This is a genomic window from Segatella maculosa DSM 19339 = JCM 15638, assembly GCF_000382385.1.
Lineage (GTDB): Bacteria > Bacteroidota > Bacteroidia > Bacteroidales > Bacteroidaceae > Prevotella > Prevotella maculosa.
In genome coordinates, this window is sequence record NZ_KB908320.1 from 173,015 (window position 1) to 230,685 (window position 57,671).

A 57,671-nucleotide genomic window follows, 5' to 3' on the forward strand; every position below is an offset into this window, starting at 1 on the left:
GAGATTAACGGTCAACAGTTCAAAGTTGAAGAGGGCAAAAAGCTCTTTGTGCATCACATTAAAGATGCAGAGACAGGTAAGACTGTTGAATTCAACAGAGTCCTGCTTGTTGACAACAACGGAGCAGTGACAGTTGGTGCACCAACAATCGATGGTGCAAAAGTAGTAGTAGAAGTAGTGAACCCCCTTGTGAAAGGTGACAAGGTCATCGTTTTCAAGATGAAGCGCCGCAAAGACTATCGTGTCAAGAACGGTCATCGCTCACAGTTCACGGAAGTAACAGTTAAATCAATCAACGCTTAAAATTCAGGAGGAAAGAACAATGGCACATAAAAAAGGTGTAGGTAGTTCCAAGAACGGACGCGAATCAGCTTCACAGAGATTAGGCGTTAAGATTTGGGGTGGTCAGAAGATTATCGCTGGAAACATCATCGTTCGCCAGCGTGGTAATAAGCATTATGCCGGTGAGAATGTTGCTCAAGGAAAGGACGACACACTCTATGCACTTGCAGACGGTGTGGTTTACTTCCACAAAGGCAAATATAATAAAAGTACAGTATCTGTTCTCTCCCCGGAGGCTTATGCAGAGAAAACAAAAGCTTAAATAAGAAGCACTTATTCCAAACAAACAATAGAATGCCGGTCTCTTGATTGAAACCGGCATTTCTTATGTTTACTTCTCCGATAAACCCGGAGGAATCTTTCAGAATTTGAAATAATTTCGGGCATTGTAATAGGAAATATCTTCTACCATGCGGGCCAAAGTTTCCTTGTCGTTTGGCAAAAGGCCTTTTTCCACATCATTACCCAACAGATTACAAAGCAGACGACGGAAATATTCATGTCGCGGATAGCTCAGGAACGAACGGCTATCGGTCAACATACCCACAAAACGACTCAACAAACCAAGTACAGAAAGTGCATTCATTTGACGAGTCATACCGTCAAGCTGGTCGTTGAACCACCAGCCTGAGCCAAACTGTATCTTGCCCGGGCATGAACCATCTTGGAAATTGCCAAGCATTGTCGCTATTACTTCATTGGCACAGGGATTTAGACAGTAGAGTATTGTACGCGTGAGTTTTCCTTCCAGATTCAGTTCATTCAGGAAATGACTCATGGCCCGTGCCGTATTAAACTCACCAATAGAGTCGAACCCTGTATCTGCACCCAGTTTATTAAACATGAGCGTATTGTTGTCACGAATGGCACCATAGTGATATTGTTGTGTCCAATCTGCCGCATGATCCATCTCCGCGCACATTTTAAGAAAAGCGTGCTTGTATTGGCGGATTTCCACGGCACTGAGCTGCTGACCACGGAGAGCCTTTTCAAAAATAATGTCAATCTGACTATCTGTATAAGGATCATCATAGAACTCTTCCACGCCGTGGTCGGAAAGTCGACAACCATTATCTGAAAAGAAATCATGACGCTTTTGAAGTGCCTCCATCATATCGACAAACCTGCAAATCTCTACCCCACTCACTTCAGCCAGTTTACCTACATAGTCGGCAAAATCTGTTTTTTCTATATTCATTGCCCGATCAGGACGCCATGCCGGTATCATTCTGATCTCGAAACCGCTTTCACGCGTCTGCTTGTGATAACGAAGGTCATCTATCGGATCATCTGTCGTACAAACACACTCAACATGATAATGACGCATCAGACCACGGGCACTGAACTCCGGCTGTTGAAGTTTCTCATTACATTCGTCATAGATTTCACGCGCAGTCTTAGGACTCAACTGCTTGGTGATGCCAAAGGCCGTTTTCAATTCCAAATGGCTCCAATGGTAAAGTGGATTACGAAATGTATAGGGGACCGTCTCAGCCCATTTCTCGAACTTTTCCCAATCATCGGTGTCTTCACCCGTACAATACCTCTCGTCCACTCCGTTCGTACGCATAGCCCGCCATTTATAATGGTCTCCACCCAACCACAATTCCGTAATACTGCGAAAACGATGATCGTTTGCCACCATTTCGGGTATCAAATGACAATGATAATCAATAATTGGCATTTTTGCCGCATGATTGTGAAAAAGTTCCTGCGCGGTTGCAGTCTCCAACAGGAAATTCTCATCCATAAACTGTTTCATAATTGACTCGGTTATTTCGATTGATTTTGTGATGCAAATATACATTTATTTTTTGGAACTACGGGAAATTTGGGCTATATTTGCACCGATTTTTACGCAAACGATGACGTATGCACACAGACAACAAAAGAAGAACAAATTATACGGGAAGCGTCCTGCTCATTTATACGGGAGGGACCATCGGAATGGGCAGGAACAGGCAGACAAACGCTTTGGAGCCCTTGGATTTCAACCATCTGGTGAGCAATCTCCCAGAGATGAAATATCTTTCAATCAATATCGATATCCTCCAATTCGAACGGCCCATCGACTCCAGCGACATGGCAACGGAACATTGGGCCGAGCTCGTGAGAATCATTGCCAACAGATATGAAGCGTACGACGGTTTCGTCATTCTGCACGGGACAGACACCATGGCCTATACGGCGTCGGCGTTGTCGTTCATGCTTGAAAACCTGACCAAGCCCGTGATCCTCACAGGAAGCCAGCTGCCGATCGGGCAACTGCGGACCGACGGAAAAGAAAATCTCATCACAAGCATCGAACTTGCCGCTGCACAACATGAAGACGGGACGGCCATCGTTCCGGAAGTTTGCATCTACTTCAGCGGTAGCCTGCTAAGAGGGAACCGTTCGACAAAGCGAAATGCCGACGGCTTTGATGCCTTCGACTCTTTCAACTATCAACATCTGTGTGAAGCCGGCGTCGATTTCCATTTTCAGGAGCACAACATCTTACAGCCCGACTTCGCCAAACCAATGATACCGCATTTCGACATGAATCCAAACGTCATGGTGCTTTCCCTTTTCCCCGGCATTCAAGCTGATATTTTCAAACACGCTCTTGATGCCCCCGAACTGAAAGGTGTCGTCATGAGAAGTTTCGGAAGCGGGAACGCACCACAACAGCCTTGGTTGATAGACATTCTGAAGAAAGCGACCCAACGTGGCGTTTCTGTCGTCAATATCAGCCAATGTGTGGCCGGTTTTGTCGAAATGGAACGCTATGACACGGGCTATCAGCTGAAAGGGACCGGGGTCATCAGCGGGCGCGACAGCACGGTCGAAGCAGCCGTCACAAAACTGATGTATCTCTATGGCAGATATGGGAACGACACGCAGACCATACGGCACCAGCTGAAGCGTTCGCTTGCCGGCGAAATTCATGCTTGACGGTTTTTGGTTACGTCGGTTCGGGATAAGAATATTCAGGCAGCAAACCCCGAAGGGGTGACACTCCTACACTTTCTTTAACTTTTAGGTGCCAGAGTACGGCACTCCTATACTTTTCTTAACGTTTAACTGTCAGAGTGCGGCGCTCCTACACTTTTCTTAACGTTTAACTACCAGAGTGTGGCACTCCTAGGCTTTTCTTAACGTTTCAGTGTCAGAGTGCGGCACTCCTAGGCTTTTTTCTATTTTCGAGTGTCAGCGTGCGGCGCTCCAGACGTTTTTTTACTACATCGGCCTTCCGCCAAAGCCACCGAAGCCACCCGGAGGACCAATGGGCCTTCCGTGGCGCCCGCCCTTGCCGTGTCCGCCCTCCACGGGAGGAGCGGGCATACCTTTATTGGCATCCTTTCCTCCAAAAAGGTTCAGGCGGTAAATAACGTGGAGCATGGCATAGCTATTGATGCTGTTATACGTGATGTCATTACGTCGGAGTGCAGTGACCGTACGGCTGAAATTACTCTGCCGACGGAGAATATCATAGAACTGCAGGCTGACAGACAGTGACCTCCCTTTCAAAAATCCCTGTGAGAGTTGTGCATTCCAAACCAGTTCGTTCGTATTCATCGATGCATCGTTGTATCCACGGCGCGAGTTGTTATGCAAATCGGTTGCCAGCGACATGCCCCATGGCAACGAGATGTTCACCGAACCGCCATAGGCGAATTGCCATGTGTCCAGATTGCTCTGCTGCTGAAGTTGGTTACGGCTGTGCGTGTAGTTCAACGAACCATCGAGAGCAAGCTCCAGCCAACTGTTACGGTAGCTTGTTTCAAGGCGCTCACCCAAAGAGGTCGAACGGGTCGTATTCTTCACAGATGAGGAGCTGGCGTTCCGGGCGGCATAAGCCACATAGTTATTATAGTTCACGTTGGTGAAGGTATTGACATTGAAATGTCCGGCAGAGTCGATTGCCGTATTAAACATTAGGGCACCGTTCACGTTCCAGTTTCCGTTAATGTTCTCCGGGCGTGTTGTCCGTCCGCCGGTCTTGTCATCGTAGGTCACCCTGTTACTGATACCGTTGCGCGTGTTGCTATAATTCAGAAACGCCATGACGGCCCGCTGCTTGCTTTCTATATAGTTGTTGTAGAAAAACCTGAAGTTATTGGTGAACGAAGGCTTCAGCCCCGGATTACCCATGGAGATATTCAACGGGTCGCTATCGTCGGTGATATCGAGCAATTGCGTCATGCTCGGCTGCGAGGTTGTGCCCCGGTAATTGATGCGAAGATTGCTCACCTTACTGAAGCGATAGCGGAAATCGAGCGTCGGCGCGACATTGGTGACCCTACGCATCGTGTCGACATGAATTCCCTGATAATCCTGCATGTACTTCGATTGCTGCGGCTGTACCATCATGCCCACATTGAAATTATACTTCTTACGGACGATGCGCAGCATCAGTTGGAAGTCGTGGATATAATTGCGATATTCGGAATAACGACTCAACCGCTTGTCGAAATAGCTTCCCAGCGGATTGGCCAGTCGGGAGAGATAAGCGTCCCATGCACCGTAGCCAAGGGAAAGACCGCTGAAGAAGTGCTCGCCTAAGTTGCTGAAATCATAGGTCGAGCGGTCGCTCTTGCTGAACTTGTATTGAAACTCATAGCTGAACTGCAAGAAGGTCGCATGCAGAATAGGTTCACTGTAGGTGAAACGGGCACTGTAACCATGATTCGTTGTCGGCATCAAGCTCCAGCGGTTCTTCTGATAAGTGGAATCCTGCCCCAGTTTGTTCTGCACCTGATAGAGGTGGACGTTGTTCATGGAAAGGTTCTTACTGTCGTTCTTTCCATAATTAGCATCAACGCGCAACGTAACGTTCCGCCCTCGCACGCCCAACTTGCGATTGTATTGCAGCATACCGCCGACACGCTTGTTCCCGGCGTTCACAATGCTCTTGCTCTCGCGCTTGTTAACCATCAGGTCGTCGGCCTCAAGCTGGGCCAGCGACGCTGCTGACAGCGGGTCGGTCACATAGAGATAGGGGTCGGCATTGTAAGAAGCGGAGAGGTTGTTCGAATAGCTGTCGCTACCGGTATAAGTGAACTTCGGGCGGAACGTAACGACGGTCATCGAATCGGGTTTCCATTCCACACGCATGCGCCCGTCCCACGAGTCGCTGCGCGAAAAGGTCTTATCGTTGCTGTTGGAGAACGCTCCCACCTTGCTGACAAAGTTCTCGGAAGAGCCGAAGGAACTGACATCGCCATCAGAATGGTTCCAACGCAAGGAAGCGTCCAGCTGCAGTTTGTCTTTCAGTTCGAAGTTATAGTTCACCCCCAGCATCTTCGTAGCATTCAGTCCCTGTGCGCCGGCCCCGAAGCGTCCGAACCCGCCTCCGCCCGGAAAGCCTTGGTCGTTGGTATTGTTGGCATTCGCGAAGACCATCAGTCGGCTCTTATCATCGAACGAAGCTCCCATACCGCGGTTCGTATAGCGACCGTCGGTGCCTACCCCGAGGTCTACATTGCCGAAGACGCCTTTGTTCATTCCGGCCTTCACACCGAAGTCGAGCACGGTCTCTTCCTCGCCGTCATCGATGCCGGTTACTTTGGCCAGATCGCTCTTTTGGTCGTAGGCCTTGATGTTGTTGATAACCGACGCAGGAATGTTCTTCAGCGCAGTCTTCGTGTCGCCCGTCATGAATTCCTTGCCCTCGATGAGTATCTTCTTCACCTCTTTGCCGTTGATGGTTATCTTGCCGTCGTCGCTGATACGGGCACCGGGCAGACGCTTCACGAGTTCTTCTATCGTAGAACCTTCGGGCGTGCGATAGGCCGAGGCATTATAGACGAACGTGTCTTCTTTCAGCGTCACCTTGGTTGCCTGACCGGTTATGGTCGCCCCCTTCAGCATCACGGCATCGGCCCCCATCACGATCGTGCCCAAGTCCACGTCTTTCCCATTGACGACATTGACCTGACGCAGCAGCGTCTTATAGCCGATGCCGGTGATTCTGACGAGATAAAGCCCGTCGTCGGGCGCCTTCACCGAGAACTTTCCGTCGTTGTCGGAAACCGTTCCCGCAACGAACGAACTGTCACGGGCGCGAAGCAGCTGCACCGTGGTCTGTGGCAAAGGTTCTTTACTGTCTCTGTCAGAAAGAAGTCCGCTGACAAGCCGGCTCTGCGCGAAGCCGCTTCCGCACGCAATGGCCATCAGCAAGATTAAGATAGATTTTCTCATCAATGATTTCAAAATAAATTCGGTGGTTTAGACGCGGCCTTCGCGATTAGGTTTAATCCAACAATCACAAAAACTTATGAATTTATGTTTCATGTCCAGCCATTGCAACGGCTTGGTTTCCGTCTGTCGCTAAAGACCGGGCCAAGGGGCCCGTTTCTACTTCCATTGGAAGTCCTGTCCTACCTCCAATGGAAGTCCTCTCCTATCTCCATTGGAAGTCCTATCCTATCTCCACTGGAGGTCCTATCCTACCTCCACTGGAAGTCCTATCCTACTTCCAATAGTAGTCCTCTACGACTTCCAATAGTAATCCTATTGTACTACTGATAGTAGTCCTCTACGACTACTAATAGTAGTCCTTCCACACCTCCAAAAGGAAGACGATTGTATTCCTTATAGGAAGTCTTGACCTTTCCTTATAGGAAGCCTCGACTCTTCCTTATATGAATCCTCGACCTTTCCTTATAGGAAGCCTTTACCTTTCCTTATAGGAAATCTAAACACAGCCAATAAGAAGCGTAAACCTTTACGTGATGTTTTTACAGTCATCATGCCTTGCCAATCTCCAAAATGATTACTTTTGCAGCAACCATCATATAACGCAATCAAACAAATATTAGGAAACTAATCATGAAAGAATTAAAATCCCTGAACAAGCTCACTGCTCCCAAAAGCACGATGCCCGAAAGAATTATTCAGTTTGGCGAAGGAAACTTTCTCCGTGCCTTTGTCGATTGGATTATCCACAACATGAATCAAAAAACGGATTTCAACTCGTCTGTTGTCGTCGTACAACCCATCGAACGCGGTATGGTAGATTGGCTGAACGGGCAAGACTGTCTTTATCATCTCAATCTGCAAGGCAAGGAAAACGGTCGGCCCGTCAACACCCTGACACGCATCGATGCCATCAGTCGTGCGCTTAATCCCTATACTCAGCATCAGGCTTTCATAGCCTTGGCCGAACAACCTGAAATGCGCTTCATCATATCAAACACGACCGAGGCCGGTATTGCTTTCGACGACAGCTGCAAGTTTACCGACGCACCGGCTTCGAGCTATCCGGGCAAGCTTGTGCAGCTGCTGTTCCACCGCTATCAATACTTTAATGGTGCGCCCGACAAGGGCATGATCATCATGCCGTGCGAATTGATATTCCTCAACGGACATCATCTGAAGGCTTGCATCAACCAATATATCGACTTGTGGAAAGCTGATTTAGGGGCCGATTACGAAGGCTTCAAAGCATGGTTCAGAGACCATTGCTTCGTTTGCGCCACCCTTGTAGACCGTATCGTCCCGGGCTTCCCACGCGATACGATTAAGGAAATCCAAGAGAAGATTTGCTATAAGGACAACCTTGTGGTGAAAGCCGAGAGCTTCCATCTATGGGTGATTGAGAAGGCCGAGAACATGACCGTGGAGCAACTGCAGGAAGAGTTCCCTGCACACAAGGCCGGCCTGCACGTGCTCATCACAGACAATGAAAAACCCTATCATGCCCGCAAAGTAACCCTGCTGAACGGTCCGCATACGGTGCTATCGCCGGTGGCCTTCTTAAGCAACGTCGATATTGTGCGTGATGCCTGCGAACACCCCGTGATAGGGAAATATATCCATAAAGTGCAGTTTGACGAACTCATGCAAACCTTAGACTTGCCTATGGAAGAACTCCAGCAGTTTGCAACTGATGTAATGGAACGGTTCGAAAACCCGTTCGTTGATCATCAGGTCACTTCAATCATGCTCAACTCTTTCCCGAAATATGAAACTCGCGATCTGCCCGGCCTAAAGATTTATTTGGAAAGAAAGGGTGAACTTCCGCGCGGATTGGTATTCGGTTTAGCTGCCATCATCACTTATTATAAAGGTGGAAAGCGTTCGGACGGAACCGCCATCACTCCGAATGACGACAAGAAGATTATGGACAGACTGACCGAACTCTGGAACACCGGCGACACGCAAAAGGTGGCAGAGGGTGTTCTCGCTTTCGACTATATCTGGCATAAAGACCTTAACAAAACCGTTCCCGGTTTAACCGAACAGGTGAAGAAGTATCTTGATTTAATCCAAGAGAAAGGTATGCTTGACGCAGTTAAAGACATTCTCTGATTTATCTTAAACATAATATAAATCCCTTTATCATCTCCGAACAATCGGATGATAAAGGGATTTTTTCATTGAGCGGCTCAATACACCCTCAACGTATCTCCCACTCTCGCTTGATAATCCGGCGACAGATGATTCTTCTTGTAAAGACTCTTGAGGCGGATACCATAGCGTTGTGCGATGCTGTACATACTCTCGCCAGCCTTCACGATATGTGGTCGGTTCTTATAAACCTTGTCTGCCTTCTTCTGCTTCTTCTTCAGATAAATAATCTCACCTGCATGGAGCACGTCGTGCTTGTCGCGCTCGTTATACTTTGCAATCTTACGATAGGAAATGTCTATCTCTTCGCCTATACCCTTAAATGTGTCGCCGGCGCGCGCAATGATATAATAGTTTTTGTTATAAATCTTGATTGGATGAAGGCTCATGCCTTGCGATACAGGCTTATCGTATCCTCCACGCTTCGCCATAAACTTGTCATAGCTGGTGGCCTTGTCAAGTTCATAAAGTTTATAGAGCTCGATCAGTTCTATCAACTTGTCCGCATATCTCGGATTGGTTGCATATCCGCAAGCCTTCAATCCCTGTGCCCAACCACGATAATCCGTACGTTGGAGCGTAAAGAGACTGTTGTATCTTACGTTATACCGCAAGAATTTACTATGATCCTCGTAGCTTTGCAATACATTATCGTATGCTCGAAAGCATTCGTTGCGTGCGTCATCGTCATGGTAAACGCTTCGCCCTGTCCAGCCGTGACACTTGATACCAAAGTGATTGTTGCCCTTTACAGACAGCTCACTTCTGCCGGCTCCACTCTCAAAAATTCCCTGAGCCAAAGTAATACTTGCAGGAATGTTATAACGCAACATCTCCTCTATCGCAAGGTCTTTATATTGGTCGATGTATTCCTGATATACCGAGTTCCAACGCATCTGTGCAGAGAGATGCGATATAAAAAACAAACAAGCAAACAGGAAGAGGCATATTCTTTTCGTCATAGCGGCAAAATTACGAAATATCAGAAAAAAACACAAGAAACATAGGGGCTTTTATCAATTATTAGTAATTTTGCAATATGTCTGACGATAAGAAACTCATCATCGTACTGGGATCGAATTACCATCCGATGCAGCATATCCGGCATGCGGAAATCATGTTGAAGGAACATTTCCCCGACATCATCTTCTCCGCACACTTACGGACGAAGCCCATCGGCATAGCTTCACCGCACTTTGTCAACACACTCGCCGTCTGCTCCGCGAAAGGCGGTCTTGAAGATACGCTCCGAGACATCAAGCGCATAGAGCATTCATGTGGCGACACCATGCAACAGCGAAAGAATGGCGTTATTGTCATCGACATAGACCTTCTCCGTTTCGGAGACAAAAAACTACATAAAGACGATTGGAAACGTCCCTATATCCGACAACTCCTTGAAGAAATGAACCTGATATGAAAAAGATACTCCTCCTTTCAGTACTTTTGCTGAATCTCAATGCCAAGGCACAACGCTTTGAAGACTATTTCACCGACGCGACACTACGCATCGACTACACCTTCTCGGGAAACACAAAGCATCAGGAAATTGCTTTGGACAAACTGAACTGCTCACCACGATGGTATGGAAAGCGCAGGCGATTGACCGAAGTGCCCGTCGAAGGCAATGGGCAAATCATCGTGCGCGACCATCGATCTGACAGCATCATCTACAAGAACTCCTTTTCCACACTCTTTCAGGAATGGCTCTCTTACGACGAAGCCAAGACCACTCCGCGAAGTTTCGAGAACGTTTTCCTAGTACCGATGCCCAAAGACACCATAGACGTGACCCTCACCCTCTATGACAATCGACGAAAGCCGATGGCTTCCATGCATCATCAAGTGGTTCCGACCGATATCCTCATCAGAAAGATAGGCTACGACAGGCAAACACCGCATGTACAGCTGCTCGCGCCCAAAGACAGCACAGCCTGTATCCGCATCGCATTTGTCGCCGAAGGCTACCGGCCGGCTGAGATGCCGACATTCATCAGCGATGCTACCCATGCCATGAATGCCATCTTCGCCCATGAGCCTTTCAAGGGGCTGAAAGACCGCTTCTCGGTGGTTGCCGTCGAAGCACCGTCCAAGGACAGCGGGACCTCTATCCCCTCGAAAGGCATTTGGAAACACACCGCGCTGAGCAGCCACTTCGACACATTCTACAGCGACAGATACCTGACCACGCTGCATCTCAAAGACATGCACGACCTACTTGCCGGCATTCCCTATGAACACATCATTGTCCTCGTCAACACCGACCACTATGGCGGAGGCGGTATTCTCAATTCCTACAACCTGTCGATGGCGCACCACAGGCTCACCAATGCGGTGGTTGTTCATGAATTTGGCCACAGTTTCGCCGGATTGGCAGACGAATACGGATACGACTTCGAGCAAATTCCGATTTATCCTCACGACATTGAGCCGTGGGAGCCGAATATCACGACGCTGACCCGCTTCCGCGACAAATGGGTAGACATGATAAAGAAAGGAACGCCCGTGCCCACACCCGCCACAGAGAACAATCGCCAACGTGTCGGCGTGTACGAAGGGGCCGGATATGCCCTGAAAGGCGTGTATCGTCCCATGCAGGATTGTCGCATGCGCACCAATGAAAGCCCGGATTTCTGCCCCGTATGCCAAAGAGCCATCGCCCGACTGATAGATTTCTACACCCGATAAATCCGGATTGGCAATTAGTCCTGCGCCATGTGCGCAAACGCCACAGCGAACGATGGCAACCTTTCGCCCCGGGGCGAAAGCACCAAACGCAAACATGTGTTAACGTCGCCCTAGGGCGAAGGTTCAAATGAAAACATAAATTAACATCGCCCTAGGGCGAAAGTTCTAAATGTAAACGTGTCTTAACGTCGCCCTAGGGCGAAAGTGTCAAACGTAAACGTGTGTTAACGTCGCCTTAGGGCGAAGAGCCTCTGATGACCAATTTGGAACGATTTCCAAGCCTCTTCTCTTATTTCAACCCTTCTGCGACTCGATCTCAGCCATTTCGGGCGGTGATATGAGTCATATTACGAGGTGAAATAGCTGAGATTGCAAAGCCATGTGGCCGATATCAGATTACGATTTGACGGATAAAAAAAACGACAGTTAGGGTAGCGTCATTCCTACCCTAACTGTCGAAAAGGTTGCCCCGGTTATTCCTCGGGCTTCATGTTCGTGTAGACAGTCTGAACGTCGTCGAACTCTTCGAGTTTCTCAACCATCTTGTCTATGGTCTCGCGCGCTTCAGCCGTCACGTCTTTCAAATCGTTGGGGATATAGGTGAACTCGGCACCGGTGACCTCGAAACCTTCAGACTCGAGGTGCTTCTGAATGTCGCCGAAACTCTTCGGGTCGCCGTAGATGGTGATTTCGTTCTCCTCCTCATCTTCGTCGTACTCGTCTTCCACGCCATAGTCTATCAAATCGAGTATGAGTTCATCCATGTCGAGTCCCTCTTTCTTTTTGAATGTAAAGACCGACTTGTGGTCGAAAAGAAAGGAAAGACTACCTGTCGTTCCCATGTTGCCACTGAACTTGTTGAAGACGGAACGCACGTCGGCCACTGTTCGCGTAGTGTTGTCGGTCAAGGTATCCACCAACACTGCCACGCCGTGAGGCCCGTAGCCTTCGTAAGTAACTTCCTTGTATTCGCTTTGGTCCTTGCCCATGGCGTTCTTGATGGCCCGCTCGATGTTATCCTTCGGCATGTTCTCGCGCTTACAGTTGGCTATCAATGCGCGAAGCGTAGGATTATTCTCGGGTTCGGGACCGCCGGCCTTCACGGCGATGGCAATCTGTTTACCCAGTTTCGTAAATACACGGGCCATGTGCCCCCACCGTTTCAGCTTCGTTGCTTTGCGGTATTCAAATGCTCTTCCCATTTTGTTTATCTGTTTTTGTTTGTTTCTAAGCGTATTTATCTCAGTTCAGCACCGAGTTTGGCAGAGAGTTGCTTGATAAGTTTCTGCATAACTCCATCGATAGCCTTGTCGTTGAGCGTCCTTCCGGCATCCTGCAAGATGAAGTTCACGGCATAGCTTTTCTTGCCTGCGGGCAGGTTCTTGCCCTCATAGACATCGAAGAGTTCTACACGTTTCAGGAGCTTCTTCTCGGTCTGCAGGGCAATCTGCTCTATTTGTCCGAACGTAACGTCCTTGTCTATCAACAGTGCCAAGTCACGACTCACGGCAGGGAACTTGCTGATTTCCTCGAACACGATTTCCCGCTTGCCGGATAGCTTGGCCAATGCCTCCCAATCTATGTCTGCATAATAAACCGGCCGACTGATGTCGAACCGTTTCAAGAGCTTTCCATTCAGAATACCCACCTCGGCCAGCACCTTGCCTCCGCGGTTCGCATAGGCAAGTCCCTTGCTGAAGATGTTGTTGTCGCTCTTGTTGATGACCAACATGCCCGCAGGAACACCAGCCCGAACAAAGATATTCTGCACGTAGGCCTTGAGTTCGTAGAAGCTCATATCTTCATCGGCATGAGCCCACGAGCCTTCTACGCGCTTACCTGTCAACCAAAGTGCCAGATGCTGGTCTTCGCTGTAAGCCTTGGCCGGAGCTTCGGCATTCCATTTCTCTTTATCATACCGATAGACATTGCCCGTTTCGAAGAAGCGTAGATTGCCGTTGCGCCGATTTACGTTGCGCATGATGCTTTCCAAACCACCGAAGAGCAACGTTTGACGCATCACACCAAGGTCGGCACTCAAGGGGTTCATCAGCTTGACCGTGTTCGCTTCGGGATAGGCATTCAGGTCGAGGTCTGTATAATAAGAGAGTCTCGAGAGCGAGTTATTGAGTATCTCGTTGAACCCGCAGCCCACCAACTGCTCGCCGATGAGGTTAGCCAGTCGGTGCTTCCTATCCTCGTCGCCGGCAATGGTCAGCGAACTCTTCAACTGTGTCGGGATCTCCACGTTGTTGTATCCATAGATGCGCAGGATATCCTCCACGACATCGCAAGGACGCTGCACATCGGAACGATAGGACGGAACAAGCAACTCGACGCCTGCTTCGGTCTCGCCGACAATCTTCATCTCCAAGCTGGCAACAATGTTCTTGATGGTCTCCTTGCCTATCTCTTTACCGATGAGCCTATGCACATAATCGTAGGAAAGACTAACCTTGAAGTCGTCTATCGGTTTGGGATAAACGTCCTTTATCTGCATTGAGACCTTTCCGCCGGCCAGGTCCTTACACAAGATGGCCGCCTGCTTCAGGGCATAAATGATGCCTTCGGGGTCGATGCCACGCTCGAAGCGATAGCTGGCATCGGTGCTCAACCCGTGGCGACGCGCACTCTTGCGAATCCACGTGGGGTGGAACCACGCACTCTCGAGCACCACGTTGCGCGTGGTGTCATACGTACCGCTACCCTTTCCGCCGAACACGCCGGCGATACACATCGGCTCCTCGGCGTTACAGATGCTCAGGTCGCGTCCGCCAAGCGTATGTTCCTCGCCGTCGAGAGTCACGAACTTGGTGCCTTCGGGCTGCGTGCGCACCACAATCCTGTGCCCCTTCACCATGTCGGCATCAAAGCAGTGCATCGGTTGCCCATAGGCCATCATCACGTAGTTTGTAATGTCGACGATATTATTGATGGGGCGCAGACCCACGACGCGCAACTTGTCCTGCAGCCACGCCGGACTTTCCTTCACGTCGCAATCGGTGATGCTCACACAGGCATACCGTCTGCACGCCTCGGTGTTCTCGATTTCCACGTCTATCGGCAGGTCTTCGTTGTCCACCTTGAAAGCATCGCACGACGGGCGATGCAGGCCAGTGGGTCTTCCCTGCTGCTTGAGCCACGCATGGAAGTCGCGTGCCACTCCGTAGTGCGACAGTGCATCGCCACGGTTGGCCGTAATGTCCACCTCGAGCACCCAGTCGCTCTCCAGCTGATAGTATTCTGCTGCGGGCGTGCCAACCACGGCGTCATCGGGCAGCACGATAATGCCGTCGTGACTGCTACCCACGCCTATCTCGTCCTCGGCACATATCATGCCCAGCGACTCCACACCACGCAACTTGCTCCGCTTGATGGTGAACGACTCCTCGCCGTCGTAGAGCACACAGCCCAGATCGGCCACGATGACCTTCTGCCCGGCCGCCACGTTCGGTGCGCCGCACACAATCTGTTGCGCTTCATCTTTTCCCAAATCCACCGTCGTCACATGAAGATGGTCGCTGTTGGGGTGAGGCTCGCACGTGAGCACCTGCCCGACGTAGAGCCCCTTCAGCCCGCCCTTGACGGTCTGCACTTCTTCCAAGCCCCCGACTTCCAGTCCGATGGAAGTCAGCGCTTCTGCCGTCTCCTGCGGCGTGAGGTCGAAGTCGACGTATTCCTTAAGCCATTTATACGAAATGTTCATAGTCTGATGTTATGTTGTTTTCAAAACGGTGCAAATATACAAAGAAAAGCGCACATACGCAAGGGCCGGGACAGAAAAAGAGGGCACAAAACCACCTGCTCGCACATGATGTGGCAGATTGGTGTAGCATGCCCTTGGATAGAGGTGTAATACACCGTTGTACGAAGGTGTACCGTACCCATCACTGTAGGTGTACCGTACCTATTGTCATGGGTGTACCGTACCCATTGTCATGGGTATACCGTACCCATTACCGTGGGTGTACCGTACCCATTGTCGTGGGTGTACCGTACCCATTGTCGTGGGTGTTAAACACCCTTGGGCGAAGGTGTTTAACACTCATGCCGGCCGATGTACTTCTCTTGTCAGCAGAAGGCTGCTTACGAGTTCATCGACAGGAGGAATTCATCGTTGTCTTTGGTGTGAACCATGCGGTTGCGAATGGAGTTCATGGCCTCTATGGGATTCATGTCGCTGATGTATTTACGAAGTATCCACATGCGGTCGAGCGTGGTCTTGTCCTGCAGCAAGTCGTCGCGTCGTGTGCTCGAAGCCACGAGGTTGACCGACGGGAAGATACGCTTGTTCGAGAGCGAGCGGTCGAGCTGAAGCTCCATGTTACCCGTTCCCTTGAACTCTTCGAAGATTACTTCGTCCATCTTCGAGCCTGTGTCGATGAGGGCTGTCGCAATGATAGTGAGCGAGCCGCCACCCTCGATGTTGCGGGCCGCACCGAAGAAACGCTTCGGCTTCTGGAGCGCATTGGCATCGACACCACCCGTGAGCACCTTTCCGCTGGCCGGGCTGACGGTGTTGTAGGCACGGGCCAAACGCGTTATGGAGTCGAGGAAGATGACCACGTCGTGTCCGCATTCGACCATGCGCTTGGCCTTCTCGAGCACGATGCCGGCTATCTTCACGTGACGCTCGGCAGGTTCGTCGAAGGTCGAGGCGATGACCTCGGCATTCACCGTGCGGGCCATGTCCGTGACTTCCTCCGGGCGCTCGTCGATGAGCAGCATCATCAGGTAGGCCTCGGGGTGATTGGCAGCGATGGCGTTCGCAATGTCCTTCATCAAAATGGTCTTACCTGTCTTGGGTTGCGCCACGATGAGCGCGCGCTGCCCTTTGCCGATGGGCGAAAAGAGGTCTACGACGCGGGTCGAGAGGTTTGTCGTTGCACGGTCGCCGCAGAGCGTGAACTTCTCGTCGGCGAAGAGTGGCGTGAGATGCTCGAACGGTATACGGTCGCGCACTTCCGCGGGCTTCCGGCCGTTGATCATGTCCACCGATGTGAGCGGGAAGTACTTTTCGCCCTCGTGAGGAGGACGGACGTGACACGCTACCACGTCTCCCGTCTTGAGCCCGTATTTCTTGATGATGTTCGTTGCGACGTACACATCGTCGGGCGAAGAAAGGTAGTTGTAGTCGCTCGAGCGCAGGAAGCCGTAGCCGTCGGGCATCACTTCGAGTACGCCATTGGCCGTGATGAGGTCGGTGAAGTCGAAGCGTTCCGCGCCTTGTGACTGAACGGGCTGTTGGTAACTGTTAGGCGAGATGCCACCCATCGTGGGGTTGTCAAACATGTCGAAATTGGGCACGGCCCCTTGATCTTCTATTGGCAGGTCGACCACGGTGATAAAGTCGGTACCATCGCCGGGGTCGTCTGCCCAAACACCCTCCGGGGCAGACTCGGACGTTCCTTCGTTGTCCCTGTTATGATCGTTGATCTTGGCTTGCAATTGTTCCAAGAGGCTGTCTTTCTCCGCATCCGCTTTGTCTGCGCTTCTCGCGGCAAAGGCAGCTTCGGGGATTGCTTCTTCTTGTCCGTGGTTTACGGCAACATCTTCCGAAGCCTCATTTGCTTGTTCGCCGACAATGCCGGCATCAATGGTGGACTTGTCGTCATCGGTACTATGGGGTGTCTCGGCGACAGCAATCGGCTCTGTTTCCTTTTTCGGCTTGCGTCCGCGCCGCTTTGGCTGGACGGCAGCCACCTCTTCAGTCTTCTTCACCGCATCTTCTTGCGAAGTCGTCTCCTCATCCTTGAAAAGCGACTTCTGCTCAACGGTCGTCTTACTTTTCTTTGCGTCGAGGTTCTCCCCTTCTTTCCCTTTCACGGTATAAACACGGTCAGTGTCTTTCTTTGCGATTCTGGTGCGTTTTCTTTTTGTGCCCAATGGGTTCTTGCTACCTTCTTCAATGGCCTGCTTGTCCAAAATGGCATAAATGATATCTTCCTGACTCTCATCAGTCTTTAAGGTGACACCCAATTCTTTGGCAATGATAGCCAAATCGGTGACATCCTTAGATAATAATTCATCCTTGCTAAACATGTTAAGTATATGAAAATATTGATTGAATAGAAATATGTTTCACGAATGGAAACACAGTTGCATTAAAAATCATTGCAAAGGTAAGCAAAAAATCCGTATATCCAAAAAAAGAGTCTGCTTTTTTCAAAACAGACTCTTAATTATCCTTTGGTCTAAGCGATTGTTATTCGCCTTTTTCCATCTTGGCTTTCAAATCGGCAAGTACATCAAGGTCGCCCAATGACGTTCCTGCAGTCACATTGGTAATCTGAGCTGCAGCCTCTGCCTTGTGAGCGGCATGTTTACGAGTCGGCTTTGTTGCTGTAGTTTCATCCTTACCCTCCTCGAATGTACGACTATGAGAAAGAATGATACGCTTTGTATCCTTTACGAATTCGATAACCTTAAAGGAGAGTTCTTCGCCAAGTTGAGCCTGAGAGCCATCCTCTTTCACAAGGTGCTTCGGAGTAGCAAATCCCTCACCACCTTCATTCAAGGTGATAACGGCTCCCTTATCCATCAGCTGGGTAATTTTACCCTCATGCACAGACCCTGGAGTATAAATAGTCTCATAAGTATCCCAAGGATTGTCTTCAAGCTGCTTGTGACCAAGGCTCAAACGACGATTCTCCTTATCAATATCAAGAACGACTACGTCGATTTCGGCACCAACGGTCGTGAACTCTGACGGGTGCTTCACCTTCTTAGTCCAAGAGAGGTCGCTGATATGAATCAATCCGTCAACACCTTCCTCGAGTTCAACGAAGATACCGAAGTTCGTGAAGTTTCGGACCTTTGCCGTATGCTTGCTGCCCACAGGATATTTCACTTCGATTGCCTCCCACGGGTCTTCCTTGAGCTGTTTGATACCAAGACTCATCTTACGCTCATCGCGGTCGAGGGTCAAAATAACGGCTTCTACCTCGTCGCCTACATTCAAAAATTCTTGAGCAGAACGCAGGTGCTGGCTCCAAGACATCTCACTCACGTGAATCAAGCCTTCAACGCCCGGCTGTATCTCTACAAATGCACCATAGTCGGCGATAACCACAACCTTTCCCTTTACGTGGTCTCCCACTTTCAAATCTGCGCTCAATGCATCCCATGGGTGTGGGGTAAGCTGCTTCAAACCGAGAGCAATACGCTTCTTCTCCTCATCGAAGTCGAGAATAACAACATTGATTTTCTGATCAAGTGCAACAACCTCATGAGGATCGCTTACGCGACCCCAAGAGAGGTCTGTGATATGAATGAGTCCATCAACACCACCGAGATCAACAAATACACCATAAGAAGTGATATTCTTGACCGTGCCCTCAAGCACTTGTCCTTTCTCAAGGTGAGAGATAATTTCTTTCTTCTGTGCCTCCAACTCGGCTTCTATAAGTGCCTTGTGGGAAACAACGACATTGCGGAACTCTTGATTGATTTTGACAACTTTGAATTCCATAGTCTTGCCTACGAACACATCGTAGTCGCGTATAGGATGAACATCTATCTGGCTTCCCGGAAGGAATGCCTCAATACCGAAAACATCAACAATCATACCGCCCTTCGTACGGCACTTGATATAGCCCTGAATGATTTCTTCATTCTCGAGTGCTTCATTCACCTTATCCCAACTCTTGTTTAAGCGGGCCTTACGGTGAGAGAGAACCAACTGACCTTTTTTGTCCTCTTGACTTTCCACATAAACCTCGACCTTGTCGCCCACTTTCAAATCAGGGTCATAACGAAATTCCGAAGCCGGAATGACACCGTCACTCTTGTAGCCAATATTGACGACCACTTCTTTCTTGTCAAGTGCAATCACAGTACCCTCCACAACCTGATGCTCCTGAATTTTGTTCAGGGTCTCATCATAAGCTTTCTCAAGGTCTTGCTTACTTACATCTGCACTCGAACCATTCTCAAACTCGTTCCAATCGAAGTCTGATAAAGGTTGTACGTTCTTTAATTCTGACATAAAATAAATAAAAGTTTTTTAATTAATAAAGTTAGACTTTATGTTATACTGACATGTCCGACCATCCGGGCACACCACGAAACGCGTGCAAAGATACGCTAATTAATATGAAATCAAAGTATGCACTATTGTATTTTATATTATAATTAAAGTTGTTTAACACTAATCCTCTTCGTCTTCTTCATCAAAATCAAACACAACTGGAGCGGCAAAGGCATCAAGTGCGCGTCTTTCTTTCTTCGTTGGTCTACCTGTACCGCGTGCTCGGTCGACAAATCCACTTATTCGACTCATCTCCAAAAGTTCATATTGTTTGGTATCGGTCACGTTTTCATAGATTTCAGGGAGCGATTTGGCACCTACACGTTGCTCAATACATTTCAACACCTTATAAGAATAGGTGACGGGCGGCTTACGGACATGGATCATCTCACCGGTCTTGATGATATGGCTTGGCTTGACACTGACACCATTTATGATAATACGTCCATTTTTACAAGCATCAGCAGCGACAGAGCGTGTTTTGAACACACGTGCTGCCCAAAGCCATTTGTCTATTCTCGCTATTTCTGCCATGCTTACTTCTTTCCGAGTTTGTTAAATTGGTTCATCGTAGTGTCGATACCGGCCAAAACAAAACTATTGATGATCTCACAAGCCGTGTCAATACTAGTTTGCAGCGTCTTCAAGTCATCAGCACTATATTTTCCCAACACCCACTCTACCTGGCTGCCTTTTGGATAATCATTACCAATACCTATACGAAGACGGGCATAATCCTGCCCGATGAGTTGCTGGATATGTCCCAATCCGTTATGCCCGCCATTATTTCCACTTGCTTTCAGACGGAAAGCACCTAATGGCAGCACTATATCATCACTAATGACAAGCAATCTGTCCTGTGCGATATTTTCTTTCTGAAGCCAATATCTCACAGCATTTCCACTGAGATTCATGAAAGTAGTGGGCTTAAGTAGGAATATTTTACGTCCTTTGACCGTCATTTCAGCGATGTAGCCGTAACGCTTGTCTTCAAAATGAATATTGGACACCTTTGCAAAAGCGTCCAATACCATAAAGCCAGTGTTGTGACGGGTTCCTTGATATTCATCACCCGGATTACCCAATCCACAAATCAAGAATTTATCCATTTTGATTATTCAGCAGCAGGAGCTTCTTCTTCGGCCGTAGCCGCAGCCTGCTGAGCTTGACGTGTCATCTTAATGGAGCAAACAACAACATCTTTACTTGTTGCAACCTCAAGCCCCTCGAATGTAAGTTCGCCCACCTTGATACTCTTGCCTATCTTCAAAGCTGTAACATCTATATCGAGATGTTCAGGTATCTGCTGGTAAGGAGCTGTCACGTTGATTTTACGGATAGAAAGATTCATGCGACCTCCATCACGCACACCCTGTGCAAGTCCTACCAATTTAACCGGAATACCAATCGTGATTGGTTTTTGATCGTTTACTTCATAGAAATCTACATGCAAAGGAGTATCTGTCACGGGATGAAACTGAATTTCCTTTAAAATAGAAGTATAGTGTTCACCTTCGATATCAAGATTGATAACATAGATATGTGGCGTGTAAATGATTTTACGGAGCTCACTAAATGAAACAGAAAAAGCATGAGCTATGGGATTTCCGTTGTCATCTTTCTTTTCTCCATAGATATTACACGGAATGAATCCTTGCTTACGGAGTTCTTTTGAAGCTTTCTTTCCTAGGCTATTACGCTTCTGGCCTGTTACGATAATCTCTTTCATACACTGTGTTACTCTAAATTAAATTTTAACGAATTAATTCGCCATCACACGAGATTGCTCTCGGAAAAGCGCTGCAAAGGTAATCTTTTTTTGCCTATTATACAAATTTCTGAAAAAAAATAATGAAAAAATAAAGATTAAGCTTGTTTATTCTATTGAAAAATCATATATTTGCATTATCATTTGAAAAGTGGAAGTGTAAGAAATCAAAATTATTAGAGAATGATTAATAGGGAACTTATAAGGATAAAGGTGGTTCAGTTAACCTATGCATACTATCAAAACGGTAACAAAAACATAGATACGGCAGAAAAAGAATTGTTTTTCAGTCTTTCAAAAGCATATGATTTATATAACTATTTACTCTTACTGATAGTTGCTATCACTCGAGAAGAGCGTCATAGAGTAGATGTTGCCGTCCAACGAGCCCAACGTGAAGAAACCGAATTGCCTTCGCAGAAGTTTGTATATAATAAATTTGCTCTTCAGTTGGAGGAAAATAAGACGCTCCATGATTTTGTCGTTGCCCAGAAACTATCATGGGACGACGATATCGAATTCATTCGTAAGGTTTGTAATCAAATAGAAAGCAGCGAATTTTATACCAATTATATGTCTTCCGAAAGCGATGATTATGAAACTGACCGTGAGCTTTGGCGCAAGCTATATAAACAATTGATCCAAAATAACACAGATCTTGACGCTCTGCTTGAAGAAAAGAGTCTTTATTGGAACGATGATCGAGAGGTCATCGACACCTTTGTTCTTAAAACCATAAAACGGTTTAGTCCGGACAAAGAAAGTGGACAAGAACTATTACCCGAATATAAAGACGAAGAAGATAAGGATTTTGCCCGTAGATTATTCCGGGCTACAATTCTCAATGCAGACCGTTATCAGCAGTATATGAGTGAGGCTAGTCGTAATTGGGACTTCAGTCGATTAGCCTATATGGATGTCGTTATCATGCAGATTGCAATTGCTGAAATGCTGACCTTTCCAAATATCCCTGTCAGTGTGACCATCAACGAATATGTTGACTTGGCTAAACTTTACAGTACACCAAAAAGCGGAGGATACATTAATGGCATGTTGGATAGCATTGCTCGCTATTTTGTCAATAACGGTCTTATGATGAAGACACTAAAGGAACGCGATAATGAGAATAGTGAGGACAGTAAGGATAAGAAGAATACAACTAAGCTTATATAAAAATCAACTTCAATGAATACAATGTTATTAGCTGCCCAAGCAGCACAGGGTGGAGGAATGGGTGTTTTCATTATGATGGGTGCCATTCTCGTTATCTTTTGGTTGTTTATGGTACGTCCACAACAGAAAAAACAAAAGAAGATTCGTAATTTTCAGAATTCGCTCCAAGAAGGTTCAAGAATCGTTACCGGAGGTGGAATCCATGGTATTGTCAAACATGTAAACATACAAGATGATACTGTCGATATTGAAATTGCACGTAGTGTAGTCATTACCGTAAGTAGAGGATATATCTTTAAAAATGCATCAGTTCAGATGCCAAATGCATAATCTATTCAGATTTTTCAAGATTGTCAGGAACTTTCTTTTCAGTTCTATGAACAGAGAGTTTCTGATTTTTTTGTTCTTTCTCGGGCTGAGTGGTACATTTTGGTTACTGATGGCTCTTAATGAAACCTATGACAAAGATATCCCTGTGCCAATAAGGTTGGTCAATGTTCCCCGCAATGTAGTAATCACTCAGAATATAAACGACACAATAGACGTGACGATGAGAGATAAGGGATTTACATTACTTACCTATAGTTACGCGGGAAAGATACAGCCTGTCACGATAGACTTTGAACGTTATGCAAACAAAGAGAGAGGTTTCGGCAGGGTACCGCTCTCCGACTTACAACGAATGATTTACTCTCGTCTTTATAATTCATCCAAAATCTCAGCAATTAAATCAGATTCTGTCACATTCTATTTCAATTATGGTCAGTCCAAACGAATACCCATTCGTGCTTTAGGACAGCTTCAAACCGGGCGTAGCTATTATATCTCAAGGATAGCTTTCCAACCAAACTATGCAACAATCTATGCCGGCAGACAGATTTTGGATAGCATTCGATGGGTGACTACCGAAAAGTTGAATTTGCGACATATTGAAGACACCGTCAGTCTTTTGGTGTCTCTACGCTCCATTCCCGGTGCAAAAATCACTCCGAAAACGGTTCGAATGACCATCTATCCGGATATTTTAACCGAAGAGAGCGTCGAAGTTCCTATAGAGGCCGTGAACATGCCTGAAGGAAAAATCCTACGCACATTCCCTTCTAAGGTCAAAGTCACATTTACTGTCGGTGGAAGTCGCTTCCGCAATATCCGTCCCGAACAATTCGTTGTTGTTGCCGACTATGACGATATCACAAATCACCCATCTGACAGGTGTCCGATCAAGCTGAGCCAGTTCCCCAATGAAATCAGACGGCCGAAGTTGGAAATGACGCAAGTCGATTACTTGATAGAACAACGATGAAAAGATGCCTACTCGAATGAGGAAACAAATCTATAGATATGCCATAACCGGCGGTATAGGCGCAGGTAAAAGCCATGTCTGTCAACTGCTGGGCAAACGCGGTATAGCGGTTTATGATTGTGACGAAGCTGCCCAGCGACTCATGTCTTCCGATATTGCGTTACAAGACGCCCTAAGTTGCCTCGTTGGTTCATCCATCTATCAGAATGGTAGATTACGGAAAGACATACTTACCAACTTCTTGCTCAAAGGCGAACCCCATAAGCAGGCAGTAAACGAGATTGTCCACCCGGCCGTAGCACTTGATTTTCTAAAAAGCGGTTTCCAATGGCTCGAAAGTGCTATTCTTTTCGATAGCGGTTTCTACCAAAGAGTTACTTTCGACCGCACAATATGTGTGTCGGCTCCCTTAGAAATAAGAATAAAACGCATCATGGAGCGCGATTTCATAACGGAGGAACACGCAAGGCAGTGGATAGAAAGCCAGATGTCACAGGACGAAATAGAGAAACGTACCGATTTCGTCATTATAAATGATGGGAAAGCAAATCTTGAGACGCAAATAGACAAACTATTGTCGTGTCTTCATTGATTGATTCCTGTTCTCAACATAATAAGAAACCATCAAAATTATAAATAAATAATGGAAACAATACTATCGATTGCAGGCAAACCGGGACTTTACAAGTTGGTTTCCCGCGGAAAAATGAATCTCATTGTCGAATCACTCGATGAAAGTCGGAAACGTGTTCCAACCTTTGCTTCCGACCGCGTGACAAGTCTGGCAGATATCGCCATGTACACTGATGCAGACGACGTTCCTTTGTGGAAAGTACTTGACAACGTAGGAAAGATTGAAAGCTATAAGAAGACTGCCATCAATTATAAGAAATCCGGTTCGAAAGAACTTCGCACCTATTTCGCAAAAGTACTGCCCAATTTCGACCAAGATCGGGTGCATGACAGCGATATCAAGAAACTACTTCAATGGTATGATTTGCTGATAAAGGCCGGCATTACTGATTTTAAGGATACCTTGGCACCGACGCAAGGCGAAAGCATCGAAGAACGCGCAAACGAAGAGTAATCAGTCGCACGGTCTTCTTTCTGAAACAAACACGATTATCCCCGTAAATGTCTGACATCTGCGGGGATTTATCGTAAGTCTCGCCATTGTCCCTTAGCTGTTAAATAATCAAAACAACAATCTTTTTTACGTTACATTCGACACAACATCACGCACATTTTTATATATTTGTGGGCACATAAAAAGACATGCCAATGAGAAACTTGCTATTCACAGCCTTTCTTACGCTCACTACGACATGTATTCGTGGAAACAATGATTTGAGCATTAACGGAAACCACGTTGATAAAAGCGTGGTAGAGATTTGCTTTGAAGACTCAGGAGTTACGCTGCATTGGAGCGACAACACCAAGACATGCAACAAAATGGCAGATGTCATGACACGACTTGCGTGCGGAGAAGGAATTGATAAGGCATATATTGCCTCTGTGAGCGGAATATATGACAAAAAGATACTGGTAAGCGGGACGCAGCAAGGCTCCTCTATCAACATTTATGATATAGTTGGGAACAGACTACAGCATGTTCCAACCCTTCAGCAAGCCACGCTGATAGACATCAGTCACCTGAATACGGGAATATACCTCTTGCAAGACAAAAACATGGTCATCAAATTCATCAAGCGATAAGCGTCCAACTCTCCCAAAAGCCTCTCCCCTGCCCCTTTCTCGACCTCCAATGGAAGTCCTCTTGTACCTCCAATGGACATCCTCTTCGACTTCTAATGGAAGTCCTATCCTACCTCCACTGGAAGTCCTATCCTACCTCCAATAGGCCTCCTATTGTATAGATACTATCTATCCTTCTCTATATATAGTATCTATAGCTTCCTATACATACTATCTATCCTTCCCTACATATACTATCTATACCAAAGGACCTTAAGTATAACTCCTCAAGGACCTTAAGTATAAGTCCTCAACATCTTTAAGTATAACTCCTTAAGGACCTTAAGTATAAGTCCTCAACATCTTTAAGTATAAGTCCTCAAGGACTTTAAGTATAAGTCCTCAGGGACTTTAAGTATACCCTCCCTCCTACATAAAAAACAGGCCTTGCGAATAGTTATTCGCAAGGCCCGTTTTTTATTAATTTATAATTCAAAATTCATAATTCATAATTATGATTTGCCCACAAGCTCGGGCTCCCTCCCTTGGGGAGGGCCGGGGTGGGTGTCTAATTTTGAATTATGAATTTTGAATTACTTCACCACCTTCCTCGTTGTCCCGTCGCTCATCTTCAGGATATTTATTCCCGGTTCCATGCGGCTGCGGCGTCTGCCGTCGGTGCCGTAGATGGCCTTCACGGTGGGTTCGTCCACAGTGGTTGGACGGTTGATGCCCGTGCTGCCCTTGCGTGTAAAATAGCCCGTGGTGGGATTAGCCATCGAGATGTCCGTCTTCGCCGGGTCGTACTTCACCGAACCAATCAGCTCCGGGCAGTCTTTGAATATATCGGTCGACCGTGTGGCCGTCCATGCCTCGTTGCAATTTCGGTATCGTCGTTGTAGCTTTTCAGCGTGGTGTTCTGCTTCAGAAAGATGCTGCTTGAGTTCTTCGCATGGAATTCATTCTTACCCATGAACACCACCGTCAGGTAATCTTCTTTTCATACTCTTTTGTGCTCATCCTTAAACCTCCTTCATGGAAGCAACGCCTTCGGGAGCGTGGGACGTTTCGGTTAATCATTTTGTTCTTTTTGTTAAATTGTCTGATTGCTGCTACAAAATTACACACGAAATGAGCAAAACCACCTATCACCATCGGACAAAAACTTATCAATATCGGACATTTTGCAGGTTCGCCCGACTTATCATTATCGGACATCGACCCCATTTAACCCACTAAAATATAGTCTTTTACCAGTGATAGGTTTAAACTATTTAACAACAGCTACTTTTTGACATCAAAAGAGCCTTGCATGATCATAAAAAAAAGAATTAAAAAACTTGCCGGATAAGAAATAATGTTTATATTTGCAATGAACAATCACTGACAATGGCATAGGAAAACAGAAGGGCTGAAAGCAAGAATGACGGACATTTCAACCTATCCGAAAGGCAGTAACTTGGGGAGCCACTTGGCACAGGTCGGCCGAGGCATTTAAAATGAACTTTCCAAGTATAGAACAGAAATCACAAATCTAATTGACAGGAATATGACACTTTCAGAACAAGACCGCAGACAGTTGGATGCACACGGTATCCGCGAGGCGCAGGTAGAGAAACAGTTGGAACAGATTGCACGGGGCTTCCCCTTTTTGCAGCTCGAGCGTGCGGCAAGCGTGGGCAGGGGAATCGTCGCGCCATCGGAAGAAGCGTGCGAAACGTACGTTCGTCGGTGGGAAACGTATAAAAGCGAGAAGCACAAGGTCGTGAAGTTCGTGCCGGCCAGTGGGGCTGCCAGCCGCATGTTCAAAGACCTTTTCGCGTTTTTGGAGGCCTCTTATGACGTTCCGACGACAGCTTTCGAGCGGGAATTCTTCGGAAATATCGGCCGTTTCGCATTCAAAAAAGCACTGGACAAGGCATGCGAGGCCGATATGGGCAAAGACGTCGAGGCGTTGATTTCGGAAGGACGCTACAAGGAGGTCGTTGCACATCTGCTGCAGACCCCGGGGTTAAACTATGGGAGTCTGCCCAAAGGTCTACTCCTCTTCCATCGTTATGAAGACGGGGCACGTACGCCTATGGAAGAGCATCTGGCGGAGGCTGCGCTTTATGCCTGCTGCGGCGGAGAAGCCAGCGTGCATTTCACGGTGAGCCACGAACATCGGACGTTGTTCAAGGCTAAGGTGGACGAGAAAACTGCCTACTTTGCAAAGAAATTCGGCGTGAATTATCACATCAGCTTCTCAGAGCAGAAGCTGAACACAGATACGATTGCCGCCAATCCTGATAACACGCCGTTCCGCAACACCGATGGGAGTCTGCTCTTCCGTCCCGGCGGACACGGTGCACTGATAGAGAATTTGAACGAAATCGATGCCGATATCGTATTCATCAAGAACATCGATAACGTGGTTCCTGATAGGCTGAAGCCCGTAACAATCACTTATAAGCAGCTTCTTGCCGGTATGCTCGTTGATGTTCAGCAACGGATTTTCGGTTATCTGGAGCTGCTCGACACCGGGAAGTACAATCATGAGACGCTGGAGGAAATCATTCGCTTCGTGCAACAGATATTATGTTGCAGGAAGTCGGACATCAAAGAGTTGGAAGATGCCGACCTCGTGATTTATCTCAGGCGGAAACTAAACCGCCCTATCCGTGTGTGCGGCGTCGTAAAGAACGTAGGCGAACCGGGCGGAGGTCCATTCCTTACCTATAACCAAGACGGGACCGTCAGTCTGCAGATATTGGAGAGTAGCCAGATTGACACGAGTAAAAACGAATACGTGGAGATGTTTAAGAACGGCACACATTTCAATCCGGTCGACTTGGTCTGCGCCATCAAAGATTATAAAGGAAAAGCCTTCCATCTTCCCGACTATGTAGACCGGACGACAGGCTTCATCAGCAGCAAAAGCAAGAACGGCCGCGAACTGAAGGCATTGGAGCTGCCGGGACTTTGGAATGGCGCGATGAGCGATTGGAACACAATATTCGTGGAAGTGCCGCTTGAAACGTTCAATCCCGTAAAGACCGTGAACGATCTCTTGAGGGAGCAGCATCAATAAGCATGGAGAAATTTGAATTCACAAAACCCGAACTTGAAGAAACGGAGGTCATTCTCAATCACCTCCGCGACACCATCAACGACACGCTGAAGCCCGATGATGAGCTCCAATTACGCGAACAGCTGATGAAAGCCATCGAAGAAGGCCAAATACAGCGCGATGTCTTTGGACTGAACCCTGTGCTTCAGGCCTTGCGCACGGCACAAATTGCGGTAGACGAAATTGGACTGAAACGCGACGGTGTGCTTGCCACTTTGCTCTTTCCCCTCGTCATTAACGGGCATCAGACCGTAGATGACATCGAAAACAAATTCGGAACAAGCGTCGCCCATATCATTCAAGGATTGGTCAAAATCCATAACTTATACGAGAAGAACCCAATTATAGAGAGTGAGAACTTCAGGAACCTGCTGATTTCATTCTCCGAGGATATGCGCGTCATTCTAATCATGATTGCCGACAGGGTGAATCTTATGCGGCAAATCCGTGACACGGAAGCAACGGAAGCCAAAAAGGAAGTGAGCGAAGAGGCAAGCTATCTCTATGCCCCACTCGCCCACAAGCTCGGATTGTATCAATTGAAAAGCGAACTCGAGGACCTGAGCCTGAAATACCTTGAGCATGATGCCTACTATATGATAAAGGATGCGCTGAATGCGACAAAGACTTCACGCGATGCTTATATTAGAAGCTTTATTGGGCCGATTGAAGAACATCTGACTGCGGCCGGGCTGAAGTTCCACATGAAAGGACGTACGAAGAGCATTCACTCTATCTGGCAGAAAATGAAGAAGCAGAAATGCAATTTCGAAGGCATCTACGACCTGTTTGCTATTCGCATCATCTTAGATGCTCCTGTCGAAAAAGAAAAAATGCAGTGCTGGCAGGCCTATTCCATCGTCACGGACATGTATCAACCCAATCCTAAGCGGCTGCGCGACTGGCTCAGTGTGCCCAAAAGTAACGGCTACGAGAGTCTACACATCACGGTCCTTGGTCCCGAGAACAAATGGGTCGAGGTGCAGATACGCACCAATCGTATGGACGAAATCGCCGAGCACGGCCTTGCTGCCCACTGGCGTTACAAAGGCATTAAGAGCGAAGGCGGCATTGATGAATGGCTGGCCAATATCCGTTCGGCCTTGGAGAATAATGACGACCTTCAACTGATGGACCAATTCAAGATGGACCTCTACGAAGATGAAGTCTATGTCTTCACGCCGAAAGGTGATCTGCTGAAGTTTCCCAAGGGAGCCACCATCTTGGACTTTGCCTATCACATTCATTCCAACATCGGCAATACGTGTGTCGGCGGAAAAATCAACGGGAAGGCGGTTAGCCTACGGGAGCAACTACACTCGGGCGACACGGTAGAGATACTGACCCAGAGCAACCAGAAGCCCAAGCAGGATTGGCTCAATATCGTGAAGAGTTCGAAAGCGAAGGCAAAGATAAGGCTTGCCTTGAAAGAGACACGGGCCAAGGACGGACTATATGCAAAGGAACTGCTCGAAAGACGCTTCAAGAACAAGAAAATCGAGATTGAAGAGAGTCTGATGTCGCACGTCATCAAGAAGCTGGGCTACAAGGAAACCTCGGATTTCTATAAAGACATCGCCGAAGAACGCTTGGATACTAACACGGTCATTGAACGTTACGTGGAGCTACGCGACCATGATAGCGGGGTCCGACAGACCGAGAGCGCAGAGAACTTCGAATATGAAAGTCCGAACGAGCAGTTCACCCGCAAGAACGATGATGTGCTCGTCATTGACCGCAATCTAAAAGGTATCGACTATAAGCTCGCACAATGCTGCCACCCCATCTACGGCGACGAGGTCTTCGGCTTCGTGACGGTCAGCGGTGGCATCACCATCCATCGTCGGAACTGCCCCAATGCACCCGAGCTGCGCAAACGTTTTGGCTACCGTATCGTAAGAGCAAAATGGGATGGTAAGGGAAGTAGTCAATACGCCATCACGTTGCGCATCATCGGCAACGATGACATTGGCATCGTCAGCAACATCAGCAATATCATCTCTAAAGAAGACAAGCTTACGATGCGCTCCATCAATATTGACTCCCATGACGGACTCTTCAGCGGAAACGTTGTCTTGATGATCGATGACAATAGCAAACTCGACGCGCTCATCAAGAAGCTGCGCACAGTGAAGGGCGTCAAGCAAATCATCAGAATATGAAAACCATGAGGAAAATCCTTACGACATTGCTGCTGCTCTTGGCCGTTCATGCGAATGCAACTGCCGACTATACCCGCGAAGACAGCGTCAAGGTAATGCGACTGTTGGAAGAAGGGCAGAAACAGCCCCGGAATGCCAACTTTATCTTGTTTTATGCCCGAAGGCTGGTGGGGATACCCTACATAGCTCAGACGCTCGAAGTAAACAACCGGGAACGACTTGTCATCAATATGCGCCAACTGGACTGCACGACCTATGTGGAGAACGTCTTAGCACTCACACTTTGTACGCAAAATAGGAAAACGACGTTCGCCGACTTCTGTAACTATCTACGGCTTATCCGTTACGAAGGTGGAAAAATCGACTACACATCACGCTTGCACTATTTCACCGACTGGATTGCCGACAACACAAGGCTTGGCTTTGTGTACGAAATCCAACGGAACGGTGCGCCATTCACGCAGGTGCAGACGGTACGTGTAGGCTATATGACCCGCCACGCCGCCGACTACCCTATGCTGAAAGCCCATCCCGAACGCTTGAAGGCCATTGCCGAAAGCGAGCGGAAGCTGACCGGCAAGCAATTCCGCTACATTCCCAAAGTACAGATTACCAACAGTAGCCTCTGTCGTAACACCATCAAAGACGGCGACATCATCGCCATCATCACCGCCAAAAAAGGACTCGACACGAGCCATATTGGCATCGCCGTGTGGCATAAAGACGGTCTACACCTGCTCAATGCCAGCCAAGTGCGCCGCCGGGTCGTGGAAGAACCGATGCTCCTGCGCACCTACATGGCAAAGCATCCCATGCAGACGGGCATACGCATCGTCAGAGTAGGGAAGAAACCGACGAGACAACCATAGTCAGATAGTAAAGAAAGTCTTACACGAGAAGTTTGGAATGGACTTTACGTCCTCCCCCTCAAAAAAAGCAAAGACTTTCCATAAAGAAAGCTAAAAAGACCGCTTTCGTAATATTACTGTCCGCAAAACCATAATACCACACGTCCAACTTCTTGCCGATCAAGAGTTAGGCATTTTAGTCATTCGAGCAATGTCGTAGCCCTGACGCGACTCAATGTCTCGGGCGTCATCTGCAGATAACTGGCAATATAAACCAAGGGTGCCCGAAGAACTACCTGAGGCATGAGCTTACACATCTTCTTATATCGGTCTCCGGCGGTCTCGAAACGCACCAAATCGGCATGCACCTGAGAAAGAATAAGGCTTTCTTCCAGAATCTTGCGATAAAGTATCTGAATGTTCACATTATGAAGAGCAACCTGCTCCAATCGGTGCTTTGGCAACGCGTAAATCTGGCAGGACTCGATCGCTTCCACTTGAAGAAAGGAAGGTGTTTCGCGGAAAAGGCTCTCGATACACATGAAAATCGAACGGTCAGAGCCGAGATGCTCGGTCACCTCTTTGCCGTTCTTGAAATAGAACTGGCGAATGAGTCCTTTGTCCAAATAATAGATATTCTCGCATACCTCTCCCTCTTCGAGTATCATTTTTCCTTTGGCAAACTTCATGGGAACGAGGACGCTCTCTAATACGTCCAGTTCGTCATGCGTCATCGTACTGTATTTGCGTGCAAGCTCGCGGGCTATATCACGTGGTGTGTTTATCGGTTCTTTCATATTCGGTCTCCTTAAATGTTTATTGTTTTATGATCCTATTCTCTTACTAATCCAGTTTCAGCACGGCAAGGAAGGCTTTTTGCGGCACCTGCACATTGCCCACCTGTTTCATGCGTTTTTTGCCTTGCTTCTGTTTCTCAAGTAGCTTGCGTTTGCGGCTCACATCGCCTCCGTAGCACTTCGCCGTGACGTCTTTGCGTACCTGCTTCACGGTTTCGCGGGCGATGATTTTTGCACCGATAGCTGCTTGAATAGCGATGTCGAACTGCTGTCGGGGTATAAGTTCCTTGAGCTTTTCACACATTCGCCGGCCGAAGACCACAGCATTGCTTTCGTGTGTCAGTGTCGAGAGGGCGTCTACCGGCTCGCCGTTGAGTAGGATGTCCAGCTTTGCCAATTTGGAAGGACGGAAAGAGTCTATATGATAATCGAACGAGGCATAGCCCTTCGAGATACTTTTCAGTTTGTCGTAGAAATCGATTACGATTTCGCCAAGCGGAATCATAAAGTGCAGCTCCACACGGTTGCCGGTCACATACTCCTGTTTAATCAGCTCGCCCCGCTTGTCGAGGCATAGCGTCATGATCGGGCCGATATAGTCGGCAGCTGTGATGATGGTTGCATGGATATAAGGCTCTTCGATATGGTCGATGAGCGGCTGCTCAGGCAACCCCGAGGGATTATGCACCTCCTTCATGTTCCCCTGCTTGTCATACACGTTATAGGAAACGTTGGGCACCGTGGTTATCACGTCCATGTTGAATTCGCGGTCGAGCCGCTCCTGAATGATTTCCATGTGGAGCAGTCCGAGGAAGCCGCATCGGAAGCCGAAGCCCAAGGCGATGGAACTCTCCGGCGTGAACGTCAGCGAGGCATCGTTCAGCTGGAGCTTCTCCAATGAAGCGCGCAGACTTTCATAGTCGTTGGGGTCTATCGGATAGACGCCGGCAAACACCATCGGCTTCACTTCCTGAAAACCTTCGATGGCCTGCCTGCAAGGATTAGCCACAGAAGTAACCGTGTCGCCCACCTTTACCTCGGTGGCCGTCTTGATGCCGCTGATGATATAGCCTACCTCGCCTGTGGTAAGCTCCGGCTTCGGCATCATGTCCATCTTCAGCACGCCCACTTCGTCGGCATTATATTCCATGTCGGTGTTGAAGAACTTCACTTTCTCACCCTTCCTGATGCTCCCGTTCAACACTTTGCAAAGTACGATGACACCGCGGAAGCTATTGAATATCGAGTCAAAAATCAGTGCCTGCGCAGGCGCTTTCCTATCGCCAACGGGAGCGGGAATCCTTTCGACGACTGCTTCGAGAATACTTTCCACGCCTTGCCCCGTTTTTCCAGAGGCACGTATGATGTCTTTACGTTCGCAGCCGATTAGCTCAACAATCTCATCCTCCACCTCATCGGGCATGGCATTCGGCATGTCAATCTTGTTGATAATGGGGATAATCTCCAAGTCGTGGTCAATGGCCATGTAGAGATTAGAAATGGTTTGTGCCTGAACGCCCTGCGTAGCGTCTACGACAAGCAATGCACCTTCGCAGGCGGCAATCGAGCGCGACACCTCGTAAGAGAAGTCCACGTGCCCCGGAGTGTCTATCAAGTTGAGTATGTAGTCTTTTCCGTCGGCAGACTTGTAGTTCATCTGAATGGCATGGCTCTTGATGGTGATGCCGCGCTCACGCTCCAAATCCATATTGTCGAGCATCTGCCCCTCGGTGATTTGAATGGTCTGCGTCTTTTCCAGCAAGCGGTCTGCCAGCGTAGACTTTCCATGGTCGATGTGGGCGATGATACAAAAATTCCGAATGTTGCTTATCGTGTCCATTTGATGATTATCCATTTTTGAGATACAAAGATAGTGTTTTTTCTCTGATTATTTAGTATCTTTGCACAAAATAAAAGCATTTTGTCAAGATGAAAAAGATATTATTTTCCGTACTTGCCCTGCTGTCACTCTCGGCATGTCATCACGAAACGATTGAAGAGCGGGCCGAGCGCGAAGCCCAAGAATACACGCAGAAGGTGTGCCCCACCCCGGTTGTCAACTTCACGCGCACGGACAGTCTTGTGTTCGACAAGGCCACGAACACGCTGATTTACTATTGTTCGTTCACCGATAAAATGGATGATGCCAAGATTGTCGATGCCAACAAGCAAAAGATTTCCGACGGACTCCGCGAAGGCTTGCTCAACGACACGGGCATCAAGACCTATCGCGAGGCGGGTATCCATTTCAAATATGTTGTTCATTCGGATAAAGCGCCCAAGAAAGTCTTGTTTCAAGAGGCATTCTAATCATTTCCACCGACCCTTTTTCCATCAATGAAGGCACTCCGCCCGATAGGAGTGCCTTATGACAATATGTACTTTCGTCGAGTACAATATATACTTTCGTCAACTACAATATATACTTTTGTCAACTACGGCTCATACTTCCGTTGAGTACGACTTATACTTCCGTGGGGCACGACTTATACTTCCGTCAATGACAAGTCCTATACTTGTCGACTACAAGTCCTATACTTGTGGGGCACAAGTCCTATACTTGTCAAGGTCTTGGCCTGAGCGGACGCACGAGCCGTGCGTCCCTACATTGCCCAAGTTCCTATACTTGTCAAGATTCGGCCCTCGTGATGTAATCGGCTATCCAGCGACCCACTTCCACCGTACCGTAGTCCGGCCCACCGGCTACTTGTATTTCGGGCGTGCGCACGTTCGCCTCCAACGAGGCATCGACCGCCCGGCGTATGCATGCGCCCTCATCGTTCAGCCCAAAATGTTCCAACAGCATGGCGGCCGAGAGTATCTGTGCCACGGGGTTGGCAAGGTTCTTGCCGGCCGCCTGTGGCCAACTGCCATGCACCGGTTCGAAGAGCGGCGTATGCTCGCCAAGGCTTGCCGAGGGCTGCAGCCCCATGGAGCCGGTGATGCAACTCGTCTCGTCGGTGAGAATGTCGCCGAACGTGTTCTCCGTCACAATGACATCGAAGAACGTCGGCTCCGTCAGCACGCGCATCGCGGCATTGTCGATGAACATGTAATCGGTCGTCACCGCGGGGTATTGCGGTTCCATCTCTTTGGCAATCTGCCGCCACAGCCGACTCGATGCCAGCACGTTGGCCTTGTCTACCACCGTCAGATGCTTGCGCCGCTTCATGGCCGTTTCGAAGGCAACTTTTAAGATGCGTTCTATCTCGGGACGGGTATAGATATCGGTGTCGTAGGCCTTGTCGTTGTCCTGATATTTCTCGCCGAAATACATGCCGCCCGTGAGTTCGCGAATGACGACGAAGTCGGCACCCTTCAGCAGTTCTTCTTTGAGCGGGCTCTTGTGGAGCAGGCAATCGAACGTGGCAACGGGGCGCACGTTGGCAAACAGGCCGAGCTTCTTGCGCATGGCCAGCAGGCCTTGCTCAGGGCGCACCTTGGCCGTTGGGTCGTTGTCGAAGCGCGGGTCGCCCACAGCGGCAAACAAAATGGCGTCGGCATTCATGCAGACCTTGAACGTCTCTTCGGGGAAAGGGTCGCCCACTTCGTCGATGGCATGAGCGCCGCAAACGGCCTCCTGATAAATGAATTGATGGCCGAACCTCTTTGCGACAGCATCCAATGCGGCCACACCCTGCTTCATAATCTCCGGCCCGATACCGTCACCGGCCAGTACTGCAATTTTTAATTTCATCGTATTTCTATTGTTATTTGTTAAGAACTCAATTCTCTTGTTCCGGTGCCTCGATGATGTTCAACATCTTGATGGTTGCCTTGATGGCAGCCTCGGTTTGGTCGGCATCAAGGCCGCGGGTGCGAAATATCCGCCCGTCTTCCCGCCTCCATGTGATGATTGTCTGCACCAAAGCATCGGTCCTTCCTCCCGGCGGAATGCTCACCTGATAGTTCTCCAAGAGCGGGAACACGCGGTTCAGCCTGTGCTTGTATATCTTTCGCAAAGCCTTTACGAAGGCATCATACTGTCCGTCGCCCGAAGCATCTTCCTCATAAACCGTTCCGTGAACAGAGATTTTGAGGCTCGCGATAGGCCTGAGACCATAGGACGTGGAAACCATGTAGCTCAAGAGTTTGACGACTTCGTTGGGCGTGTTGTGCTTCAGCACGTCGGAAACAATGTAGGGCAGGTCGTCCTGCGTGACGAGTTCTTTTCTGTCGCCCAGCTGCGTGATGCGTTTCGTCACGGCCTTGGTCTGTTCGGGCGTAAGTTCCAAGCCCAGCTCGTTTAGGTTCTGAATGATATTGGCCTTGCCCGAGTTCTTTCCCAAGGCATACTCGCGATGGCGTCCGAAGCGTTCGGGGGCAAGTTCATTGCAGTAGAGCTTGTCTTTGTTGTCGCCGTCGGCATGCACACCGGCCACCTGCGTGAAGACATTGTCGCCCACGACCGGTGTGTTCGGAGAAACGGCTATGCCGCTATAGCCCTCCACCAGATGCGTGACGTCTACCAAGGAACATTCGTCGATAGGCGTGGCCATGTGGCACATGTCTTTCAATACCACATGAACGGAAGACAGCGGAGCATTACCGCAACGCTCGCCTAATCCGTTGACCGTCACGTGCAACCCGCGGGCCCCGGCCTTGACGGCAGCAAGGGAATTGGCCACGGCAAGGTCGTAATCGTTGTGTGCATGGAAGTCGAAATGGCAGTCGGGGTATCGCCGGGTCATCATTCCCATATACGTTTCTGTCTGGTGAGGCGTGAGAATGCCCAAGGTGTCGGGCAGCATGAAGCGCAAGACGGGCTTGTCATGCAGGGCATCCATCAGCTGAAACACGTAGTCTGGGGAATCCTTCATGCCCGAAGACCAGTCTTCTAAGTAAAGATTGACCTTGACTCCCTGCGCTTCGGCATACGACAGCACGCTTAATATGTCGGCAATATGTTCTTGAGGGGTCTTCTTCAGCTGCAAAGCGCAATGTTTCAGACTGCCTTTGGCCAGCAGATTGATGACCTGACAGCCACATGCGCTAATCCAATCCACGGATTGCTTGCCATCGACGAAGCCGAGCACCTCTATCTTATGAAGCAACCGGTTGGCCTTGGCAAAACGGCAAATCATTCTTACCGCCTCCTTCTCTCCTTCGGACACACGGGCTGAGGCAACTTCTATCCTATCCACTTTGACGTCAGACAGCAAGGCACGGGCAATGACCAACTTCTCGTGGGGAAGGAAAGACACGCCGTTGGTCTGTTCGCCATCGCGCAACGTGCAATCCATGATTTCTATCTGTTTGCCTGCTCCCATGCTTCTACTTTATTCCGATTCTGCACAAGAAAATCAACATCATCAAGCCCGTTCATCAGGCAATGCTTCTTGTAACCGTTGATTTCAAAATGCTCGCTCTTGCCTGTTGCAAGGTTGGTTACCGTTTGATTGGGAAGGTCAACCTTGACCTCTGTCCCATGGTTATCGGCTATGCTTTCGAACAGTTCTTGCAGGAAGCCTTCAGAAACAACGACCGGAAGCACAAAGTTGTTCAACTCGTTGTTCTTATGAATATCAGCAAAGAAAGAGCTAATGACGACTCGGAAGCCGTAGCTTGCAATGGCCCAAGCGGCGTGTTCACGTGAAGAACCCGAGCCGAAGTTCTTTCCAGCAACAAGGATAACACCGCTATAAGACGGATCATTGAGTACGAAATCCTTCTTCACGGAACCATCTTTATTATATCTCCAATCCCTAAAAAGGTTCTCTCCAAAGCCTTCCTTGTCTGTTGCCTTTAAGAAACGGGCCGGTATAATCTGGTCAGTGTCCACATTCTCCAATGGCAAAGGAATGCATGTTGAGGTAATAACGTCGAATTTCTGTTTCATAACAAATCAATTAGTGTAAAGTAGGACTACATGCGATGTAAAGTAGGACTACACGCAATGTAAAGTAGGACTACATGTGATGTAAAGTAGGACTACATGCAAAGGGTACGCGGATCGGTTATCTTGCCCGTGATAGCGGCAGCAGCGGCAACAAGCGGCGATGCAAGTATCGTACGTGAGCCGGGGCCTTGCCGCCCCTCGAAGTTACGGTTACTGGTTGACACGGCATACTTTCCTGCAGGAATCTTGTCATCGTTCATTGCCAGACAGGCCGAACAGCCGGGCTGCCGAATGACAAAGCCAGCCGCCTCGACAACCTTATCAATACCTTCTTCGCGTATCTGCCGGTCTACAAGCCAAGAACCGGGAACCAACCATGCCGTAATGCCATCAGCTTTACGCTTTCCCTTGACGATACTTGCAAAAGCTCGAAAGTCTTCTATGCGTCCGTTGGTACACGCACCCAAGAAAACGTAATCAACTGCACGACCGAGCAACTTCTCTCCGGGTTGAAATCCCATGTAAGCCAAGCTCTTCTTGAAAGAAGCCTGCTCACGTTCATCAATCATATCCAATGACGGTATGCACTCATCTATGGCAATCCCCATGCCCGGGTTAGTTCCATAGGTGATACGCGGGGCTATATCGGCAGCATCAAAACAGAGTTCTTTATCAAACACGGCATCGTCTCCGCTTCTCAATGTCCTCCAATAGGCAATCGCCCTGTCCCATTCTTTGCCTTTCGGAGCATATTCCCGCCCCTTGATGTATGCAAACGTAGTCTCGTCGGGGGCAATAAAACCTCCACGGGCACCCATTTCGATAGACAGATTGCAAAGCGTCAGTCGACCTTCCATGCTCATATTGCGAACCACATCGCCGCTATATTCCACGAAATATCCCGTTGCACCGCTTGTCGTAAGCCTACTCATCAAATACAAGGCTACGTCTTTTGCAACCACACCCGGCTGCAACTTGCCATTGATATTGATGCGCATGCTTTTCGGTTTCTGTTGAAGTATGCACTGGGAAGCCATCACCATCTCAACCTCAGACGTTCCTATACCAAAGGCAACCGCCCCCATTGCACCGTGTGTAGAGGTGTGAGAGTCTCCGCAGACGATTGTCATTCCCGGCAAGGACAGGCCTTTCTCTGGTCCGACCACATGGATGATGCCATTGTCTTTTGAGTTCATCTTGAACTCGGTCAGGCTGAATTCCTCACAATTCTTGTCCAAGGTGTCAAGCTGTTTCCTTGAGACGGGGTCATCAACGGGCTTATCCTGATCATGGGTCGGGGTATTATGATCGGGCATACAGAATATCTGTTGGGGACGGAAACACTTCAATCCGCGTGCTCTCATGCCGGCAAAAGCCTGCGGAGAAGTCACTTCATGACAATACAAGCGGTCGATATACAGCTGCGTCGGCCCGTCTTCAACGACCTGAACAACATGCTTGTCCCAAATTTTGTCGAACAACGTATTCATATCTTAGTTTCTAAATTTGTTGATACAGTCTATATAGGCCTCCACACTGGCCGTAACAATGTCGGTATCTGCACCGAAACCATAGTAAACATGGCCATCGTACTCCACCTGCATGTGCACTTTGCCCACGTCGTCAGAGCCTTTGTCTATCGCTTGAATGGTAAATTCTTTCAATGACATCTGCTTATGAATGATTTTCTTCAAGGCGCGAATGGCTGCATCTACAGGACCATTGCCCGAAGAAGCCTCTTCAAACTTCTGCCCTGCAATATCCAAGCCTATACTTGCTACGCTCTTCACACCCTTTCCCGTGGTTACTTGCAGATAATCAAGCCTAACACTATGGGATTCTGACATGTCAGCACCCGCCAACATCAGCACATCGTCATCCGTAACCTCCTTTTTCTTATCAGCTAAGATAAGAAACTTCTTGTAGATTTTATCTAATTTGTCTTCGTCTTCTATTTCAACTCCGTTGACATGCAACCGATATTTCAGTGCAGCACGCCCCGAACGTGCGGTCAGTACGATTGCATTGTCGTCTACACCAACATCTTTCGGGTTGATGATTTCATAAGTTTGTACATGCTTCAACACACCATCTTGATGAATACCGCTCGAATGGGCAAAGGCATTGCGCCCTACAATGGCCTTATTCGGCTGCACCGGCATGTTCATCAGGCTGGAAACCAAACGCGATATCGGCACGATTTTCGTGGTATTGATGTGCGTATCGATATCAAGTCCCTTATGGCATTTCAATATCATGGCTATCTCTTCCAATGAGGTGTTACCTGCCCGCTCCCCAATGCCGTTGACCGTCACTTCAACTTGGCGTGCCCCATTCAGAACGCCCTGCAAGGTGTTGGCCGTCGCCATGCCTAAATCGTTGTGACAATGCGTGGAAAGTACCGCTTTATGAATGCCATCGACATGCTCCATCAGGTACTTGATCTTATTTCCATATTCATCAGGCAGGCAATAACCTGTCGTGTCAGGGATATTCACCACCGTTGCACCAGCCTTGATGACCGCTTCAACGACGCGTGCCAGATATTCATTGTCCGTTCGACCGGCGTCTTCGGCATAGAACTCCACGTCTTCGACAAACTTCTTTGCATACTTTACTGCTGCAACGGCACGCTCAATGATTTCTTCACGCGTGGAGTCGAACTTATATTTAATATGTGAATCGCTGGTTCCGATGCCCGTATGAATGCGCTTGTGCTTGGCATATTGCAACGCTTCTGCAGCACAATCGATATCCTTTTCGACTGCACGTGTCAGCGCACATATGGTAGGCCACGTCACAGCTTTCGATATTTCCACAACCGAATGAAAGTCTCCGGGAGACGAAATGGGGAACCCTGCCTCAATAACGTCGACTCCCAACTGCTCCAAAGCCTTGGCCACTTGAATCTTTTCCACTGTATTCAGCTGGCAACCGGGCACTTGTTCCCCGTCACGAAGGGTGGTATCAAAAATAAATAATCTGTCACTCATATCTCATTTGTTTTATATTACAACGCAAATGAACAAAAAAGCCTTCCACACTTACAAGGAAGTGAGAAAGGCTTCTGACTTTTCCATGGCTCAATCAGCCACACACCTTATCACTTCCACTTTCATTTTGAAGTCGAATTCGAATAATGATGCATAGCGTAGCCAAAGATGTAGCTTTCATTTTCCAATTATTTTTAACTTTACGGTTGCAAAGATAGTGATATTTTTCAGATAAACAAAGAAACTAAAAGTTTTTTATTTGAATTTCTTTCAGTTGATTATAAAATGCGCCTTCTTTGTTTCGGGCATCAAAGCCCGTTACCTTTAATATTATGTGGCAGTCTTCCTTTTTGTCAATCTAATTCATTTTCGATTTGCATTCGCCTGCAAAATATATTATCTTTGGGTCGGGGAAAGCAGGGATATGCTTTCCCTTTTTTCGTATAAAACGGAGAAATGGCGCGTAAAATATGCAGGAATGGATTGCAGAATGAATGATTTCGGCTTTCAATATCAGCCATATTGTGCGGCAAAGTGATGCATATTACCACACAATATGGTTTATTTCAATCGCTAAAGCGAAGAGAATTGAAAGGTAAAGGCTAACAGACAGAAAGACCGTACGGCTGTTTTTGTCCGCTATTTTGAGTTTTTCTTTAAAATAAATTAAACATGGAAGCTTTGTATTCGAAGCATAGCTTCACCGACTTAAAAAGGCATCGGACCGTTATCGTCTCTTGGTGGCGGACCAAAAGGATTATCCATAGGCGGCATATCGCCTCCGTTCATTTTGGAACCGATGATTTCTCCACCGCCAGAAGCCGTGTTATAAGACTCTTCGGGGTTACGGAAGCTGGTGAATTCGCCCTTGAACGTAAGGAGAACGTCGCCGGTTGCGCCCTTACGATGCTTGGCAATGATGACCTGCGCCATGCCATGAAGGTCGTTACCTTTCTCGTCTTGATAGATATGATAGTATTCCGGACGATGAACGAACAGTACCATGTCGGCATCTTGCTCTATGGCTCCCGACTCACGCAGGTCACTCAGCTGCGGACGCTTACCCTCAAGGCCCTCACGGTTCTCTACCGTTCGGTTCAACTGCGACAAGGCGAGAATAGGAATATCAAGCTCTTTAGCAAGCCCTTTCAGCGAACGTGAGATGGTAGACACCTCTTCCTGCCGACTACCGAACTTCATTCCGTTGGCATTCATCAGCTGAAGATAGTCGATCATGATGATTTTTACTCCTTTTTCGCGCACCAATCGGCGGGCCTTCGTGCGGAGTTCGAATACGGAAAGTCCAGGGGTATCGTCGATATAAACAGGCGATCCGGTCAATTTAGGCAGATGCTTGTCGAGCCGATCCCATTCATCTGGCGACAACTGACCGTTGAGCATCTTGCCACCTGCTATCTCACAAGTGTTTGAGATAAGGCGATTCACGAGCTGAACATTATTCATTTCGAGAGAGAAGAACGCAATAGGAACATGCTCATCTACGGCAATATTCTTGGCCAAACTCAATGCAAAAGAGGTCTTACCCATGGCAGGTCGGCCGGCAATAATCACCAAATCGCTCTTCTGCCAGCCGCTCGTCATCTCGTCAAGCTTCGTATATCCCGTCGGAATACCCGTCAGGCCGCTTGGATCGGCAGATGCTTTCTGCAGAATATCTATTGCCTGCTGAATGATAGGATCAATCTGCGTGTAATCCTGCTTCATGTTCTTTTGAGAGATTTCAAAAAGACTACCTTCAGCTTCCTGCATCAACAAATCGACGTCAACCGTATCATCGAAGGCCTTTTCCTCAACTCTGCTGGCAAACTGTATCAGTTGTCGGGCAAGGTGCTTTTGGGCAAGAATGTGAGCATGATATTCTACATTGGCAGACGAAGCTACACGGTCGCTGATTTCAAGCAAATAGCTTGGTCCGCCGACATCATCAATGGTGCCTTCCGCTTTCAGTTGCTCCGTCACGGTCATGATATCAACCGGACGCTCGCTCATATTGAGGTTCTGAATGGCCTGATAGATTTTCTGGTTGCGAGGCTCATAAAACGTCTCGGGACGAATGAACTCTGATATCAGCGAGAATGCGTCTTTATCTATCATCAATGCACCGATGACGGCACGTTCTATGTCGGTGGCTTGTGGTTGCAAGTGACTGTAAGTGGTGTCTATGCCAGCCGACGGCTTGCGATGTCGCGGGGTATTGCTGTTGTTCTCTGCCATGAAAAAAAGATTTTCGGCAAAGGTAGTCATTTTTTGTCTATATGAGTTCTCGGTAAACGGATTTTTTGTATTTTTGCAATACATAAATCAATACACAGACTATGATTACTTTTCCTTGCGCCAAGATTAACCTCGGACTGAATATCGTTGGGCAACGACCAAACGGTTACCATGACCTTGAGACGGTTTTCTACCCTGTTCCGCTTTGCGATGCGCTCGAAATCAAATACATGGGAGAAGAATTCCCTTCGGAAGTGGATTGTGATTTGAAGGTGACCGGGAATGTCGTAAACTGCAATGAAGCCGACAACCTCGTCATCAAAGCCTATAATCTCTTGGCGAAAGACTACAAACTGCCACGCGTCCACGCCCATCTTTATAAACAAATTCCGTCAGAGGCCGGTTTGGGTGGTGGCTCCAGTGACGCGGCATACATGATCAGACTGCTTGACGAACGCTTCAGACTGAACATCGGCAAGGCCGAAATGGAACGCTATGCTGCAAGATTAGGAGCCGATTGCGCGTTCTTCATCAGTAGCGAACCTTCGTTTGCCACGGGCATAGGCGATGAACTCATGCCTGCAGACGGGCCAAAAGGAAATCTGGACGGCTATCATATTGCGATTGTAAAACCAAACATAGCCGTCTCGACCAAAGAGGCCTATGCCAACATCTCTCCCCATAAGCCGGAAAAATGCTGCAGAGACATCGTAAGGCAGCCCATCGAAACGTGGAAAGATGAACTCATCAACGACTTTGAAGTGCCTATATTCAACCGTCATCCAGATTTGGCAGCCATCAAAAAGCAACTTTACCAACTTGGTGCCGTCTATGCTGCCATGAGTGGAAGCGGCAGCAGTCTTTTCGGCCTCTTCAAGGAAGAACCATGCCATCTTAACACTGCGTTTGCAAACTGTTTCACTTTTACCGCCAAACTCTGACATAAGAAAACCGCATACACATGTATCAATAAGGCATTCACATATTTCTGAGATTACAATTCCAAGCGTCCGACATCTCCTTGCAAGGTAATGTCGGACGTAGTTTTTGTAAATTATTTTCAAATCTTATTATTCCCATGAGAACCGGAAAAGAGTCGAAAAAACCGCCCTTGTAACTTACTGATATTCAGTGTGCTATGAGCGTCAAAATTCCCTTATAAGAGAATTCAAATTCGCTTATAAGACAATTTAAATTCTCTTATAAGACAATTTCAAAAAAATGCGTAGTAAATCTCAAAAGTGTGCGCAGTAAGTTTGAAAAGACTTATAACTGTAAATTATTTTCATACGAATTAAATTTCGACTGGCATCGTAGCAAATGAATATAAAGAGCGTAGAAAAATACGGAAAAAAGAGGTATTTCGCCTTTTTCCTCCCAATTCTGTACTTCTCGTTTGCCTGTCTTCCGTCACCTTTTCAGGACTTTGTTTGGATTGGACGACTACAGGCATAGGGTGTACTCTGCAGGTTTCATCGCCTGCCTACGGATGGTCGTACTTTTTGGGCTTACAGTAAGACCATCATTATCCCAAGTTCGCATAATATAATATATCAAGGAGAAGCAACAAAAGATGGAGATGAGAATGAAGACAAGAAGCAGCGAGCGGAAGTGTTCCGACAATTCACCGTGAGCTGCTCCTTAGCGGAGAAGTTGCGCCTCCTCTCCCAGTATGATGAATACTGAAAATGAACTGCTTCGGGTATTTTTTTGCACAGTATTATTGAAAAAACAGCAATAAATTTTCATATCATCTAAAAAAATCGTATATTTGCAGACCCGAAAGAGTGGGTGACATAAATTAAAGTAATCAGAATTCAATTTTATATTTACAGACATGACAAAGGCAGACATCATTAATGAGATTGCATCAACGACAGGAATTCCCAAGAAAGACGTGGGCGTCGTTGTCGAGAGTTTTATGGAAACCATCAAAAAGAGCCTGCTTGAAGAGAGAGAGAACGTATACCTCCGTGGCTTCGGCAGTTTTGTCATCAAACACCGGGCCGCCAAGACCGCACGTAATATTCTCAAGAACACGACAATAATGGTCGAGGCTCACGACTTGCCAAGTTTCAAGCCGTCAAAAGCATTCGTTGAGCAGATGAAAGGCGAATAACTATCAAAACATTATATAAAATTTCAAAATCATGCCAAACGGAAAGAAGAAGAAGGGCCACAAGATGGCCACTCACAAGCGCAAAAAGAGATTGCGCAAGAATAGACATAAGAGCAAGTAATCGCTCGATAGCCTATTAAGGACTCTGGGGCATGTCAACTAATCCACAAGGAGGCGTGACATGCCCCTTTGTAGTAACAGTCAGAACTAAGTAAAGATTTTCAAAATGACCAGCGAAGTTGTAATCGACGTAAGAGACAAAGAGATTTCGATTGCCCTATTAGAAGACAAAAAACTCGTAGAGTATCAGAATGAGCCGCGACAGGCCTCTTTCTCTGTTGGCAACATCTATGCAGCAAAAGTTAAGAAACTCATGCCGGGACTTAATGCCTGCTTCGTAGATGTTGGTTATGAACGCGACGCTTTTCTCCACTATCTTGACTTAGGCAGTCAATTCAATTCTTACACGAAATACCTGAAACAGGTAGGCAGTGACAGGAAGAGACTCTATCCTTTCAGCAAGGCGCAGAAACTTCCCGACCTGAAGAAAGATGGCAGCGTACAGCAAGTGCTTACCGTGGGCCAAGAGGTCTTGGTGCAAATCATCAAAGAACCAATCTCTACAAAAGGACCTCGTCTGACAGGCGAATTGTCCTTCGCAGGACGCTTCATCGTCTTGATTCCGTTCGGAGATAAAGTCTCGGTCTCCTCAAAAATCAAAAGCGGAGAAGAACGTGCAAGGCTCAAGCAGCTCATCTATAGCATCAAACCGAAGAACTGCGGCGTCATTGTCAGAACGGTTGCCGAAGGAAAGCGGGTGGCAGAGCTTGACACCGAGATGAATGTCTTGACCAAGCGATGGGAAGATGCTATCCTCAAAACGCAGAAACAACAGAAAAGGCCACAGTTGGTATTCGAAGAAACAGGAAGGGCGATCGCCATGCTGCGAGACCTATTCAATCCGAGTTTCGAAAACATCTACGTGAACAACGAAGAAGCCTATAACGAAGTTAAACACTACCTGACACTCATTGCCCCCGAAAAGGCAGACATCGTCAAGCATTACACAGGAAAAGTGCCTATCTTCGACAACTTCAATGTTACGAAACAAATCAAATCAAGCTTCGGTAAGACCATTAATTATAAGCATGGCGCTTACTTGATCATAGAGCACACCGAGGCCTTACATGTTGTTGACGTGAACAGCGGTAACCGCACAAGGTCGGAAAACGGACAGGAAGCTAACGCCTTGGACGTCAATCTGGGTGCGGCCGACGAGTTGGCACGCCAACTGCGACTCCGCGACATGGGAGGCATCATCGTGGTCGACTTCATCGACATGAACCTTGCAGAAGACCGACAGATGCTTTATGAGCGCATGTGCAAAAACATGCAGAAGGACAGAGCCAGACACAATATCCTTCCTTTGAGCAAGTTCGGGCTCATGCAAATCACGCGCCAGCGTGTGCGCCCGGCCATGGACGTCAATGTCGAAGAGACCTGCCCCACTTGCAATGGAACGGGAAAGATCAGGTCGAGCATTCTCTTCACCGACCAGTTGGAAAGAAAGATTGACAGCCTTGTCAACAAGATAGGCATCACGAAATTCTATTTGCATATCCACCCGTATGTAGCGGCCTACATCAACAAGGGCTTTATCTCCCTTCGACGCAAATGGCAGCTGAAATACGGCTTCGGCGTACATATCATTCCTTCGCAGAAACTTGCATTCCTGCAATACGAGTTTTACGACATGAAGGGAGAGTTCATCGATATGAAAGAAGAAATAGAAACCAAGTAGAGAACGTCGCTTAAGAACAAATCTATCGGAAGGACATCTTTGTGACGTCCTCCCGATATGTTTTTTGTTTGAAGAAGACATGCAAAAAGGCACACCGAAAAATCAATGTGCCTTTGCAATAATAATAACCAAAAACTTCTAAACGAAGAAAATTACTTCATCAGTGTTACCTTGCCGGCCTTTACGATAGCGTCCTTAGCGGCCTTCATTTCGTTGCGGAGCGTTTCGATAGCCTGACGTGCACCGTCAATTTTTGCCTTATAGCTGTCCTGCTCCTGAGCCATCTTGTTCTTATAGTTGTCCTGCTCCTGAGCCATCTTGTTCTTATAATTGTCCTGCTCTTGAGCCATCTGGTTCTTATACTTCTCGTTCACCTGATTCAACTGCGCCTTGCAATTCTCAATTTCTTGGTTCAACTGTGCAATCTTGCCCTTGATGACATCCTGTTCCTTAGCCAAGTTGGCCTTGCTTGTCTCCTGACTTTGTGTCATCTTGGCCTTATAGTTCTCAGAGGATTGGTTCATCTGAGCCTTGTAGTTATCTGCAGACTGGCTCATCTTGGCCTTGTAGTTCTCGATGTCTTGGGTCAGCTGCGCAATCTTCGTCTCACCAGCATTGAAGTCATAGGTGACCCCCTGCGGACCAACTTTAGCGAATACTTTCTTTACCTCTGCCGAATCTACTGCCGACGAAGCGAAACCCATTGTTGCTGAGCAAACGAGGGCCAACGTTAAAATAAACTTTTTCATCTTCTTACTGATTTTATTAAATTTGGATATTTTTATTATTTCATTCGATAGTTTTACGAACTTTGCGTGCAAATTTAGGCTTTTTTTTCAAATTACACAAGTTTCCGTTGTTTTTTTTGTCTGTTTTAGGAATTATTGCATATAAGAAGCCACTGTAAAGGGATAGACATAGGCTCATCGTTGAACGACAATCGCTTTCCAATAAGCATGACGGGAGTCATTAGCCTACTGATATGACAGCCACAGAATAGGGTTTCCTTGCCGACAGATAGTAGGAAAGGTATTTTCCCACCATGGTGGGAAACCATATATCCTACTATCTCTCGAGATGAACTCCCTATGTAAAGGGGCTCGCATACCTATAATAAAAGGTATTGCACACCTATATAAAGAGGAAGGGAGCATGTTGGGACGTGCAACTCGTACGCCTGCTATAACTCGCCTGCCTATCATCAAGAGGGACGAGACGAGCAAAACGAAAAGAGGATATGCCATGCTTGGGATGCAAACGGCATATCCTCTTCCGTAGGCTTCGGCCATGCGACGGGCCGACGGCAAGGAAGCGGCTACGATTGGCGGGCGACGGCCAAGGTGAACAGATAGTCGCTCAGACGGTTCATCAGGCGCATCACGCGTTCGTCGAGCGGATAATCGCGCCGGAGCGTCCACAGGCGTCGCTCGCAGGTGCGTGCCTTCGCTCGCGCATAGTGCAGGAGCGCTGCGGGAAGACTTCCGCCGGGAACGACAAAGGCGAAACGGTCATTTCCGGATTGCTCGTCGATGAAGTGCTCCAACGCCGTGGTCATGTCGTCGATGGGAGCATAATCGAACGGTCGGTTCCGTCCGTCGGCAATCAGGCCCATGACGGTCATGAGGAGCCGCTGAATGGTTTGCAGTCGGGCGAGCTCTACGTCGTCGGGCTGCATCGAGGCTGTGACAATGCCGAGGAGCGAGTTCAATTCATCGAGCTGCCCGTTGGCTTCGACGCGGATATCGTCTTTTGCCACGCGCTCGCCGTCGAGCAATGAGGTGCGGCCCATGTCGCCGCGCTTGGTATAGATGGCCATGTTTATCTTCGTTTTGTGATGACGTATATGATTACCGGTGCGCCTATCAGGGGCGTCACGGCATTGAGTGGCAAGATGCCTCCGGCGCCGGGCAGATAGCACAAGAGATTACAAAGCAGTGCGACGGCGGCACCTAACAGCATCGTTGCGGGCAGGAGCAGGCGGTGGTTGTCGGTGGTCAGTAGCAGGCGTGCGATGTGGGGAACCGATAGGCCGATGAAGGCCACGGGACCACAAAAGGCCGTCGTCGTGGCCGTTAGCCAACCGGTGACAAGCAGCAGGAGGTTCCGCGTGAGTCGCGTGTTGATGCCGAGGTTCTCGGCATATTGTTCGCCAAGGAGCAGGGCGTTGAGCGGTTTTATCAATAAGAGCGAGGCCGCCAATCCGGCGATGTTTGCAGCGGCATAGGCGGGCATGTGGGCCATGGAGACGGCGCCGAAGTTGCCCATTCCCCACACCATGTAGGACTTCACGCCCTCATCTGTTGCAAAGAAGTTGAGCAGGGAGACGGCTGAATTGGCAAGATAGCCTGTCATGATGCCGATAATCAGTAGTATGACGCTGTTTCTGACGGCAGAGGAAAAGAAGAAGAGAAGGACTGTCACGAGCATTGCTCCGGTGAATGCGGCAAGCAGTATGGCAACAAAGCCGCTTATCGTGAACATCGTGGTCATGATGCTCCCACCCAAGAAGAGCATCACCAACGCGACGCCCAGCCCTGCACCGCCGGTGATGCCGAAGATACCCGGTCCGGCTAAGGGATTGCGAAAGGCCGTTTGCAGCAGCAGCCCACATACGGCCAAGGAGGAGCCGGTGAGCAATGCTGTCAAGGCCTGCGGAAGTCGTGACTCCATGATGATATAACTCCACGAAGGGTGCCGGACGAGCAGTGATGCGGCAGCCTCATTGCCCGATGAGGGGAAAATGATTTGCAGAATGGCCGACGCGGGAATGTCTACGCTACCCACGACCAGATGCAGTGCAAACAGGAAGAGGATGCCTGCGCCCAAGGCGATACAATGTCTTATTGCTTTCGTTTCCATGCCTTTTATTTCAAACGCTCATAGTACTGCATCGGTGCAAAGCCGGCAATGTCGGGGTGGACGATTTGGATAATGTCGCTCAACAGCCTGTCGGGGTGGAAGCTCACTTGCTCGAAATAGGGTCTGCGCGTGCAATCACATGCATAAACATTGCGGGTTCGGAATGCCTTGAACTGTCTGTAGCCCGAATATTCGGCCGCAAGCTCCTGCAAGGTGGCAGGGTGTCCGTTATATTTGAACAGCCACACATCGCTTTGCCCAGCCCTGTCCAAGACCGTTTCAAAGGGCAAAGACAGGCTTCCGGCCTGATGGTCGTCGGCAAAGGCATAGTGTGCCCGTGCGTCTTTGAGCATCTGCCCGATGGTGCTCTGCCCACCCGGTACATACCATACGCCGCCCGTCTTCTGCTCTGTGATGACCGACAGCGACTTCTTAGCCGTGCGTGCCTTCTTCATTAGTTGCTGATAATTGCACTTCACTCGATTGAACAAGGCAAAAGCCTCATGTTCGCGCCCATAGAGCATACCGTAGAACTTCATCCACTCCGCCCGTCCCAAGGCTGAAACCTCCATATAGTCGGCCGTCTCGATGATGGGGATATGTATGTCTTCCAATTTCCCGTAGCCTCCGCTGTTCTCGAAAGGAGAGATGAGCAGGCCTTCGGGCTTCATGTCTATGATTTTCTCGACATCGGCACTCATGCTGTTTCCACAGTCGGCGACATGACGGGCTTCTGTCGGTTTCATCGTTGCACGCTTTTGTATATCGGGGATATTGATATAATTAAGGTCACACACCCCACTGATGGCATCGGCTGCCTGAAGGTCATACAACAAACCGCAAAGCACCGTGGTAAAAACGACAGACCGCTTGATAGGCGTCCGTATGATGGTGGTAGAAGGATCGAGTCCTTCCGGTAGCCGAGTCCTTCCCTTTGGTACCAAGGCATACGTGTGGAGCGTTCGGCCTTTCTTCCATGGGTCAACCAGCTTCACAATCGTATATCCTTTGTATTTGACAATGGTCAGATGTCGGGCATTCTCCATACGGACAGTGTCCCCACCATCTGCACCACCCCTCGTTTGAGAATTGGTGCAAGCAGTGAAGACACTGAAGAGTATCGCTATTAAAACACTAAGAAGCTTTTTCATTACTTCCAGTCAATCCGCGTATTGAAGAATATCTTGCCCGGCCCTATGCCTATCTCGGCCGAACGAACTTCCTTACCATAGTTATCAAATTCTTTCAAACTGCCAGGCGTAGTGTAACTCGCATGTCCGCCTACTTTCTTATACAGAGAGAAGAAAAGGTGGCCTGTTGCCGGATCAACGGCGATAGAAGCTGGAGAATAAGTCTTTGCATCTATTGTTACGGACAAAGGAGATACATACTGCGTGTTTACATCTAATTTACTGTAGCTTACAGATGAAGCTCCGTAGGGGGCATTCATCGTATAGAATGCACCGTTGTAATAAGCAGCTCCCGTTGCATCTTTGACAACGTCTTTAGCAACAGGCTTGCCATTCTCTTCAGTAAGGATTTTCAAGCCTGCGCCAATCTGGTTATACTTGGCATCATAACCACCCCAATCCAACACATAGAGACGATGGTTGACAATATAAATCTCTTGCGGGTTCTTTATGCCTTCTATCTTATGGTCGTCAACCTTTCCTGTGGTCAAGTTAATTACAGAGATGGTGCCATTGCCTTTGCCATAATCAGAGTTGGCCACGAACAAATTGTTGCCGCTACCGGCCAGACCTTCGGGATAGGAACCCACCTTATAGCTTTTGCGCAACTTAAAAGTAGCCGTATCTACAACTGCAACATAGCCACCATAGGTAGTCACCCAGATGGCACCAGCACCGGCAATGATATGGCGGGGCTGATTACCTTCCTTTTTACCCAAAAGATCAGTCGTCTTGATTTGTTTCACCGACTTCAGGTTCTTGTCCATGACTTCAATGGTATGCTCTCCCGTCACAACGAGATAGACCTTGCTGCCATAAACAATACCGTCATTGGGCGTATCGCCGAGCCCTCGACCATTTGCCGTGATGAATGCATCATTGGTCATGTTGCCTTTCTTGTAATCCAAGTAGCTTATGGAGCCACCTATCTTACCACTCATATTTCCTGTACACACAACGAATGCGCCATTGCTGGTCGTAACAAGATGCAACTGCGGCGTATCCTCTTCATTATCACACGACGTAAACGAAACTGCGCCCACGAGCAGGACGGCTAAACTTAATAAATACTTTTTCATCTTTCTATTGTATTAATGTATTAAAAATTATAACTGATTACTAACTGATAACTGATGCCCGGCATAGGATAATTACCCACGATTTCATATTGCCGGTTAAGCAGATTCTTAACATCTCCGCGCAAGAACAGTACACCTTTATATATAGGAAGGCTTCGGCTGAACGTAAGCCCCATATCCCAATACCCGTCCAACTTAGTTCCTTTGTGATGCTCATTATTGGGCCATCGGCTACTGACACCTGTCCCATGCACCACGACATCTACCCACGGATTGCCCCACTTCAAAGAAGCCGACGCCGTGTGCAACGGGATATAGGCTATCTGCTTCCCGTAATACGGAGACTCACGGTCGGTATGATTGCTCACTTGCTGATAGCTGTAACTCCCGGCAAAAGAAAGATATTGTTTCGCACTGACGCGATAATCTCCTTGCAAAGAACCTTCAATGCCTTTCATTTCTACCTTACCAACATTCACATTTGTCCAAATAAACATATTGTAGGGCACAGCAACTATCTTGTCCCTGACATGATTGAGATAGCCATCTATCGTCAGCTGTACCCCTACCCTATTCTCCCATCGTTTCTCCCATGCCAACCCGAGATTATACTGGTCGGTCAGTTCGGGATTCAGTTCCGTACTGCCATAATGGAAGAAATAGCTTTCGTTGAACGTCGGTGCACGGAATATGTTCTTATAGGAAGCCCTAATGTAGAAGTGTTCTGCAGCGAACGGTTGATAAGACACCGACAGCGAGGGCGACCATCTTCGCATGTTCTTGGCAGAAGCCCCTACCCTTGCACGGTTTATATAGTCTGAAAACAACAGCCTACCCAGCAACGTGATGCGGGAGAAGACATATTTTGCCGACAGTGTTTGCAGCACGGTATGTCTGAAAGGACGCACGTCGGTCTTCAGACTGCTGTTTAAGTTGTTGAAGCTATAATCGGCAGCATAGCTGACCAGCCATTCCTCTGCCGGTCTGAACAACACGGCCACGGAGCCATAGGCCTCGCGCTGCCAATAGTCGGCATCCATCACGCCACCGGGATAATAGGCATCGCGATAGCTTGACGAAGCCCAATTAAACTTTCCCTTCGCCTTCCAACTCCACACTCCCGACGGGCTATGTGCCTGCCAGTTCAGTTGTGCAAAAGCATTCCTGTCGTGCAGCGTCTCGCCACTGAGGTTCGTATAATACTTCACGATGCCCGGCAATTGTCGGTCGTTATCGTAATAATAGAGTTTACCGTCCAACCGCCCCCTACTGCCCGTCTGCAAATAGAGGTTCACCTCACCATGCCCGCTGTTCATCCTACTGTTGGCACGACGCTCGCGGGTCTTGTAAATCCCGTTGCGCAGGGTGAAAGGATAATCATTCTCGGCATAAACATATTCTCCCAAAGCCGAAACTGTCACACGCTCGCTCAATGAATGGACATAACGCACAAACGGACTCACATAGCCGAACGAACCTTGTTTGAGCTGTGTCGTCATGTGTGCTCGCTTGTCCTTTGGCACATCTCTCAATGTCTCTATGGAGAATACGGCGACCGAAGCTGCCTCACGAGCCGAGACGAACACATCGCTACTCCCGCCTACCGCCAACAGCAACGAAGCCACGTTGTCCAACGAATAGCGCGACACGTCGATTGCACCGCTTTGGCAGTCGCTCAACAGCACACCGTCATAGCTAACCCCCGTATGCTGCGCACCGAAGCCCCGCACACCGATGGTCTTCATGCCACCTGCACCGCCATAATCACGCAGGTTCGCGCCCGGCATGCGGTGTAGCGCATCAGCAATGTCAGTGATGCCCATGTCAAGCATGTCTCGCCGCGTAACCTGCCTCACGGGTACTGTCCCCATGGTCTCGCGCCGAGCCGACACCTCTACGCCTCGAAGTTCATGCACATGCAAGCTGTCTGCCGACTGCTGGGCAGACAGCATGCAACAAGCCATTGGTTGAAGCCACAAGCAAACCGCAATCCTTGCCATGCGATTATCCATTATTTGTCAAACCCTATTCATTACGCTTCCGTCGCTCTCCTCGAAGCAACCAAGCATCAACTTGCAACGGCAGGTCTTCTGACTTCACGACTCACGAAGAAACACCTTCCCGACATAACAACCGTCAGTGGCCTTTCGTTTCTTCCAAAACATCGTTCACAGCAGCGGGACTGTCAGGGATTTCCACCCTGTTCCCATTTAATCAATCACACATTGAACCGATTGCAACCGCGAAATTACGATAAAAACTTCAAACGGCCAAAATAAAAGAGGGAAAAAGCCTCCAAAAGCCCTACCAAAAGCCTCCCCCGACCCCTCCGAAGGAGGGGAGACCAAGCTTGCGGGCAATGGCAATGATGAATAATGCATGATAAACAAAAATAGACCTTGAGAACTAAAGTGTTCTCAAGGTCTATTTGCATTTTACTCCCCTCCCTCTTCGGGGAGGGGTTGGGGGAGAGGCTTCATTCTCCCCTCCCTTGGGAGGGGCTGGGGGTGGGCTTTTGGGTGAGGCTCCCGGGTGTGTATTAAAACGGGGAGGGCACACAGACAAGCGAGTTAATCATAAGGTGAATTTTGATTTTGACTAAATACAGGTAAGTCGTGCACCCTCCCCAAGAAACCTCCCCCAACCCCTCCGAAGGAGGGGAGCACAAATAGCGTGCAAACTAATTCCTCGCAAGCTCTGCCTCCCCTCCCTTCGGGAGGGGCCGGGGGTGGGTGTCAGGGAGTGGGTGTTAGGGTATTGGGCTTTCAATTCCCGTGCTGCCCTATTCCCCCTTCCTCTTTTTTCTTCTTCTTCTTTTCTTCCTTCCGTTTCTCGTTATCCACCTCCACTTCTATCTTCTTCAGTGCCTGACGAATAGAATCCTTCCACGTCACGATGACACGGGGCTTTTTCAGCGAAGTGGCGCACACATCCTCCTCCTTGGCTTCCATCTTCGAGGGTATCGCGGTACGAATGGAAAAAATGTCGCCGAGGTCGAGCGAGGCACCCAACTTGATGACCTCGATGAAGATGTTGCGCAGCGTGACGAGCACGTTACGCACGTCGCCCTCGCTCAATGATGTTTCGCGCACGATGCGTTCCACGAGCCAGTTGGCCGAGAACTTGGTAATCGACTTGGGTTCGGCATAATATGCCCGCTGCCCTTTTTTCGGCCCGATGCCGAGCACTCTTGATACAACTTTGAAGTTAATCATAATTCACTGTATTTAATTGATTAATAAAAGGTTATTTTCTTATTTCGTCTGTCTTCCCGACGCTCTCCTGTCATCTGTTTTGGAGAGATACTATCTGTCCTTTCCTACACATACTATCTCTCCTCGAGGACATATACTATCTCTCCTCCCCTACACATACTATCTCTCCTCAAGGACATATACTATCTGTCCGAAACGACACATTCCATATATTGCGCAAGGGGGTAACAGCATCGCATATCTGAACTTAAAAATTGACAAATGACCGGACACCTATCTTCTGCCCTGAATATGGGGTTAGATCTTTCTGATATCCCATATTGATACGATAGCCTTTCTTTACCAAACCTACAACCCATCCATATTTGGTATCATACTCTGATGAACTCCAATAAGCATAGAATTCATGATCCCAAGTACCACCGGGGAAGCCTCCGGGATAAGGATGGAAAACAGTATTTCCGCTTTGCAGGGGAGTTCCTCCCACCTGCGTGAAGGCTACGTTTGCCAGCTTTATCTCCCAATTGTTGAGGTCTGTCGGATAAGGTTGCGTGGCAATACCCGTGTTCAGCACTTGCAGAGCGGTGCTCCATTGGCCTAACGTGGGCAGATACCATTTGCTGACGTTTGCCCCTGTGACGGTTGTTTCGGGGTCGTAAGTACCTGCAATATAGAAAGCCGGATAGTTCGTCTGGTCGCTGCCCTTGATGATACCGTCTGTGCTGCATGCCGTAGTCCATGTTTCCTCGTAACCATTCATACGGACATATTGTGTCAGCGTGGTATTATCCATGTTTGTCGAGGTTTGCATATTCGTCTTTCCCCATTGCAGTACTTTGTTTCCGCCATTGGCATCTTTCAGCGCGATAGCGAATCTCTTGCTTTGGCTTGCTACTAAGGCGATGGGCGTCTTTGCCGTTGCTGCCGTTGCACCACCATAGACAGTTTCAGTAATATACCCTATGGTGCCGTCGCTAAACAGGTAGAGGAAATTATACAGCAGCTTGATGTTGAGCACGTAGGCACCGTTTGGGTCCAGCTTCATCGCTTTGAGATTTGCCATATTGCCGGACATGTTTTGTTGATAGATGGTGCCACTGTTGAAGCGGAAGTCCATATAGCCTACTTCTGCCTTCGGCGTGAAATAGACTTCCTCATTGCTTGTTGAAACATAAGTATCGGTTGCTGCTGTGGCAGCATTGAAAGTGAAGGGGATATTTTCTGTTGCATGCTGCGCTGCTTGCCAAGTTGCAGTCGATGCATCATAGGTGGAGCCTGTAATAAATCCCAGGGGGGCTTTCGGAGTCAATACCGCAGTAACTGCCGGGAAGTCCATGTAGCCTGTCAGCTTGAATTTTACCTTCGCAGCCGCATGCTTCATTGTGAAAGGCACCAGCTGATGATAGGGAGTTGCTGTGATGGCTTGTGTGGTGCGGCCGATGAATGCATCGCTGGCGTTAGCACGGGTCACGGTCAGGTAGTTCCCGTTGCGCTGTAGCTTGCTGTTGAAGAGCACGAAGTCATACATGCCGGGTTCCAACTCTATGGCCTTGTCGCCTGAATAGCGGAACACGCCGCCTGTTATCGTCCCCGTCACTTCGCCTTTGAAAGCATGGGTGGCATGGTCGTAGGCCAGCATGGTGTAGGTGTCGTTAGGCAGCGTGCGCGTAGTTGCCGACTTTGCTTGCTTGGTTGTGTCGCGTTGCAGGGTGCATAGTGCCAAAATACCGTTACCAAGGTTCACGGTCTGCTGCTGAAGCACAGCTCCATTGCTGTTTGTGCGGGTCATGTCTGTCTCGCCATTGTCATTATAATCGGCAAAGTCGACCTTGAACTCCACAGCCTTGGTCACGTCTATCTTGCCGTTTCGTGTTCCGTTGTTATCTTCGTTGTCATCGTTGCTGCTGCATGCCGCCAGCATTCCTGCCACGAGCAACAGACTTGCTTTAAAAAATATCTTTCTTTTCATTTCCTTTAGTTCTTAATTCGTAATACATTTTTCTTAATTAGCCCGTAAGCTCACGCTCCCTCCCTTGGGGAGGGCTGGGGTGGGTATTCTCCCCTCCTTTGGAGGGGCCGGGGGAGGCTCTACT

48 protein-coding genes and 1 riboswitch (2 of these 49 running past the window's edge) are annotated in these 57,671 nt (G+C 48.3%); of the genes, 20 read left to right on the forward strand and 28 right to left on the reverse strand.

Going from position 1 to position 57,671, the window contains the following annotated elements; all coding sequences use genetic code 11:
* Nucleotides 1-303, forward strand: partial view of a 50S ribosomal protein L21 gene (gene rplU / locus H164_RS0102800; protein ID WP_008563921.1) — the 3' portion only. The gene continues 15 nt to the left of window position 1, outside the view; the window shows 303 of its 318 coding nt (coding positions 16-318); its start codon lies beyond the left edge, outside the window; its stop codon occupies nucleotides 301-303.
* 19 nt (nucleotides 304-322) lie between these two features.
* Nucleotides 323-604, forward strand: a complete 282-nt coding sequence (rpmA, locus tag H164_RS0102805) for a 50S ribosomal protein L27 (RefSeq protein WP_008563918.1) — start codon at nucleotides 323-325, stop codon at nucleotides 602-604.
* Nucleotides 605-703: 99 nt separating this feature from the next.
* On the opposite strand, the gene uxaC is transcribed toward rpmA, so the two are convergent.
* Nucleotides 704-2,104, reverse strand: coding sequence for a glucuronate isomerase (gene uxaC, locus H164_RS0102810; protein ID WP_019967209.1), 1,401 nt, complete (start codon nucleotides 2,102-2,104; stop codon nucleotides 704-706).
* A 110-nt stretch (nucleotides 2,105-2,214) separates the two neighbouring features.
* Between uxaC and H164_RS0102815 the strand changes: the two genes are divergently transcribed.
* Complete coding sequence (locus tag H164_RS0102815) at nucleotides 2,215-3,276, forward strand: asparaginase (protein WP_019967210.1); 1,062 nt, start codon at nucleotides 2,215-2,217, stop codon at nucleotides 3,274-3,276.
* 285 nt (nucleotides 3,277-3,561) lie between these two features.
* Here the strand turns inward: H164_RS0102815 and H164_RS0102820 are convergent, their stop codons facing one another.
* Entirely contained in the window at nucleotides 3,562-6,525 is a 2,964-nt protein-coding gene (locus H164_RS0102820) for an outer membrane beta-barrel protein (protein WP_025829700.1), read from the reverse strand.
* A 630-nt stretch (nucleotides 6,526-7,155) separates the two neighbouring features.
* Between H164_RS0102820 and H164_RS0102825 the strand changes: the two genes are divergently transcribed.
* Nucleotides 7,156-8,637 (forward strand): tagaturonate reductase, encoded by a 1,482-nt coding sequence (locus H164_RS0102825; RefSeq protein ID WP_019967212.1) that lies wholly within the window; start codon nucleotides 7,156-7,158, stop codon nucleotides 8,635-8,637.
* A 77-nt stretch (nucleotides 8,638-8,714) separates the two neighbouring features.
* Here the strand turns inward: H164_RS0102825 and H164_RS0102830 are convergent, their stop codons facing one another.
* The gene (locus H164_RS0102830) at nucleotides 8,715-9,638 is read right to left on the reverse strand and encodes a glucosaminidase domain-containing protein (protein WP_019967213.1); all 924 of its coding nucleotides are present in this window, start codon (nucleotides 9,636-9,638) and stop codon (nucleotides 8,715-8,717) included.
* Nucleotides 9,639-9,715: 77 nt separating this feature from the next.
* Here H164_RS0102830 and H164_RS0102835 point away from each other — a divergent pair, with 77 nt between their 5' ends.
* Entirely contained in the window at nucleotides 9,716-10,096 is a 381-nt protein-coding gene (locus tag H164_RS0102835; RefSeq protein WP_019967214.1) for a 2-amino-4-hydroxy-6-hydroxymethyldihydropteridine diphosphokinase, read from the forward strand.
* A complete protein-coding gene (locus H164_RS0102840) occupies nucleotides 10,093-11,364 on the forward strand; it encodes a M64 family metallopeptidase (RefSeq protein WP_019967215.1) in 1,272 nt (423 codons plus the stop codon). Before H164_RS0102835 ends, H164_RS0102840 begins: the two co-directional genes overlap by 4 nt.
* 473 nt (nucleotides 11,365-11,837) lie before the next feature.
* On the opposite strand, the gene H164_RS0102845 is transcribed toward H164_RS0102840, so the two are convergent.
* From H164_RS0102845 to H164_RS0102875, 7 genes are all read right to left on the reverse strand, one after another.
* Nucleotides 11,838-12,566, reverse strand: coding sequence for a YebC/PmpR family DNA-binding transcriptional regulator (locus H164_RS0102845; protein ID WP_008563907.1), 729 nt, complete (start codon nucleotides 12,564-12,566; stop codon nucleotides 11,838-11,840).
* A 35-nt stretch (nucleotides 12,567-12,601) separates the two neighbouring features.
* Nucleotides 12,602-15,070 (reverse strand): phenylalanine--tRNA ligase subunit beta, encoded by a 2,469-nt coding sequence (gene pheT / locus H164_RS0102850; RefSeq protein WP_019967216.1) that lies wholly within the window; start codon nucleotides 15,068-15,070, stop codon nucleotides 12,602-12,604.
* A gap of 380 nt (nucleotides 15,071-15,450) precedes the next feature.
* Nucleotides 15,451-17,406: a transcription termination factor Rho gene (gene rho, locus H164_RS0102855; RefSeq protein WP_019967217.1), complete on the reverse strand. Its 1,956-nt coding sequence runs from the start codon at nucleotides 17,404-17,406 to the stop codon at nucleotides 15,451-15,453.
* A 163-nt stretch (nucleotides 17,407-17,569) separates the two neighbouring features.
* Complete coding sequence (gene rpsA / locus H164_RS0102860) at nucleotides 17,570-19,351, reverse strand: 30S ribosomal protein S1 (protein WP_019967218.1); 1,782 nt, start codon at nucleotides 19,349-19,351, stop codon at nucleotides 17,570-17,572.
* Nucleotides 19,352-19,513: 162 nt separating this feature from the next.
* Nucleotides 19,514-19,927: an RNA-binding S4 domain-containing protein gene (locus H164_RS0102865; RefSeq protein ID WP_019967219.1), complete on the reverse strand. Its 414-nt coding sequence runs from the start codon at nucleotides 19,925-19,927 to the stop codon at nucleotides 19,514-19,516.
* A 2-nt stretch (nucleotides 19,928-19,929) separates the two neighbouring features.
* Entirely contained in the window at nucleotides 19,930-20,502 is a 573-nt protein-coding gene (gene pth / locus H164_RS0102870) for an aminoacyl-tRNA hydrolase (RefSeq protein ID WP_025829698.1), read from the reverse strand.
* Nucleotides 20,503-20,507: 5 nt separating this feature from the next.
* Nucleotides 20,508-21,122 carry a 50S ribosomal protein L25/general stress protein Ctc gene (locus tag H164_RS0102875; RefSeq protein ID WP_008563899.1) on the reverse strand — a complete coding sequence of 205 codons (615 nt, stop codon included), beginning with the start codon at nucleotides 21,120-21,122 and terminating at the stop codon, nucleotides 20,508-20,510.
* A 222-nt stretch (nucleotides 21,123-21,344) separates the two neighbouring features.
* On the opposite strand from H164_RS0102875, the gene nusB reads away from it, so the two are divergent.
* The 6 genes from nusB to H164_RS0102905 all read left to right on the forward strand — a co-directional run bounded on the left by nusB (nucleotide 21,345) and on the right by H164_RS0102905 (nucleotide 25,353).
* Nucleotides 21,345-22,334 carry a transcription antitermination factor NusB gene (nusB, locus tag H164_RS0102880; RefSeq protein ID WP_019967221.1) on the forward strand — a complete coding sequence of 330 codons (990 nt, stop codon included), beginning with the start codon at nucleotides 21,345-21,347 and terminating at the stop codon, nucleotides 22,332-22,334.
* Nucleotides 22,335-22,346: 12 nt separating this feature from the next.
* Complete coding sequence (gene yajC, locus H164_RS0102885; RefSeq protein WP_019967222.1) at nucleotides 22,347-22,664, forward strand: preprotein translocase subunit YajC; 318 nt, start codon at nucleotides 22,347-22,349, stop codon at nucleotides 22,662-22,664.
* Nucleotides 22,657-23,637 (forward strand): CdaR family protein, encoded by a 981-nt coding sequence (locus H164_RS0102890; RefSeq protein ID WP_025829696.1) that lies wholly within the window; start codon nucleotides 22,657-22,659, stop codon nucleotides 23,635-23,637. The genes yajC and H164_RS0102890 overlap by 8 nt, the downstream gene beginning before the upstream one ends.
* A 16-nt stretch (nucleotides 23,638-23,653) precedes the next feature.
* Entirely contained in the window at nucleotides 23,654-24,229 is a 576-nt protein-coding gene (coaE, locus tag H164_RS0102895) for a dephospho-CoA kinase (RefSeq protein ID WP_019967224.1), read from the forward strand.
* Nucleotides 24,230-24,280: 51 nt separating this feature from the next.
* The gene (locus tag H164_RS0102900) at nucleotides 24,281-24,724 is read left to right on the forward strand and encodes a DUF5606 family protein (RefSeq protein WP_025829695.1); all 444 of its coding nucleotides are present in this window, start codon (nucleotides 24,281-24,283) and stop codon (nucleotides 24,722-24,724) included.
* A gap of 194 nt (nucleotides 24,725-24,918) precedes the next feature.
* The gene (locus H164_RS0102905; protein WP_019967226.1) at nucleotides 24,919-25,353 is read left to right on the forward strand and encodes a T9SS type A sorting domain-containing protein; all 435 of its coding nucleotides are present in this window, start codon (nucleotides 24,919-24,921) and stop codon (nucleotides 25,351-25,353) included.
* A gap of 572 nt (nucleotides 25,354-25,925) precedes the next feature.
* Here the strand turns inward: H164_RS0102905 and H164_RS0102910 are convergent.
* On the reverse strand, nucleotides 25,926-26,144 hold the full coding sequence (locus tag H164_RS0102910; RefSeq protein WP_019967227.1) for a hypothetical protein: 219 nt from the start codon (nucleotides 26,142-26,144) through the stop codon (nucleotides 25,926-25,928).
* A 737-nt stretch (nucleotides 26,145-26,881) separates the two neighbouring features.
* Here H164_RS0102910 and H164_RS0102915 point away from each other — a divergent pair.
* From H164_RS0102915 to H164_RS0102925, 3 genes are read left to right on the forward strand one after another with little or no spacing between them, the layout of a single operon-like run.
* Nucleotides 26,882-28,402 carry a DUF4301 family protein gene (locus tag H164_RS0102915; RefSeq protein ID WP_019967228.1) on the forward strand — a complete coding sequence of 507 codons (1,521 nt, stop codon included), beginning with the start codon at nucleotides 26,882-26,884 and terminating at the stop codon, nucleotides 28,400-28,402.
* 2 nt (nucleotides 28,403-28,404) lie between these two features.
* Nucleotides 28,405-30,603: a RelA/SpoT family protein gene (locus H164_RS0102920; protein WP_019967229.1), complete on the forward strand. Its 2,199-nt coding sequence runs from the start codon at nucleotides 28,405-28,407 to the stop codon at nucleotides 30,601-30,603.
* Nucleotides 30,600-31,472 (forward strand): N-acetylmuramoyl-L-alanine amidase-like domain-containing protein, encoded by an 873-nt coding sequence (locus H164_RS0102925; RefSeq protein WP_019967230.1) that lies wholly within the window; start codon nucleotides 30,600-30,602, stop codon nucleotides 31,470-31,472. The genes H164_RS0102920 and H164_RS0102925 overlap by 4 nt, the downstream gene beginning before the upstream one ends.
* Before the next feature lie 179 nt (nucleotides 31,473-31,651).
* Here the strand turns inward: H164_RS0102925 and H164_RS0102930 are convergent, their stop codons facing one another.
* Nucleotides 31,652-32,248, reverse strand: coding sequence for a Crp/Fnr family transcriptional regulator (locus H164_RS0102930; RefSeq protein WP_019967231.1), 597 nt, complete (start codon nucleotides 32,246-32,248; stop codon nucleotides 31,652-31,654).
* A 46-nt stretch (nucleotides 32,249-32,294) separates the two neighbouring features.
* The gene (lepA, locus tag H164_RS0102935; RefSeq protein ID WP_019967232.1) at nucleotides 32,295-34,088 is read right to left on the reverse strand and encodes a translation elongation factor 4; all 1,794 of its coding nucleotides are present in this window, start codon (nucleotides 34,086-34,088) and stop codon (nucleotides 32,295-32,297) included.
* A gap of 89 nt (nucleotides 34,089-34,177) precedes the next feature.
* Here lepA and H164_RS0102940 point away from each other — a divergent pair, with 89 nt between their 5' ends.
* Nucleotides 34,178-34,558 (forward strand): hypothetical protein, encoded by a 381-nt coding sequence (locus H164_RS0102940; protein ID WP_019967233.1) that lies wholly within the window; start codon nucleotides 34,178-34,180, stop codon nucleotides 34,556-34,558.
* Between the two features lie 319 nt (nucleotides 34,559-34,877).
* Here H164_RS0102940 and leuB read toward each other — a convergent pair whose 3' ends face one another.
* The 5 genes from leuB to H164_RS0102965 form a co-directional block, all read right to left on the reverse strand.
* Nucleotides 34,878-35,945, reverse strand: a complete 1,068-nt coding sequence (gene leuB, locus H164_RS0102945) for a 3-isopropylmalate dehydrogenase (RefSeq protein WP_019967234.1) — start codon at nucleotides 35,943-35,945, stop codon at nucleotides 34,878-34,880.
* Between the two features lie 28 nt (nucleotides 35,946-35,973).
* Nucleotides 35,974-37,518: an alpha-isopropylmalate synthase regulatory domain-containing protein gene (locus H164_RS0102950; RefSeq protein ID WP_019967235.1), complete on the reverse strand. Its 1,545-nt coding sequence runs from the start codon at nucleotides 37,516-37,518 to the stop codon at nucleotides 35,974-35,976.
* Nucleotides 37,497-38,087 (reverse strand): 3-isopropylmalate dehydratase small subunit, encoded by a 591-nt coding sequence (leuD, locus tag H164_RS0102955; RefSeq protein ID WP_019967236.1) that lies wholly within the window; start codon nucleotides 38,085-38,087, stop codon nucleotides 37,497-37,499. Before leuD ends, H164_RS0102950 begins: the two co-directional genes overlap by 22 nt.
* A gap of 92 nt (nucleotides 38,088-38,179) precedes the next feature.
* Nucleotides 38,180-39,577, reverse strand: coding sequence for a 3-isopropylmalate dehydratase large subunit (gene leuC / locus H164_RS0102960; protein ID WP_019967237.1), 1,398 nt, complete (start codon nucleotides 39,575-39,577; stop codon nucleotides 38,180-38,182).
* 3 nt (nucleotides 39,578-39,580) lie between these two features.
* On the reverse strand, nucleotides 39,581-41,080 hold the full coding sequence (locus H164_RS0102965; RefSeq protein WP_019967238.1) for a 2-isopropylmalate synthase: 1,500 nt from the start codon (nucleotides 41,078-41,080) through the stop codon (nucleotides 39,581-39,583).
* 28 nt (nucleotides 41,081-41,108) lie between these two features.
* On the opposite strand from H164_RS0102965, the gene H164_RS16045 reads away from it, so the two are divergent.
* Nucleotides 41,109-41,237 carry a hypothetical protein gene (locus H164_RS16045; RefSeq protein WP_019967239.1) on the forward strand — a complete coding sequence of 43 codons (129 nt, stop codon included), beginning with the start codon at nucleotides 41,109-41,111 and terminating at the stop codon, nucleotides 41,235-41,237.
* A 551-nt stretch (nucleotides 41,238-41,788) separates the two neighbouring features.
* Here H164_RS16045 and dnaB read toward each other — a convergent pair.
* Entirely contained in the window at nucleotides 41,789-43,315 is a 1,527-nt protein-coding gene (dnaB, locus tag H164_RS0102980) for a replicative DNA helicase (protein WP_025829692.1), read from the reverse strand.
* Nucleotides 43,316-43,416: 101 nt separating this feature from the next.
* Between dnaB and ispE the strand changes: the two genes are divergently transcribed.
* From ispE to H164_RS0103000, 3 genes are all read left to right on the forward strand, one after another.
* A complete protein-coding gene (ispE, locus tag H164_RS0102985) occupies nucleotides 43,417-44,256 on the forward strand; it encodes a 4-(cytidine 5'-diphospho)-2-C-methyl-D-erythritol kinase (RefSeq protein WP_019967242.1) in 840 nt (279 codons plus the stop codon).
* Between the two features lie 896 nt (nucleotides 44,257-45,152).
* Nucleotides 45,153-45,434, forward strand: coding sequence for an HU family DNA-binding protein (locus H164_RS0102990; protein WP_019967243.1), 282 nt, complete (start codon nucleotides 45,153-45,155; stop codon nucleotides 45,432-45,434).
* 226 nt (nucleotides 45,435-45,660) lie between these two features.
* Nucleotides 45,661-47,235: an Rne/Rng family ribonuclease gene (locus H164_RS0103000; RefSeq protein WP_019967244.1), complete on the forward strand. Its 1,575-nt coding sequence runs from the start codon at nucleotides 45,661-45,663 to the stop codon at nucleotides 47,233-47,235.
* Nucleotides 47,236-47,387: 152 nt separating this feature from the next.
* On the opposite strand, the gene H164_RS0103005 is transcribed toward H164_RS0103000, so the two are convergent.
* The 9 genes from H164_RS0103005 to H164_RS15830 form a co-directional block, all read right to left on the reverse strand.
* A complete protein-coding gene (locus tag H164_RS0103005; RefSeq protein ID WP_008563861.1) occupies nucleotides 47,388-47,984 on the reverse strand; it encodes a hypothetical protein in 597 nt (198 codons plus the stop codon).
* A 566-nt stretch (nucleotides 47,985-48,550) separates the two neighbouring features.
* Complete coding sequence (locus H164_RS0103015; RefSeq protein WP_019967247.1) at nucleotides 48,551-49,051, reverse strand: cob(I)yrinic acid a,c-diamide adenosyltransferase; 501 nt, start codon at nucleotides 49,049-49,051, stop codon at nucleotides 48,551-48,553.
* Between the two features lie 2 nt (nucleotides 49,052-49,053).
* On the reverse strand, nucleotides 49,054-50,094 hold the full coding sequence (locus tag H164_RS0103020) for an iron ABC transporter permease (RefSeq protein WP_019967248.1): 1,041 nt from the start codon (nucleotides 50,092-50,094) through the stop codon (nucleotides 49,054-49,056).
* Between the two features lie 5 nt (nucleotides 50,095-50,099).
* Complete coding sequence (locus tag H164_RS0103025; RefSeq protein ID WP_019967249.1) at nucleotides 50,100-51,245, reverse strand: ABC transporter substrate-binding protein; 1,146 nt, start codon at nucleotides 51,243-51,245, stop codon at nucleotides 50,100-50,102.
* Nucleotides 51,245-52,363, reverse strand: a complete 1,119-nt coding sequence (locus H164_RS0103030; RefSeq protein ID WP_019967250.1) for a YncE family protein — start codon at nucleotides 52,361-52,363, stop codon at nucleotides 51,245-51,247. The genes H164_RS0103025 and H164_RS0103030 overlap by 1 nt, the downstream gene beginning before the upstream one ends.
* Nucleotides 52,364-52,383: 20 nt before the next feature.
* Nucleotides 52,384-54,375: a TonB-dependent receptor plug domain-containing protein gene (locus H164_RS0103035; RefSeq protein ID WP_025829690.1), complete on the reverse strand. Its 1,992-nt coding sequence runs from the start codon at nucleotides 54,373-54,375 to the stop codon at nucleotides 52,384-52,386.
* Nucleotides 54,376-54,426: 51 nt separating this feature from the next.
* Nucleotides 54,427-54,613, reverse strand: a riboswitch (cobalamin riboswitch).
* A 515-nt stretch (nucleotides 54,614-55,128) separates the two neighbouring features.
* Nucleotides 55,129-55,578 (reverse strand): HU family DNA-binding protein, encoded by a 450-nt coding sequence (locus H164_RS0103040; RefSeq protein WP_008563852.1) that lies wholly within the window; start codon nucleotides 55,576-55,578, stop codon nucleotides 55,129-55,131.
* Between the two features lie 247 nt (nucleotides 55,579-55,825).
* Complete coding sequence (locus tag H164_RS0103045; protein ID WP_019967252.1) at nucleotides 55,826-57,547, reverse strand: fimbrillin family protein; 1,722 nt, start codon at nucleotides 57,545-57,547, stop codon at nucleotides 55,826-55,828.
* A gap of 119 nt (nucleotides 57,548-57,666) precedes the next feature.
* Nucleotides 57,667-57,671: the end of a hypothetical protein gene (locus H164_RS15830; RefSeq protein WP_019967253.1), read on the reverse strand. Its footprint extends 421 nt past the window's final position; 5 of the gene's 426 nt are visible here — the last part of the coding sequence; the start codon falls outside the window, past its right edge — the gene reads right to left on this strand; the stop codon is at nucleotides 57,667-57,669.

Excerpts from the sequence above, each read along its gene's own strand:
- H164_RS0103040 (WP_008563852.1), bottom strand. The coding sequence starts at position 55,578 with ATGATTAACTTCAAAGTTGTATCAAGAGTGCTCGGCATCGGGCCGAAA.
- H164_RS0102920 (WP_019967229.1), top strand. The coding sequence starts at position 28,405 with ATGGAGAAATTTGAATTCACAAAACCCGAACTTGAAGAAACGGAGGTC.
- H164_RS0102930 (WP_019967231.1), bottom strand. The coding sequence starts at position 32,248 with ATGAAAGAACCGATAAACACACCACGTGATATAGCCCGCGAGCTTGCA.
- H164_RS0102990 (WP_019967243.1), top strand. The coding sequence starts at position 45,153 with ATGACAAAGGCAGACATCATTAATGAGATTGCATCAACGACAGGAATT.
- H164_RS0102840 (WP_019967215.1), top strand. The coding sequence starts at position 10,093 with ATGAAAAAGATACTCCTCCTTTCAGTACTTTTGCTGAATCTCAATGCC.
- H164_RS0103005 (WP_008563861.1), bottom strand. The coding sequence starts at position 47,984 with ATGAAAAAGTTTATTTTAACGTTGGCCCTCGTTTGCTCAGCAACAATG.
- H164_RS0102890 (WP_025829696.1), top strand. The coding sequence starts at position 22,657 with ATGCATAATCTATTCAGATTTTTCAAGATTGTCAGGAACTTTCTTTTC.
- H164_RS0102940 (WP_019967233.1), top strand. The coding sequence starts at position 34,178 with ATGAAAAAGATATTATTTTCCGTACTTGCCCTGCTGTCACTCTCGGCA.
- H164_RS0102900 (WP_025829695.1), top strand. The coding sequence starts at position 24,281 with ATGGAAACAATACTATCGATTGCAGGCAAACCGGGACTTTACAAGTTG.
- H164_RS0102825 (WP_019967212.1), top strand. The coding sequence starts at position 7,156 with ATGAAAGAATTAAAATCCCTGAACAAGCTCACTGCTCCCAAAAGCACG.
- H164_RS0102965 (WP_019967238.1), bottom strand. The coding sequence starts at position 41,080 with ATGAGTGACAGATTATTTATTTTTGATACCACCCTTCGTGACGGGGAA.
- H164_RS0103030 (WP_019967250.1), bottom strand. The coding sequence starts at position 52,363 with ATGAAAAAGTATTTATTAAGTTTAGCCGTCCTGCTCGTGGGCGCAGTT.
- H164_RS0102905 (WP_019967226.1), top strand. The coding sequence starts at position 24,919 with ATGAGAAACTTGCTATTCACAGCCTTTCTTACGCTCACTACGACATGT.
- rho (WP_019967217.1), bottom strand. The coding sequence starts at position 17,406 with ATGTTTAGCAAGGATGAATTATTATCTAAGGATGTCACCGATTTGGCT.
- H164_RS0102875 (WP_008563899.1), bottom strand. The coding sequence starts at position 21,122 with ATGAAAGAGATTATCGTAACAGGCCAGAAGCGTAATAGCCTAGGAAAG.
- H164_RS0102820 (WP_025829700.1), bottom strand. The coding sequence starts at position 6,525 with ATGAGAAAATCTATCTTAATCTTGCTGATGGCCATTGCGTGCGGAAGC.
- pth (WP_025829698.1), bottom strand. The coding sequence starts at position 20,502 with ATGGATAAATTCTTGATTTGTGGATTGGGTAATCCGGGTGATGAATAT.
- pheT (WP_019967216.1), bottom strand. The coding sequence starts at position 15,070 with ATGAACATTTCGTATAAATGGCTTAAGGAATACGTCGACTTCGACCTC.
- leuC (WP_019967237.1), bottom strand. The coding sequence starts at position 39,577 with ATGAATACGTTGTTCGACAAAATTTGGGACAAGCATGTTGTTCAGGTC.
- H164_RS0102845 (WP_008563907.1), bottom strand. The coding sequence starts at position 12,566 with ATGGGAAGAGCATTTGAATACCGCAAAGCAACGAAGCTGAAACGGTGG.
- H164_RS0102830 (WP_019967213.1), bottom strand. The coding sequence starts at position 9,638 with ATGACGAAAAGAATATGCCTCTTCCTGTTTGCTTGTTTGTTTTTTATA.
- H164_RS0103025 (WP_019967249.1), bottom strand. The coding sequence starts at position 51,245 with ATGAAAAAGCTTCTTAGTGTTTTAATAGCGATACTCTTCAGTGTCTTC.
- H164_RS0102815 (WP_019967210.1), top strand. The coding sequence starts at position 2,215 with ATGCACACAGACAACAAAAGAAGAACAAATTATACGGGAAGCGTCCTG.
- H164_RS0103000 (WP_019967244.1), top strand. The coding sequence starts at position 45,661 with ATGACCAGCGAAGTTGTAATCGACGTAAGAGACAAAGAGATTTCGATT.
- leuD (WP_019967236.1), bottom strand. The coding sequence starts at position 38,087 with ATGAAACAGAAATTCGACGTTATTACCTCAACATGCATTCCTTTGCCA.
- H164_RS0102915 (WP_019967228.1), top strand. The coding sequence starts at position 26,882 with ATGACACTTTCAGAACAAGACCGCAGACAGTTGGATGCACACGGTATC.
- lepA (WP_019967232.1), bottom strand. The coding sequence starts at position 34,088 with ATGGACACGATAAGCAACATTCGGAATTTTTGTATCATCGCCCACATC.
- H164_RS0103035 (WP_025829690.1), bottom strand. The coding sequence starts at position 54,375 with ATGGATAATCGCATGGCAAGGATTGCGGTTTGCTTGTGGCTTCAACCA.
- rpsA (WP_019967218.1), bottom strand. The coding sequence starts at position 19,351 with ATGTCAGAATTAAAGAACGTACAACCTTTATCAGACTTCGATTGGAAC.
- uxaC (WP_019967209.1), bottom strand. The coding sequence starts at position 2,104 with ATGAAACAGTTTATGGATGAGAATTTCCTGTTGGAGACTGCAACCGCG.
- H164_RS0103045 (WP_019967252.1), bottom strand. The coding sequence starts at position 57,547 with ATGAAAAGAAAGATATTTTTTAAAGCAAGTCTGTTGCTCGTGGCAGGA.
- H164_RS0102925 (WP_019967230.1), top strand. The coding sequence starts at position 30,600 with ATGAAAACCATGAGGAAAATCCTTACGACATTGCTGCTGCTCTTGGCC.
- H164_RS0103020 (WP_019967248.1), bottom strand. The coding sequence starts at position 50,094 with ATGGAAACGAAAGCAATAAGACATTGTATCGCCTTGGGCGCAGGCATC.
- H164_RS0102865 (WP_019967219.1), bottom strand. The coding sequence starts at position 19,927 with ATGGCAGAAATAGCGAGAATAGACAAATGGCTTTGGGCAGCACGTGTG.
- H164_RS0102835 (WP_019967214.1), top strand. The coding sequence starts at position 9,716 with ATGTCTGACGATAAGAAACTCATCATCGTACTGGGATCGAATTACCAT.
- dnaB (WP_025829692.1), bottom strand. The coding sequence starts at position 43,315 with ATGGCAGAGAACAACAGCAATACCCCGCGACATCGCAAGCCGTCGGCT.
- ispE (WP_019967242.1), top strand. The coding sequence starts at position 43,417 with ATGATTACTTTTCCTTGCGCCAAGATTAACCTCGGACTGAATATCGTT.
- leuB (WP_019967234.1), bottom strand. The coding sequence starts at position 35,945 with ATGAAATTAAAAATTGCAGTACTGGCCGGTGACGGTATCGGGCCGGAG.
- coaE (WP_019967224.1), top strand. The coding sequence starts at position 23,654 with ATGAGGAAACAAATCTATAGATATGCCATAACCGGCGGTATAGGCGCA.
- rpmA (WP_008563918.1), top strand. The coding sequence starts at position 323 with ATGGCACATAAAAAAGGTGTAGGTAGTTCCAAGAACGGACGCGAATCA.
- nusB (WP_019967221.1), top strand. The coding sequence starts at position 21,345 with ATGATTAATAGGGAACTTATAAGGATAAAGGTGGTTCAGTTAACCTAT.
- H164_RS0103015 (WP_019967247.1), bottom strand. The coding sequence starts at position 49,051 with ATGGCCATCTATACCAAGCGCGGCGACATGGGCCGCACCTCATTGCTC.
- H164_RS16045 (WP_019967239.1), top strand. The coding sequence starts at position 41,109 with ATGAACAAAAAAGCCTTCCACACTTACAAGGAAGTGAGAAAGGCTTCT.
- H164_RS0102950 (WP_019967235.1), bottom strand. The coding sequence starts at position 37,518 with ATGGGAGCAGGCAAACAGATAGAAATCATGGATTGCACGTTGCGCGAT.
- yajC (WP_019967222.1), top strand. The coding sequence starts at position 22,347 with ATGAATACAATGTTATTAGCTGCCCAAGCAGCACAGGGTGGAGGAATG.